Annotated in this window: 50 protein-coding genes and 1 riboswitch (1 of these 51 running past the window's edge); of the genes, 10 read left to right on the top strand and 40 right to left on the bottom strand. The window is 56.9% G+C overall.

Annotated features, from left to right (window positions below):
* On the bottom strand, positions 1 to 268 hold a 268-nt coding region (locus BLV48_RS15350; RefSeq protein ID WP_139253937.1), incomplete at its 3' end, for a leucine zipper domain-containing protein.
* Between the two features lie 401 nt (positions 269 to 669).
* Between BLV48_RS15350 and BLV48_RS15355 the strand changes: the two genes are divergently transcribed.
* Both BLV48_RS15355 and BLV48_RS15360 read left to right on the top strand, forming a co-directional pair.
* On the top strand, positions 670 to 1647 hold the full coding sequence (locus BLV48_RS15355) for a putative oxygenase MesX (RefSeq protein ID WP_091827678.1): 978 nt from the start codon (positions 670 to 672) through the stop codon (positions 1645 to 1647).
* Between the two features lie 28 nt (positions 1648 to 1675).
* Positions 1676 to 2704, top strand: a complete 1029-nt coding sequence (locus tag BLV48_RS15360) for a methionine synthase (protein WP_091827679.1) — start codon at positions 1676 to 1678, stop codon at positions 2702 to 2704.
* Positions 2705 to 2900: 196 nt separating this feature from the next.
* Here BLV48_RS15360 and BLV48_RS15365 read toward each other — a convergent pair whose 3' ends face one another.
* Both BLV48_RS15365 and BLV48_RS15370 read right to left on the bottom strand, forming a co-directional pair.
* Entirely contained in the window at positions 2901 to 3512 is a 612-nt protein-coding gene (locus BLV48_RS15365) for a DNA-3-methyladenine glycosylase family protein (protein WP_091827680.1), read from the bottom strand.
* A gap of 135 nt (positions 3513 to 3647) precedes the next feature.
* Positions 3648 to 4526 carry a DMT family transporter gene (locus BLV48_RS15370; protein WP_254775062.1) on the bottom strand — a complete coding sequence of 293 codons (879 nt, stop codon included), beginning with the start codon at positions 4524 to 4526 and terminating at the stop codon, positions 3648 to 3650.
* Positions 4527 to 4798: 272 nt separating this feature from the next.
* Between BLV48_RS15370 and ada the strand changes: the two genes are divergently transcribed.
* A complete protein-coding gene (gene ada, locus BLV48_RS15375) occupies positions 4799 to 5863 on the top strand; it encodes a bifunctional DNA-binding transcriptional regulator/O6-methylguanine-DNA methyltransferase Ada (RefSeq protein ID WP_091827681.1) in 1065 nt (354 codons plus the stop codon).
* Positions 5864 to 6052: 189 nt separating this feature from the next.
* On the opposite strand, the gene fabG is transcribed toward ada, so the two are convergent.
* From fabG to BLV48_RS15400, 5 genes are read right to left on the bottom strand one after another with little or no spacing between them, the layout of a single operon-like run.
* Positions 6053 to 6811, bottom strand: a complete 759-nt coding sequence (gene fabG, locus BLV48_RS15380) for a 3-oxoacyl-ACP reductase FabG (protein WP_091827682.1) — start codon at positions 6809 to 6811, stop codon at positions 6053 to 6055.
* Between the two features lie 37 nt (positions 6812 to 6848).
* Positions 6849 to 7175: a DMT family transporter gene (locus BLV48_RS15385; RefSeq protein WP_091827683.1), complete on the bottom strand. Its 327-nt coding sequence runs from the start codon at positions 7173 to 7175 to the stop codon at positions 6849 to 6851.
* A 13-nt stretch (positions 7176 to 7188) separates the two neighbouring features.
* A complete protein-coding gene (locus BLV48_RS15390) occupies positions 7189 to 8208 on the bottom strand; it encodes a heme-dependent oxidative N-demethylase family protein (RefSeq protein ID WP_091827684.1) in 1020 nt (339 codons plus the stop codon).
* 11 nt (positions 8209 to 8219) lie between these two features.
* Complete coding sequence (locus BLV48_RS15395; RefSeq protein ID WP_091827685.1) at positions 8220 to 9170, bottom strand: PDR/VanB family oxidoreductase; 951 nt, start codon at positions 9168 to 9170, stop codon at positions 8220 to 8222.
* On the bottom strand, positions 9170 to 9715 hold the full coding sequence (locus BLV48_RS15400; RefSeq protein ID WP_091827686.1) for a dimethylamine monooxygenase subunit DmmA family protein: 546 nt from the start codon (positions 9713 to 9715) through the stop codon (positions 9170 to 9172). Before BLV48_RS15400 ends, BLV48_RS15395 begins: the two co-directional genes overlap by 1 nt.
* A gap of 414 nt (positions 9716 to 10129) precedes the next feature.
* On the opposite strand from BLV48_RS15400, the gene BLV48_RS15405 reads away from it, so the two are divergent.
* Positions 10130 to 11269 carry an aminomethyl transferase family protein gene (locus BLV48_RS15405; RefSeq protein ID WP_091827687.1) on the top strand — a complete coding sequence of 380 codons (1140 nt, stop codon included), beginning with the start codon at positions 10130 to 10132 and terminating at the stop codon, positions 11267 to 11269.
* A gap of 77 nt (positions 11270 to 11346) precedes the next feature.
* Here BLV48_RS15405 and BLV48_RS18795 read toward each other — a convergent pair whose 3' ends face one another.
* Positions 11347 to 11958, bottom strand: a complete 612-nt coding sequence (locus BLV48_RS18795; protein ID WP_175527698.1) for a TetR/AcrR family transcriptional regulator — start codon at positions 11956 to 11958, stop codon at positions 11347 to 11349.
* Between the two features lie 106 nt (positions 11959 to 12064).
* Between BLV48_RS18795 and BLV48_RS15420 the strand changes: the two genes are divergently transcribed.
* Both BLV48_RS15420 and BLV48_RS15425 read left to right on the top strand, forming a co-directional pair.
* Positions 12065 to 13174: an efflux RND transporter periplasmic adaptor subunit gene (locus BLV48_RS15420; RefSeq protein ID WP_175527699.1), complete on the top strand. Its 1110-nt coding sequence runs from the start codon at positions 12065 to 12067 to the stop codon at positions 13172 to 13174.
* On the top strand, positions 13171 to 16281 hold the full coding sequence (locus BLV48_RS15425) for an efflux RND transporter permease subunit (protein WP_091827690.1): 3111 nt from the start codon (positions 13171 to 13173) through the stop codon (positions 16279 to 16281). Before BLV48_RS15420 ends, BLV48_RS15425 begins: the two co-directional genes overlap by 4 nt.
* A gap of 72 nt (positions 16282 to 16353) precedes the next feature.
* Here the strand turns inward: BLV48_RS15425 and BLV48_RS15430 are convergent, their stop codons facing one another.
* From BLV48_RS15430 to purU, 12 genes are all read right to left on the bottom strand, one after another.
* Entirely contained in the window at positions 16354 to 17619 is a 1266-nt protein-coding gene (locus tag BLV48_RS15430; RefSeq protein WP_091827691.1) for an ammonium transporter, read from the bottom strand.
* A gap of 228 nt (positions 17620 to 17847) precedes the next feature.
* On the bottom strand, positions 17848 to 19641 hold the full coding sequence (locus tag BLV48_RS15435) for an EAL domain-containing protein (protein WP_091827692.1): 1794 nt from the start codon (positions 19639 to 19641) through the stop codon (positions 17848 to 17850).
* Positions 19642 to 19748: 107 nt separating this feature from the next.
* A complete protein-coding gene (gene folD, locus BLV48_RS15440) occupies positions 19749 to 20606 on the bottom strand; it encodes a bifunctional methylenetetrahydrofolate dehydrogenase/methenyltetrahydrofolate cyclohydrolase FolD (RefSeq protein WP_091827693.1) in 858 nt (285 codons plus the stop codon).
* A gap of 114 nt (positions 20607 to 20720) precedes the next feature.
* Complete coding sequence (locus BLV48_RS15445; RefSeq protein ID WP_091827731.1) at positions 20721 to 22049, bottom strand: FMN-binding glutamate synthase family protein; 1329 nt, start codon at positions 22047 to 22049, stop codon at positions 20721 to 20723.
* 76 nt (positions 22050 to 22125) lie between these two features.
* Positions 22126 to 22809, bottom strand: a complete 684-nt coding sequence (locus BLV48_RS15450) for a GltB/FmdC/FwdC-like GXGXG domain-containing protein (RefSeq protein WP_091827694.1) — start codon at positions 22807 to 22809, stop codon at positions 22126 to 22128.
* 24 nt (positions 22810 to 22833) lie between these two features.
* Positions 22834 to 23733 carry a class II glutamine amidotransferase gene (locus tag BLV48_RS15455; protein ID WP_091827695.1) on the bottom strand — a complete coding sequence of 300 codons (900 nt, stop codon included), beginning with the start codon at positions 23731 to 23733 and terminating at the stop codon, positions 22834 to 22836.
* A 27-nt stretch (positions 23734 to 23760) separates the two neighbouring features.
* Positions 23761 to 25095, bottom strand: coding sequence for a type III glutamate--ammonia ligase (glnT, locus tag BLV48_RS15460; protein WP_091827696.1), 1335 nt, complete (start codon positions 25093 to 25095; stop codon positions 23761 to 23763).
* Positions 25092 to 25592 (bottom strand): hypothetical protein, encoded by a 501-nt coding sequence (locus BLV48_RS15465; protein WP_091827697.1) that lies wholly within the window; start codon positions 25590 to 25592, stop codon positions 25092 to 25094. Before BLV48_RS15465 ends, glnT begins: the two co-directional genes overlap by 4 nt.
* Entirely contained in the window at positions 25592 to 28501 is a 2910-nt protein-coding gene (locus BLV48_RS15470) for a 2Fe-2S iron-sulfur cluster-binding protein (protein ID WP_091827698.1), read from the bottom strand. The genes BLV48_RS15465 and BLV48_RS15470 overlap by 1 nt, the downstream gene beginning before the upstream one ends.
* Positions 28485 to 28751, bottom strand: coding sequence for a sarcosine oxidase subunit delta (locus tag BLV48_RS15475; protein WP_091827699.1), 267 nt, complete (start codon positions 28749 to 28751; stop codon positions 28485 to 28487). Before BLV48_RS15475 ends, BLV48_RS15470 begins: the two co-directional genes overlap by 17 nt.
* Before the next feature lie 10 nt (positions 28752 to 28761).
* Positions 28762 to 30003: an FAD-dependent oxidoreductase gene (locus tag BLV48_RS15480; protein ID WP_091827700.1), complete on the bottom strand. Its 1242-nt coding sequence runs from the start codon at positions 30001 to 30003 to the stop codon at positions 28762 to 28764.
* A 9-nt stretch (positions 30004 to 30012) separates the two neighbouring features.
* Positions 30013 to 30885 (bottom strand): formyltetrahydrofolate deformylase, encoded by an 873-nt coding sequence (purU, locus tag BLV48_RS15485; RefSeq protein ID WP_091827701.1) that lies wholly within the window; start codon positions 30883 to 30885, stop codon positions 30013 to 30015.
* A 241-nt stretch (positions 30886 to 31126) separates the two neighbouring features.
* Here purU and BLV48_RS15490 point away from each other — a divergent pair, with 241 nt between their 5' ends.
* Complete coding sequence (locus BLV48_RS15490; protein WP_091827702.1) at positions 31127 to 31720, top strand: helix-turn-helix domain-containing protein; 594 nt, start codon at positions 31127 to 31129, stop codon at positions 31718 to 31720.
* Between the two features lie 36 nt (positions 31721 to 31756).
* Here BLV48_RS15490 and BLV48_RS15495 read toward each other — a convergent pair whose 3' ends face one another.
* The 15 genes from BLV48_RS15495 to BLV48_RS15565 form a co-directional block, all read right to left on the bottom strand.
* Entirely contained in the window at positions 31757 to 33037 is a 1281-nt protein-coding gene (locus tag BLV48_RS15495) for a sensor domain-containing diguanylate cyclase (RefSeq protein WP_091827703.1), read from the bottom strand.
* Positions 33024 to 35600: an EAL domain-containing protein gene (locus BLV48_RS15500; protein WP_254775063.1), complete on the bottom strand. Its 2577-nt coding sequence runs from the start codon at positions 35598 to 35600 to the stop codon at positions 33024 to 33026. The genes BLV48_RS15495 and BLV48_RS15500 overlap by 14 nt, the downstream gene beginning before the upstream one ends.
* Positions 35601 to 35656: 56 nt before the next feature.
* On the bottom strand, positions 35657 to 36406 hold the full coding sequence (cobS, locus tag BLV48_RS15505) for an adenosylcobinamide-GDP ribazoletransferase (RefSeq protein ID WP_091827704.1): 750 nt from the start codon (positions 36404 to 36406) through the stop codon (positions 35657 to 35659).
* On the bottom strand, positions 36403 to 36957 hold the full coding sequence (locus BLV48_RS15510; RefSeq protein ID WP_091827705.1) for a histidine phosphatase family protein: 555 nt from the start codon (positions 36955 to 36957) through the stop codon (positions 36403 to 36405). Before BLV48_RS15510 ends, cobS begins: the two co-directional genes overlap by 4 nt.
* Positions 36954 to 38003: a nicotinate-nucleotide--dimethylbenzimidazole phosphoribosyltransferase gene (gene cobT / locus BLV48_RS15515; protein ID WP_091827706.1), complete on the bottom strand. Its 1050-nt coding sequence runs from the start codon at positions 38001 to 38003 to the stop codon at positions 36954 to 36956. The genes BLV48_RS15510 and cobT overlap by 4 nt, the downstream gene beginning before the upstream one ends.
* Entirely contained in the window at positions 38000 to 38527 is a 528-nt protein-coding gene (gene cobU / locus BLV48_RS15520) for a bifunctional adenosylcobinamide kinase/adenosylcobinamide-phosphate guanylyltransferase (protein ID WP_091827707.1), read from the bottom strand. The genes cobT and cobU overlap by 4 nt, the downstream gene beginning before the upstream one ends.
* A 58-nt stretch (positions 38528 to 38585) precedes the next feature.
* Positions 38586 to 39572 (bottom strand): patatin-like phospholipase family protein, encoded by a 987-nt coding sequence (locus BLV48_RS15525; RefSeq protein WP_091827708.1) that lies wholly within the window; start codon positions 39570 to 39572, stop codon positions 38586 to 38588.
* Between the two features lie 98 nt (positions 39573 to 39670).
* Positions 39671 to 40228 carry an ATP:cob(I)alamin adenosyltransferase gene (locus tag BLV48_RS15530; protein ID WP_091827709.1) on the bottom strand — a complete coding sequence of 186 codons (558 nt, stop codon included), beginning with the start codon at positions 40226 to 40228 and terminating at the stop codon, positions 39671 to 39673.
* Entirely contained in the window at positions 40225 to 40968 is a 744-nt protein-coding gene (locus BLV48_RS15535) for an ABC transporter ATP-binding protein (protein ID WP_091827710.1), read from the bottom strand. Before BLV48_RS15535 ends, BLV48_RS15530 begins: the two co-directional genes overlap by 4 nt.
* A complete protein-coding gene (locus tag BLV48_RS15540) occupies positions 40959 to 41933 on the bottom strand; it encodes a FecCD family ABC transporter permease (RefSeq protein WP_091827711.1) in 975 nt (324 codons plus the stop codon). The genes BLV48_RS15535 and BLV48_RS15540 overlap by 10 nt, the downstream gene beginning before the upstream one ends.
* The gene (locus BLV48_RS15545; RefSeq protein WP_254775064.1) at positions 41930 to 42715 is read right to left on the bottom strand and encodes an ABC transporter substrate-binding protein; all 786 of its coding nucleotides are present in this window, start codon (positions 42713 to 42715) and stop codon (positions 41930 to 41932) included. Before BLV48_RS15545 ends, BLV48_RS15540 begins: the two co-directional genes overlap by 4 nt.
* A 13-nt stretch (positions 42716 to 42728) precedes the next feature.
* Positions 42729 to 44588, bottom strand: coding sequence for a TonB-dependent receptor domain-containing protein (locus BLV48_RS15550; RefSeq protein ID WP_091827712.1), 1860 nt, complete (start codon positions 44586 to 44588; stop codon positions 42729 to 42731).
* A 40-nt stretch (positions 44589 to 44628) separates the two neighbouring features.
* Positions 44629 to 44859, bottom strand: a riboswitch (cobalamin riboswitch).
* 271 nt (positions 44860 to 45130) lie between these two features.
* Positions 45131 to 47302, bottom strand: coding sequence for a TonB-dependent receptor family protein (locus BLV48_RS15555; RefSeq protein ID WP_091827713.1), 2172 nt, complete (start codon positions 47300 to 47302; stop codon positions 45131 to 45133).
* A gap of 187 nt (positions 47303 to 47489) precedes the next feature.
* On the bottom strand, positions 47490 to 48293 hold the full coding sequence (locus BLV48_RS15560) for a DODA-type extradiol aromatic ring-opening family dioxygenase (protein WP_091827714.1): 804 nt from the start codon (positions 48291 to 48293) through the stop codon (positions 47490 to 47492).
* 22 nt (positions 48294 to 48315) lie between these two features.
* Positions 48316 to 48717 (bottom strand): hypothetical protein, encoded by a 402-nt coding sequence (locus BLV48_RS15565; protein ID WP_091827715.1) that lies wholly within the window; start codon positions 48715 to 48717, stop codon positions 48316 to 48318.
* 161 nt (positions 48718 to 48878) lie between these two features.
* Here BLV48_RS15565 and BLV48_RS15570 point away from each other — a divergent pair, with 161 nt between their 5' ends.
* The gene (locus tag BLV48_RS15570; RefSeq protein ID WP_217633035.1) at positions 48879 to 50732 is read left to right on the top strand and encodes a cation:proton antiporter; all 1854 of its coding nucleotides are present in this window, start codon (positions 48879 to 48881) and stop codon (positions 50730 to 50732) included.
* On the opposite strand, the gene BLV48_RS15575 is transcribed toward BLV48_RS15570, so the two are convergent.
* Positions 50709 to 51071, bottom strand: a complete 363-nt coding sequence (locus BLV48_RS15575) for a gamma-glutamylcyclotransferase family protein (protein ID WP_175527700.1) — start codon at positions 51069 to 51071, stop codon at positions 50709 to 50711. The genes BLV48_RS15570 and BLV48_RS15575 overlap by 24 nt on opposite strands.
* A 70-nt stretch (positions 51072 to 51141) precedes the next feature.
* Between BLV48_RS15575 and BLV48_RS15580 the strand changes: the two genes are divergently transcribed.
* A complete protein-coding gene (locus tag BLV48_RS15580) occupies positions 51142 to 51654 on the top strand; it encodes a lipocalin family protein (RefSeq protein ID WP_091827717.1) in 513 nt (170 codons plus the stop codon).
* 52 nt (positions 51655 to 51706) lie between these two features.
* On the opposite strand, the gene metE is transcribed toward BLV48_RS15580, so the two are convergent.
* Positions 51707 to 54037 carry a 5-methyltetrahydropteroyltriglutamate--homocysteine S-methyltransferase gene (metE, locus tag BLV48_RS15585; RefSeq protein WP_091827718.1) on the bottom strand — a complete coding sequence of 777 codons (2331 nt, stop codon included), beginning with the start codon at positions 54035 to 54037 and terminating at the stop codon, positions 51707 to 51709.
* Between the two features lie 102 nt (positions 54038 to 54139).
* On the opposite strand from metE, the gene BLV48_RS15590 reads away from it, so the two are divergent.
* Complete coding sequence (locus tag BLV48_RS15590; RefSeq protein ID WP_091827719.1) at positions 54140 to 55036, top strand: LysR family transcriptional regulator; 897 nt, start codon at positions 54140 to 54142, stop codon at positions 55034 to 55036.
* Positions 55037 to 55059: 23 nt separating this feature from the next.
* Here the strand turns inward: BLV48_RS15590 and BLV48_RS15595 are convergent, their stop codons facing one another.
* Together BLV48_RS15595 and BLV48_RS15600 are read right to left on the bottom strand one after the other, a co-directional pair.
* Complete coding sequence (locus BLV48_RS15595; protein ID WP_175527701.1) at positions 55060 to 56655, bottom strand: alpha/beta hydrolase-fold protein; 1596 nt, start codon at positions 56653 to 56655, stop codon at positions 55060 to 55062.
* Between the two features lie 66 nt (positions 56656 to 56721).
* Positions 56722 to 57671: the 3' portion of a TonB-dependent receptor plug domain-containing protein gene (locus BLV48_RS15600; RefSeq protein WP_091827721.1), read on the bottom strand. It continues 961 nt past the right edge of the window; only the last 950 of its 1911 coding nucleotides appear in the window; its start codon lies off the right edge, out of view; the stop codon is at positions 56722 to 56724.

The raw sequence follows: 57671 nt of genomic DNA on the forward strand, positions 1-57671 counted from the left end.
TCCACTTGAGTGTCAGGCGCATCTTCTGAATCAGCTCAACCCACTGTTTCGGCATCTGCCTCGGTGAGGCGTGGGGGCGGCTGGATGCTGACTCAAGACCAGCGTCACCAGCCTCTCGATAGCGAGCAAGCCACTTATACACCGTGCGCCTACTGATGCCGAACGTGTGGGCGATATCTTTGATGGATTGTTGCTGACGTATGGCGCGATCAACGATCAGGGCTCGAATATGGGGCGTGGTTCGTGCATTCTTATGGGGGTTGTTCATGTCGGTTGTTCTGTGCTGTTTGTTTGGCGATAACCAGCATCTCGAACTTAACCGGCGTGAACAACCTCCTTAGCACCCACAGCTAGCACCCCGCGACCATACATGCTTCCTCATGCGCGAAATACCGGCGACGACGCTGCACTCCTGTATGAGTTCGACTCTCTCCAGCTTAGACACTCCTCTGCAATAGGTCTACACCCAGGCCTGTACTGACTGACACCGCAATCCATGAAAATAACTCATGGATTTATTATAAAAAATCAATATTACTCATCTAAATACAGCTGTATAAATCTCACTTTATTTCATCTGCTCCTACTTCTCGGCTACGAACAAGCTCGAAAAGTGAACAGAGCGACAAAAGTCAGGCTTTATTTTAAGAATCGGAACACGAAATAATCATGAGTCATAATTTCACATACAGCATTAAAAACATTCGGTTTGATCAACATTATCAACCATCAAGTGACACGCGTCTTACCACTAACTTTGCCAACCTGGCTCGCGGCGAAAAGCGGCAAGAAAACTTATACAGAACCATCAGCATGATCAATAATAGTTTTAACTCGCGTGTACACTGGGACAATCCCGGCGGTGATAGGTACTCAGTCGAGCTTGAAATTATTCATATCGACGTTGATATCGAAGGAAATGGCAAAAGTTTTCCTACGATCGAGTTTTTAAAAACTTACATTGTCGATCATAAAAATAATAGACGTATCGAAGGTATTGTTGGCAATAACTTCTCGTCCTATGTGCGCGACTATGATTTTAGTGTCTTACTTAAAAATCACAACAAAGGACGAAATCAGTTTTCCGTGCCTGATGGTTATGGTGATTTGCATGGGAAGATGTTTAAAGACTTTATTAAATCTTCTAATTACAAAGATAATTTTAATAAACTTCCGGTTATATGTTTAAGCGTATCAGATAATAAAACCTATTATCGAACCAGCAATCAACACCCTGTATTAGGTATTGAATACATACCTAATGAGCCATCTTTGACTGAAAGATATTTCAAGAAAATGGGCATGGACGTACGCTATTTTATGCCGCCAAATAGTGTTGCGCCTTTCGCTTTTTATTTCTTTGGCGACTTGCTGAACGACTATACCGATTTAGAGCTAATCAGTACCCTCAGCATTATGGAGACCTTCCAGAAAATTTATCGGCCGGAAATCTATAATGCACACTCCGTTGCAGGCGAAGAGTATAAGCCAAGCTTGAAAAACGAGGACTACTCATTGACGCAAGTGATTTATGATCGAGAGGAACGCAACCTTTTGGCGGTAAAACAAGGCAAATGGTGCGAAGATAACTTTATTCAACGTTATCAGCCTATCCTGGAAAAATGGGCTACAGAATTTGCCGCATAATTAATTACGCTACTGAATGGAATTTTTTATGAATAAACTACTTCCCACATCTACCGCTGGAAGTTTGCCTAAACCTTCATGGTTAGCAGAACCTGAAAAACTCTGGTCTCCTTGGAAATTAGAAGGTGATGAACTCGCTAAAGGAAAGCAGGATGCACTGCGTGTTACCCTGCAAGAGCAAAGAAATGCTGGTATTGATATCGTCAGTGATGGTGAGCAAACCCGTCAACATTTTGTAACAACATTTATCGAGAATTTGAGTGGCGTTGATTTCAAAAACAAAAAAACCGTCAGAATTCGAGATCGCTACGACGCTAGTGTTCCCGGTGTGATAGGCCCCGTCAGCCGTCAAAAACCTGTATTTGTCGAAGACGCAAAGTTCCTTCGGTCTCAAACTAGCCAGCCCATTAAATGGGCACTTCCGGGCCCTATGACCATGGTAGATACACTCTACGATGATTTTTACCAGGACCGTAAGGAGCTGGCTTTCGAATTCGCCAAGGCTCTGAACGAAGAAGCTAAAGAACTCGAAGCCGCGGGTGTCAACATCATTCAGTTTGATGAGCCTGCTTTTAACGTATTCCTCGATGAGGTTAGTGAATGGGGTATAGAAGCGTTAGAAAAAGCGACTGAAGGACTTAAATGCGAAACGGCGGTTCATATTTGTTATGGTTATGGTATCAAAGCCAATACTGACTGGAAAAAGACCCTGGGAACAGAATGGCGTCAATATGAGCGGACCTTTCCTGCAATTCAGAAATCAAGCATCGATATTGTTTCTCTAGAGTGCCATAACGGCCGTGTGCCATTGGAAGTGCTGGCGCTGCTTAAGGGTAAGAAAATCATGGTCGGTGCTATCGATGTAGCAACTGACACCATCGAAACGCCTGAAGAGGTTGCTGCGACCATTCGCGAAGCTCTTAAATATGTAGATGCGGATAAGATTTACCCATGCACTAATTGTGGTATGGCACCACTTTCACGAGAACTGGCCAGAGGTAAATTGAATGCACTGGCTGCTGGTGCAGAAATTGTTAGAAAAGAGCTATCTAAATAGTTTTCGGTAATACTATAACAGAGAGCACATAATTGGGGCTTTAATAGCCCCATTATTTATTCAATATAAAGATATCAATTAATGAATGTCATATATTTTCCAACGAACAACATACCGACTGTTTTAGCACTAGCTGTAACTGGGGTATTAGCAGGTGTTTTGGCAGATTTGTTGGGTGTAGGTGGTTGTATATACGTCACGTAGGGGCACCTCGATAGTAGTGCCAAAGAAACAGAGACCCAACACTTCTCCAAGGTGACCAATGCTCGACCAGATCACGTGCTTGCTTGGGTGTGGGCCTAGCAGAAAGCCCCTTCAAGCGTCCCAGAGCAACTAGTAAAGCTAGATCGTCGGCAGGAAAAATATCGCTTCGTTTCAAAGAGAACATCAGATAAATCTCAGCGCTCCAGCGGCCAAAGCCTCGCAATTCCATTATTGCCTCAATCGCCTTTTCATCACTCAAATCAGCAAGCCCGTCAACATCAAAACGTCCCGAGTAAACAGCCTCAGCCAAGCCTTTGGCATATTCAATCTTTCGCCAGGATAACCCTGCATCACGTAACGCTTGGTCATCCACATGTAACAATCCAGTGGCTGTCATATCAGGCACCAGAGCTGTTACTCGATCCATAATGACACGCGCGACTTCCGTCGAAATTTGCTGGCTTATAATGGTCGATAGAAACGTCTCAAAACCTTGTGGCCGATGGCGCGGAGGTGGCGGCCCCAGCTCTGTTAATGCATATTCAATATCCTTATCGATAAGGGCAAGAGCCTTCATTCCACAATCTATATCCTGTGCATTCATAAAGCTGCTCTTCACTTCAGGTTTTGAAAGACAAACTACTTGGCTGGCCAAGCAGTGGCAGCATAGCTCTATTCGTTCCCAAATAGCTCGCAGGTACCCGCGTTGCCAGCTTGCTTGAAAGCTTCGCAGCGGCCGTTAGGCTTTCGCTGTTACCCTGCGCCGCCAAAGCCGCCCATCGATGGCGGATAAACCCAGTGCTATCAGCGCCATTCCCACAAAATGGACAACCTCTAGTGTCTCGTTTAGGAGCAGCGAACCGAGCAATATTGCCGAGACAGGCACCAGCAATGTGACCAACAGCAGGTTGGTTGCTCCTGCCGATGCCAGTATTTTGAAATAGAGGACATAAGCTACTGCCGTTGAAAGAACGGCCAAGCCAAAGATTGCTCCCCATGTCCCTGTATTTATCTCGGTTATATCAGGTGGACCCTCTACAGCCAGGGCGATAGGTGCCAACACAAGCGCTGATGCTGTGACCTGGCCAGCCGCTGTAATGATCGGGTTTACAGCCATTGCCTTAAATCGGCGACCATATACACCCGCAAATGCGTAAGACAATGTTGCAGCAATGATAGCGACCTGCGCGAGTAAGCTGTTATCACCATCAATAGCGGGTAGACCGATCATCATAACTACCCCGATAAAGCCAATCATTACACCCACGATTTTTAATGGTGTAGCACGCTCGTCGGGCAACAGCATGCTTGCGACGACAACAGTGAAGATAGGGGTTGCAGCGTTAAGGATTGATGCCAGCCCCGAAGCTATTTGAGTTTGCCCCCAAACGATGAGCGCAAAGGGAATGACATTGTTCAACAGCCCCATTCCCAGAAATGCCGCCCAAACTTCCAGACTCTTTGGAGGTCGCAGCCCCATTACCAGCACGATGCACCATAACGTTATGGCTGCGATCCCGACTCTTAGAGTAACAATGGTTAATGGAGGAAGATCTGTAACAGCCACACCGACGAAGAAAAAGGACCCTCCCCATAGGACAGACAACGTAATCAGCATCGCCCACTCGCGAGTGCCCATAGTGGTGTTAATAGAAGATGTCATAGTGAATGTCAGCCCAAAATGAACACAGGTTGGAACCATCATAACGAGTGATCAAAAGACGAAACATCCGATTCTTGCATTCTAATTCGCTTTCAATACCAGGCCTGCATTCAGGACTCCTGATGCAACAACTCCATCGATTGAAAATTGCTTAGCAATAATCGGATGGACGCGCTCCTCGAAATCGGCTCAACTAGTATTATCAACTTCGCAAAAAGTACTACGTCATGTCGATGCCATCAGAACAGCAAATGCGAGCCGCAATAGAAGCAAGGGATGAGTCCTACGATGGACACTTCTTCTACGGCGTCATCACGACAGGCGTATTCTGCAAACCGTCCTGCTCCGCTCGCTCTGCCAAGCCTGAAAACCTGAGGTTTTTTTCTACTATTGAAAGCGCCATGTTGGCAGGCTTCAGGCCCTGTAAGCGCTGCCAGGCCACAGCAAAGATTCCACGAATAGATCGATTGGTGGAGATCGCCCGCCATATTGAAAAGCATGCTGATGAACGGCTAACACTGTCTAGTTTGGCTGAGTTAGCCGAACTGTCTCCCTCAAGACTGCAAAGAATATTCAAGGAAGCCTTTGGTATTTCACCAAAAGCCTACCAAGACGCTGTTCGAATGCGGCACTTCAAGCAATTATTGAAGGAAGGTGACAGCGTGACCAATGCGATTTTTTCCTCAGGTTTTGGCTCCATTAGTCGTGTCTATGGCGAAGCAACCCGCAATATCGGAATGACGCCAAAGGCCTATCGATCAGGCGGTGCTGGTGAGACCATTGCCTACGCATGCCGAAACACTGCACTGGGTCAGATGGCTATGGCCGCGACTGATAAAGGCGTCTGTTTTGTCCAATTTGGTGAGGATAAAGCATCATTGGTTACCAATTTAAAAGCGGAGTTCCCCAATGCTGAGTTGAGCGCCTCACCTGCGCAAGACGCTCCCGAACTTGATGCCTGGATGGAAGCCTTGGATCAACATATTAGTAAAGGGGCTCCCAGACCTGACCTGCCGCTTGATATGCGGGGCACAGCCTTTCAAATGAAGGTATGGCAGTTTCTGTTGAGCATCCAAGAAGGCAACGTTCTCAGTTATAGCGAGGTGGCTGAAAAAATCGACAAGCCCAAAGCGGTTCGGGCAGTGGCATCAGCGTGTGCAAAAAACCGTATAGGCGTGCTTATCCCTTGCCATCGGGTCTTGAGAGGAGACGGAAGCCTTGGCGGATACCGCTGGGGGCTGGAGCGAAAACGAGCCCTACTAGACGCGGAAAGAAAGCGGCGTTTTGGATAATCCTGCTGCCGCAAGCCGTCTGGTTCAGTTAATACTCGATAAGATCGAATGTTTGGTAAATTTCTTCCCCCAATACGAACGGACTCCACCAGAACTCCCTGACTCAGTTCATAGAGAAGTGAAGATGAGCGTCGGGCACTCATCCTCTATGTTATGCGAGAGAAGCGGCAGTTCCGGGTGATACCAGCTTCAGCCGACCGCTTCAAGCGACTCCGGCAGTATCTGCCCGCCATCCACGATCAACGTCTGGCCGGTGATATAGCTCGCCTCGGGTGACGCAAAAAACACCGCCGCATGGCCGATATCCTCGACTCGACCCAGCCGTTTCAAGGGTATGGACGCTGCCATCTGGCGCAGGTAGTCCTCGCCCATGCCCTCCAGCCCTTCGGTAATGATGTTACCCGGCATGACCGCATTGACGGTGATGCCATATTTGGCCAGCTCAATCGATGCGGTTCGCACGAATCCGAGCTGACCGGCCTTGCTGGCACCGTAATGCGACCAGCCCGGAAAACCGGTGACCGGCCCGGTGATGGACGAGGTCACCACGATGCGGCCACATTGGCTCGCTTTCAGCACCGGAAGGGCCGCCTGTACAGTATTGAACATGCCCTTGAGATTGGTATTGATGACCAGATCCCAGTCGTCTTCGGTCATGGTTTCAAGGTCTGCCGACGGGAAGATGCCCGCGTTTGCACACAACACGTCCAGTTGGCCAAACTTCGCCTGCACCGCGTTAACGGCGGCCTCCAGTGACGCACGATCTGTCACGTCAGCAGCCAAGCCCAACGCTTCCGTCTCAAGACTGTCCGCTGCCGCCTGAGCCTGTTCCAAATGTCGTGCCGCTATGGCAACTCTGTAACCCTTGTCCGCAAATACACGGGCAATCCCCAGCCCAATGCCCTTGCTTGCTCCGGTCACAAGCACTACGGGTTTGCTGTCATTCATGCCTATACCTCGTTCAATTCAGCCATGCGCCTGACGATCAGACCGTCCCTTCACCAAACAGTTTGAGCCCCACCACACCGGCGATGATCATGCCGATACAACCCATCCGAATCAGACCGCCCGGTTCCTGCATGAACAGGATACCGACAACCGCCAGTGCAGAGGCTCCAATCCCTGACCATACCGCATAGGCAGTTCCCACGGGAATGGTCCGCATGGCCAACGACAGCAATCCCAGACTGATCACGATCAGCGCCGCGGTAATCAACGAAGGCCACAGCCGGGTGAAGCCGTCACTGTATTTGAGGCCGAGCGCCCAAAGGCACTCCAGTACTCCGGCGATCAGCAGATAGATCCAGCCCATTCAACGCTCCGTTTCAGTTGGCCGGGTCGAAGCGCGACAGCCATTCGACAGCCAGGTCGTGATACCGCCCCAGTCCCTTGTATTCGATCAGCTCCGGCGGCAGGGTCTTGAGCACCCGGTGCATGCGGCGCGCCCAGTCCGGGTTGGTCACCAGATCGTCAAAGCTGATCAGGAAAGTACGAATACTGAACATCAGTGCATTGCTGCGCGGCATGCGATCCAGCACCTGCAGTTCCACTCGAAGGTGTACTTTCTCACCCACGTTATCAGCAGTAACGCTGGCCCGGTCGGTGCCCCAGTTCGGATAGGTTTCCGGCGAGGTGTCCATGCGTGCGTTGACAGTCAGGGTCCAGTTCAGGCGACGCACTGGACGCCCGACCGGAATGGCGGTCAGATACTTCAGGGCACGGTCAAACACGCCCATTTCGTGGGCCAGCGGGACCGGGCCGTGCCACTCGGAAAAGCTCATGCCGGCATCGAACGCCAGCGACCAGTCGGCTGGGCAGGTCACGATGCCCGCATCCAGGAACAGGTCACCATCACGCTGGTCCAATAGTGCGAAGTCGCCCTGTACCTGACGGCCCATGTACTCCATCGGTGGCAACGGCAAGGTGCTGCTGTCACCAAAGGTGAAGCTATCCTTGATATTGAGCAGCCGGTTTTCCCAGGTCCACTGGTCACCATCAACCTGCAGGCTGAAATGTTCGGGGTAATCCGCTGCCAGTGATGTCATGCATCGCTCGATCATATCCCAGCACGCGAGATCCATATGCGGCATCGCCAGACAGCGTTTGGGATTTTCTTCCAGCACGGTGGCACGCTCGGCCATCTCCGACAGATAGTGTTCGTCGATATCCAGCAGAAACTCAAACACTGACCCTTCCGGCCCCGGCGTCACGTGGGGCTCAATGTTGACCGAGTAGCGATACTCGTCCTCTGGAAACGGGAACGGAAAACGTGCAACGGCACCGGGGCTGTTGCTGTAGGTAAAGTCATCACGAAAGGTTTGTACGGGTTTGGGTGACATGCGCATAGCTGTCGCTCCTATAGGTCCAAAGTCAGGTGTTTGCCGGCGGCACGGGAGACGCAGGGCATGATGCAGCTGCCGCTGGAGCGCTCGTCGTTGGACAGGAAGTCATCTCGATGCTCAACATCGCCCTCAAGAACAGCCGTGCGACATTGGCCACAGACGCCTGCACGGCACAGATTGGGAACCTTGACGCCTTCACGCTCCAGCGCTTCAAGCAGGCTTTCATCGGCCGCTACGTCCACCGTTTTTCCGCTGTGGGTCAGCTGCGCCTTGAACGGCTCGCCCGGCTCGGGTGCGGCAAAGGCTTCGAAATGGATCAGGCTGTCTGGCCAGCCCAAAGCGGCTGCCGTGCTGCGAACACCGTCAATCAACGATTCAGGGCCACAGATATAGACATGGGTCCCCGGCCCCTGACCGCTCAACACGGCAGTCAGGTCACATTTATTACCCTGCACAGAGTCATAGCGATGGAGAGCCGATCCAAGTTGCTGCTGCAGTTGATCCAGATAGGCGCCGGTTTGACTGCTTCGATACAGATAGTGCAACTCGAAATCAGCACCCTTCCGTTTGAGTTCCGGGATATACGACATGAAGGGGGTGATGCCAACGCCACCTGCAATCAGCAGGTGTTTGCGGGCAGTCATCACGGGAGCAAAGAGGTTGGCCGGTGGTGTGATCGCCAGCTGGTCCCCTACGTTCACCTGTCCATGCATGAAAGAAGAACCGCCACGGGAGGCATCCTGCAACCGCACGGCGATGCTGTAACGCCGCGGTGTGGCAGGGTCGCCACACAGCGAATAGGCATTACGGATCTCGCGGGATGCTCCCGGCATGATCACCTGAACATGACTGCCGGGCGAGAATGCCGGCAGCCGGCCTTCAATCGCTTCCAGTTTGAACTCTCGAATCATCGGTGCCACCTGCTCGATGGCCATCACACGCACCGGTATGCTGTCGATACTCATTACTGCAACACCTCCTGTTCCGGCTGTTCATCAGGATCTTCAGCATTGATCTGCACCCCTACGTAGGCACCATGCAGACGGGCAAAATGATCCCGTACCAACAACAAACGACCACACCCTGTGCAGGTGTGAGGACTGGCTGTCACCCCTTCCATAAGGGTGTAGCAATGGGTACAGAATAACCGGCGGGCAGAACTGATCGGAGGCGCCAATTGAATCTGCTCATCGACCAGCCCGGCCGACAACGCTTGATTGCGTATGTCCCACAGAAAGCCTTCACTTCCGGCCACATACAATCGGGTGGTCACCGGCGCGTCATTCAGAATGTGTTGCAGGTAGCCCGACAGCGAGTTCGCCAGCGTACCCGGCGCATTGCCCGGTTCCGCCACCAGCCATTGTGCACCTGATTCAGCACACTGACGGTACAGCGGTTCCAGCAGGTGCTCTGCGTCTGACTCACTGACAAACAACTGTAGTCCTGCTGTCGCGACCAGCTCGGGTGGCGTATAGGTCGGACGACTCTTGATGGATGGATCGATCTGCATCACTACTCCTTTTGGGTTACCCAAAATTTATTAGTGGTGTAATTTATTTCTCCCTAGGAAAAGCAATTTTTCTGCCAAAATATGAAACCAGATAAATTTCAATACCTTAGGATTATCAATCCAAAACATCTCCTCTATAAGGGCACAGCAACAGTGCATTTCCGTATCCGGATGACTCAGCACAGGGCAGATGATCATTACGGTGCAAAAGTACCCCGGTTGACCCAAAACGGGTCGCACTTCAGCTCCCCATACCCAAATATTGGCCAAGGCCCGAGCCAGTTTTGATTGGGATTATTTTTTCACTCTATAAATCATGACGTTGAGTCTTAATGGCCCGGAACTTGCTTTCCTATCAGGAATAATAGTTCCTCTTCAGGAATTAATTATGATCTGTTACCAATGGAGAGAAAAATGGCTAATTCATGGCGTATCGCCGCACTGGCTGAAAGACATCGTGCCCTGGGCTCAAACCTTGAAGACTGGAACGGCCTGCCTACGGCATGGACCTACAGCAAAAGCGGTTACACTCTGGCCGATGAGCACGAAGCAATCCGTACCAAGGCAGGCTTGATGGATGTATCAGGCTTGAAGAAGGTGCACTACGTGGGTCCACATGCCGAGAGCCTGCTGGAGTGGGCCACCACGCGTGACATCTCCAAGCTGTATCCGGGCAAGGCGGTCTACGCGACCATGCTGAATGAAGCCGGCAAGTTTATTGATGACTGTGTTATATACCGCATGGGCCCCAACGCTTTCATGGTTGTACATGGCACCGGCGCCGGCTATGAACGCCTGACCCAGGCGGCACTGGGCAAACAGGTTGCCGTGCTGTTTGATGACGATATGCACGATCTTTCGCTGCAAGGCCCCACTGCAGTGGATTTCCTCGCTGAGCATATCCCCGGAATCCGGGATCTGGCCTACTTCCACCACACGCACGCACGCCTGTTCGGTTGCCCGATCACCATTTCACGCACCGGCTATACCGGCGAGCGCGGTTACGAGATCTTCTGTAAGGCGGCCGACGCCACTACCATTTGGGACGGCATTCTGGAGCACGGCAAAGCGTTCGGCATCATTCCCTGCTCTTTCACCGCGCTCGACTGGCTGCGTACCGAAAGTTACCTGCTGTTCTATCCGTTCGATAACTCCGAGATGTACCCGTTCGAAAACGAACCGGCCGGCGATACACTTTGGGAGCTGGGCCTGGATTTCACAGTGTCCAAGGACAAGACAGAATTCTGCGGTGCTTACGAGCACTTCCGCCTGCAGGGCAAAGAGCGATTCAAGATTTTCGGTGTTTTGCTGGAAGGAAAAGAGGCCGCTTCCGAGGGTGATGAACTCTGGGCCGATGGCAAAAAGGTGGGGGTTATCACCTGCGCCATGTATTCACGCCTGACCGACAGATCAATGGCAATCGCTCGTCTTGAAGTGCCCTACGCCGAGCAGGGCACCCCGCTTCAGGTCAAAGGTAGCCTTGAGGTATCGGCCATCGCCCATACCCTGCCATTTGATGATCCCGAGAAAATAAAGCGTACCGCTAAGGGCTGATCAGGCCTGACACACCGAGGGGGCCTGTTTCCATAAACAGCCCTTTTCGGTTGGATCATCACACGTAGCTGCAGCGGTCACTGCCCCTCAGTATAGCCATAGCCGCGCAGAAACAGGTCAACACAACTCACAATGTAACGATCAATCTCTTCATCACTCAGCTGAGGAGTAATACCCAGCTCGGAGCGTAGCTTGGCCTCCCCCATCACCATCATCAGGAACTGAATGGCGGCATGGCGTGGCTGCTCCATGACAACCCGGCCCAACTCGGCTTCACGCCCCAGCATATCGGTGAACCCCTGAATCATGACCTGAGGCCCGGCGGCAAAAAAAAGTGCTGCCGCTTGCGGTTGAGTATCGACCTGGGCCACACAGGTTCGGTGCACGCAGCGCGCTTCTTCAGACAGTATTAACTGAATGAAGTGACGACCGATGTCGAGCAACCGTTCCCGCAAAGAGCCATCTTCACGCACCAGCAGATCAACCAGGTTATAGCGATCGCACTTGCACCGAATGGCAGCCGTAAAAAGATCATCCTTACAGCCAAAGTGACTGTACACCGTCTGCTTGGACACGCCCGCCTGCTGCGCCACCATTTCCATGCTGGTATCGGTAAAACCATGCTGCACAAACAGCGTCGAGGCAGCGTCCAGTATCTGCTCACGTTTGGCTGCACTGCTGGGTCTCAAAAGCACTCTCCTGATATTTGGAACAAAATCATACTATACAGTCCAGTCTATTGACTCTAAACTAAACTCATCAGTCCATTATTATAGCCCTTATGGCCCTACTCATATGAATCTTTTCCGCCCCTTGTGTGTTGCAACACTGTGTATTGTGATTCTTTCGGGCTGCAACAGCAGCGATGACACTGTCTTGGCCATTGCCGAACCGCTGACTGTTTCGGTGTTCACACTTGAGCCCCGGCAGGCCTACACCATTGAACACCGCTATGCAGGGACCGTTGAGGTCAAGCAGAACAGTGCGCTGGGCTTCGAAGCCGGTGGCAAACTGGCACTCATCAATGTCAACGAAGGTGCGAGCGTCAAGGCCGGTCAAGTGCTGGCCCGGCTTGATACCCAACTGCTGGAAGCCGAAACAACTCAGCTACAGGCCCAGCGCAACGAGATCAAGGCCAGGCTCAAACTGGCCAAAGCCAGCCTGAACCGCTTCACGGCCCTGCAGCAGAAGGGATATGCCTCGGCCCAAAATCTGGATGAGCTGAACGCTGAAGTAGAAGCCCTGCAAGCCTCGGTGGCCGTCACTGACAGTGCCCTTGCGGCCAACCGCCTGCGATTGGAAAAGTCCGTACTGCATGCCCCCTTTGAGGCCCGTATTGCACAACGTCTGGCCGATGAAGGCGAAGTTGTCGCGGCCGGCCAACCTGTTCTCCAACTGCTGTCTGTCGCCAACGCCGAGGTGAGTGTCGGCCTACCGCCCGAACAGGCCAGTGCACTGCGTGAGGACAGGCTCTACACCCTGTACGCCGGACAACGCACCCTGCAGGCGCGCCTGCTCAGTGTGGGTGCCGACCTGAATCCGGGGACACGTACTTTGCAGGCGCGACTGATGCCGCTTGACGATACTGGCCTGGTCAATGGCGAACTGGTGCAGCTGTCACTGCCGCAGGACTATGCGGCATCAGGCTTTTCGGTACCCCTGAGCGCACTGACCGAAGGTGTTCGCGGCCTGTGGAATCTTTACGCGCTCAAGCAAACTGACGCGGGCACGATTGTCGAGGCGCGTGATATCCGCGTACTGCACAGTGATCAGCAAACTGCCTATATAACCGGTGCCGTCACAGGGGGTGAGCAGATCATCGTCAGCGGCTTGCACCGGGTTGTACCCGGACAAAAGGTCTCGCCTGCGAACCCGGCCCTTTCCACTGAAGGACGACCCGAATGAAGGCTGCTCTGTTCAACGGTCGTTTGCTGGCACTGCTGGTGGCTCTGCTGATCGTGGCCGGCATGGCCGCCCTGCACAGCCTGCCGCGAATGGAAGACCCGCGTGTGCTTGCACGCATCGCAACCGTTATTACGCACCTCCCCGGAGCCAGTGCCGAACGGGTCGAAGCGCAAATTTCCGAGCCGATCGAAAATGCCCTGCGTGAACTGGCCGACATCAAACTGATCAGTTCTACCTCCCGCCCCGGCATCTCCTTTGTCAGTCTGGAGCTGGAGGATCGCGTCACCGATGTGGCGCCGATCTGGTCACGCGCCCGGGATCTGCTCAATGACCTTACTCCTCAACTGCCCACCGGCAGCTCGGCACCACAACTGGAAGATGACCGTGGCTATGCCTTCACCCTTCTGATCGGATTGCGCTGGTCAGACACCACACCACCGGATATGGCCACTCTGGGGCGCTATGCCAAAGAGCTTGAAAGCCGCATGCGAACCTTGAACGGCACTGACTACGTTGAGGTGTATGGCGAGCAGCAGGAGGAGATACGCGTTGAAGTTGACCCGGAACAGGCAGGCGCTCGGGGCCTGACCATTCCTGCCATTGCAGGAGCCGTACAACGGGCGGATGCCCGTATCGCCGCGGGTGAGATCACCAACGATGAGACACAGTTTCAGATCGAAATCACCGGTGCACTGGATACAGCCGAACGCATCCGCGCCATTCCGATTCAGACCGATGCCGATGGTCATCTCAGCCGAGTGGGTGACATCGCCCGCGTCGAACCCGCGCTGCGCTTCCCGACGCGGGAGCAGGTCAGCATTGATGCCGAACCGGGGGTTGTGATCGGTGTGCGCATGCTGCCGCATCTGCGTGTGGATCAGTGGACCGCTTCAGCCCGAGAGCGACTGGACCTGTTCAATGACAGCCTGCCCGCCAATATCGAAGCGCACATTCTGTTTGATCAAAGCGGCTATACCCAAACGCGACTGCAGGAACTGGTGCTCAATGTTGCCGAGGGGTTTGTCATTATCCTGTTGGTTCTAATGGTCACGCTGGGGCTGCGCGCGGCCCTGATCACCGCTGTTGCACTGCCGCTGACCACGCTGTTCACGCTCGCCTGCATGAATGCGTACGGTTTGCCGATCCACCAGATGTCTGTCACCGGGCTGGTGGTTGCGTTGGGCATCATGATCGATAATGCCATTGTTATGGTCGACAGCATTCAGCATCGCCGACAGCAGGGTGCATCCGCCCAAGAGGCCGTAATCGAGTCGGTCAAACACTTCTGGTTGCCACTGCTGGGCTCGACCCTGACCACCATTCTCGCTTTCATGCCGATTGTGCTGATGCCAGGACCCGCCGGTGAGTTTGTTGGCGGTATCGCCATCAGTGTGATCTTTGCCTTGATTGGTTCATGGCTGCTGTCACATACACTGATCGCCGCCATGGCCGGCCGCTATCTTCGCCCGGTACCACGCGGTACCGACCACTGGTATCGCACCGGCCTGCACCTGCCAGCGCTGGCGCGCATGTTCACACAGAGTCTGCAACTGGCTCTGCGCCACCCCTGGCGTGCCGGAATACTGGTCATGATATTGCCGCTGACCGGTTTCTGGAGTGCTGGCCAGCTGACTGAGCAATTTTTTCCGCCGTCTGATCGGGATATGTTCCATATCGAACTGCATCTGCCGCCGCAATCCAGCCTCCAGCATACCGCTGCCGTCACCACCGATATCAGTGCCCTGTTGACGGAATATCCCGCCATCCAACAGGTCACATGGTTCATTGGCAACAGTGTCCCGCCCTTCTATTACAATCTGGTTCCCCTGAACGATGGCAAACCCAACTACGCCCAGGCAATGATCACCACCGCCGACGTTACCAGCGCCAACCGGTTAATTCCGCAGCTGCAGCAGCGCCTTGATCAGGCTCTGCCTGGCGCCCAGATTCTGGTACGCCAACTGGATCAGGGCCCTCCGTTCAACGCCCCGATCGAACTGCGCCTGTATGGCCCGTCACTGGATCGACTCAAGGTTCTGGGGGATGAAGCGCGGCGAATTCTTTCGACTGTGCCACAGGTTATTCACACCCGCGCCACATTGCAGTCCGGCATGCCCAAGGTCTGGCTGGATGTGAATGAAGCCTCGGCCCGGGTTGCCGGTCTGGGTTTGCGCGAGATTGCCCAGCAGTTACAAACCGCACTACAGGGTGTCGATGCCGGTGAACTCCTGGACGGCACCGAGTCCATTCCCGTCAGAGTCAGAATCGCCGATGAACGGCGCCAGTCTGCCGCCGCACTGGAGCAGCTGCACATCAGCACCCCGACCGCAGGGAACATCCCGCTTAGTGCACTGGCATCGATCAGCCTGCAGCCGAGTCTGGGCGCCATTCCCCGCCGCAATGGTGAGCGCGTCAACGTTATCGAGGGGTTTCTCGGTTTTGGCGTTCTGCCCGGTAGCGCCCTGCAGACATACAAACAGGCACTGGATGAGGCAGGGTTCGAACTCCCCGCAGGCTATCGGCTGGAGATCGGCGGTGAAGCGTCTGAGCGTGACCGTGCGGTCGGCAACCTAATGGCCAATGTGGGCATTATTGTTGTGCTGCTGATCGCAGTGGTGGTGCTCTCGTTCAACTCCTTCCGTATCAGCGGTCTGATCTTTGCGACTGCACTTCAAGCGGCCGGGTTGGGGTTGCTGACCGTTTGGCTGTTCGGCTACCCGTTCGGCTTTACCGTCATCATTGCCCTGCTGGGCTTAATGGGGCTGGCCATCAATGCGGCCATCGTCATTCTGGCAGAACTCAAGGCTGATCCGAATGCAGCCAGGGGGGATATTCACGCCATCACCCAAGCGGTTCAGAGCTGCACCCGCCACATCAGTTCAACCACCATCACCACCATCGGGGGCTTTATGCCGCTGATTCTGGCGGGTGGCGGTTTCTGGCCCCCCTTCGCGGTTGCCATCGCCGGAGGCACTCTGCTGACCACATTGCTCTCGTTCTATTTTGTACCGTCCTGCTTCCTCTTGATGACCCGTCACCGCACTTTCGGAAGCACGTCCATGCAGGCAGATGACCTGCTGTTGATGAGTGACAACCGGCAAGCCTGATTGCAAGGCTTCGCCGGGCGCACAAAAAAAGGCCCCGAAGGGCCTTTGACTCTGGAGGAGTCCTTTTTGCCGTCACTTACTGCTCATGTGCTCCGGACCAAATTCCGGGTATGCCTGCATGCCACATTCATGCACATCCATGCCTTCCATTTCCTCTTCTTCGCTGACACGCAGCCCCATGATCACCTTGATCACCAGCAACACTGCCATACTGGCCAGGAACATCCAGGCGAAGGTTGCTGCGGTACCGATCAACTGCCCCATGAACGTTGCATCTTCGTTGCTCAGCAGCACCGCGAAGATACCCCAGATACCGGCAGAACCATGCACCGAGATCGCACCAACAGGGTCATCCAGCTTAAGCTTGTCCAGTGCCAGTACTGAGCCCACGACCACCAGACCACCTACAGCACCGATCAAGCTGGCCAGACCTGCAGAAGGCTGAAGCGGCTCGGCGGTAATGGCAACCAGACCGGCCAGTGCACCGTTGATGGTCATGGTCAGGTCGGTTTTGCCGAACAGGAAGCGGGCGAACAGAGCCGCGACGACCATACCTGCAGCAGCTGCAGCATTGGTGTTAACAAAGATCTTGGCCACGGCGTTGGCTTCTTCCACATTGGCGATCTTCAGCTCGGAGCCGCCGTTGAAGCCGAACCAGCCCATCCACAGGATGAACATGCCCAGCGTGGCCATCGGCAGGTTGGCACCCGGAATCGCACGTACTTCACCGTTCTTGCCATACTTGCCCTTGCGTGGACCCACGAGGATAACCGCTGCCAGCGCTGCGGCTGCACCCGCCATGTGCACCACAACCGAGCCGGCGAAATCCTGGAAGCCAAGCTGGTCAAGGAAGCCACCGCCCCATTTCCAGTAACCTTCTACCGGATAGATCACGGCAACCATGAAAACCGAGAAGATCAGAAACGGCCACAGTTTCATGCGCTCGGCAACCGCACCGGAGACAATCGACATGGTTGCAGCGGCAAACACAGCCTGGAAGATGAAGTCAGCCATGCTGGAGTAATAGGGCGCATCATCACCACCGGCTGTAACAGACTCGGTGCTATTGTCTCCGCCCAGCAGGAAGTCGATGCCCGGAATCACCGAGCTGATCGGGTTGGCGGGATACATGACGTTGTAACCCACGACGAGATAAACAATACAAGCCACGCCGTACAGCAGCGCGTTCTTGTTGAGGATTTCCACCGTATTCTTGGCACGCACCAAACCTGCTTCGAGCATGGCAAAACCGGCTGCCATCCACATCACCAGTGCGGTACACATCAAGAAATAGAAGGTGTCGAGGGCATAGCCCAGTTCCAGCACCATACTTTCCATTAGCACTCTCCTAACGTCTCTTGTTCGGTATCCGGTTGGGCTGAAGCGCACAAACCGGTCTTTACCAAAAGGATATTTAATTTCCTGATATGAATAAGCAAAGGACAGGCCAGTTTTATAACCGCATGATTTAAATGAATTAATTGGGGAAAGGAGGAGTAATACTGATAGGGCAGGAACCAAAACCGCGCAGCGGAGGGTGCACGCGGTCCATTGCGGGGCATATAGCTAGTCTGCAGAAATCTCCGGGGCGGGTTCGCTAAACAGATAACCTTGTGACTCATCGATTCCCAGCGCCATCACCACTGCCTGTACTTCTTCACAATGAACAAACTCTGCAACCGTGCGAATGCCTGCATTGCGGGCGAAATAGACAATGGCGCGTACAATTTCATAACTGGTACGGTCAAGATGGATATTACGGATGTATTTGGCGTCAATTTTGATGATATCGACTTCAAGTTCAAGAATGCGTTCGAAGTTGGAATATTCGGTGCCAAAGTCATCAATCGCCAGCTTATAACCTCGCTGTTTGAGGGCATGCAACTGAGGTATGTGCGTCTGTTTACCACCGCTGCTGGTGCCCTCAAGTATTTCCAGTGTGATGCGCTCAGGCGATACACCATGCAGCTGTGTCATCTGGTCCAGGTAGTCAGGCAGGTAGCCCAACTCCAGATCGGTTTCGGTGATATTAATCGCCAACTCACCTTCAACCTGTGCCAGCATTGCCACGCCCTGTTCAACCACTATGCAGGTGATGGAACGCATCAACCCGGATAAAGCCGCGACCGGCAGGAAATGAACAGGACTGAAAATCTCTCCCTCATGTTCCAGTCGCACCAACGCTTCCCATTTCTGAATTTTGCCACTGCGGTTATCACGTATGCCTTGATACCACGCGCGGATGCCGCCGTTGCGAAGTGCCTCGTGCAAGCGGCCATTCCAACCGATGTAATCTTCCTTCTGCTGTCGTGCCGGAGCATCATATTTGGGATCGAATACGTGAGTAGCACTTTTGCCACTGCGTGCGGCACGCTTAAGTGCCACCATGGCACTGCGCAATAGATCTCTTCCTCCACACGCAAGCCCGGCATTGAAGGTCAGATAGAAGTTGAGACCATCCAGCTGCGCTGGTTCAGTAGAAAAGTGTTGCCGCAACCGCTGTACTTCGCCGACCGGATTTTCCAGCTGGTCATAAAGCAAGGCAAACTCATCTGCACTGCCTCGATAGACCTGCGCGCCTTTCGCGTTGCGATGCAGCTCATCTGCCAACGTCCGCAGCAGCTGGTCACCCACACCAAGACCATAGGCGGTGTTGATATAGCCCAGATTGTTGAGATTCAGTAATACCAGAACTGCCGTTTCGGGAGCACGCTTGAGGGCTTGCAGAAGGCTTTGAGTATTGGGAAGACCGGTTAATGCGTCATGCTCAAGGCTGAAAATCAGTTCTTCACGCTGTGCTTGCAGTTGCATTTGCTGCGCATGGCGAAGCAGAACAATCGCAATCAGGGAAGCGCCGACATCCAATAATCGCTTGTGAAAATCTGATGGGTTACGGTGTTCAAATGAAGACAGGGCAAATGAGCCGATGGCCTCCCCTTGCTCGTTGCGAACAGGAAACGACCAACAGGAGCAAAGGTTAAAGTCCTCTGCCACGCTACGCAAGTTACTCCAGCGGGGATCAGTGAAGGTGTTATATACGAACACTGGCGCATTACCGTAGACCGCATTACCACAGGAGCCGCTACCTGGCCCAGGTTTAAGCCCATCCAAGCGGCTGACGCCTTCAGATGAAATACTCGGGGCCGACACAACACTCATTCTTTCAGTGTGGCTGTCGAGCCGCATGAACGACGCCACAGCACCCGGCAACAGCTGCTCTGCCATTTGGCAGGTCTCGGTAATGACATCAAGATAAGGAGTGTCAGACGCTATCAAGCTGCATATCGTCCGCTGCAGAGCCAATATATGATCGAGTTCACTGAGGCTAAGCGACACTTCTTTTTTGTTGGACTGGAGCATCCTAGTTCCCCATACAGGTGCCCTGTTTCAAACGTCGCAAACAAAACAGGCCGTACATTTAATCACTAAACGCACGGCCTATTGTACAGTGGTATGGCTACAGAAATTCAGTTTTTTTCCATCGCCTCGCAGGCTTCCAGCGTGTTCTGCAACAGACAGGCTATGGTCATGGGCCCCACACCACCGGGTACCGGTGTGATGGCTGACGCCTTTTCAGATGCACTGGCGAATTCAACGTCCCCGACCAGTCGGCCATCGTCCAGCCGATTGATGCCCACATCGATCACCACGGCACCGGGCTTGAGCCACTCGCCCTTGATGAACTCGGGAATTCCCACGCCAGCAATCACGATGTCGGCCGTAGCCAGTTCCGCTGGCAAGTCTTGGGTTTTGGAGTGACAAACCGTGACGGTAGCTCGAGCCATCAGCAGCTCAAGTGCCACCGGGCGGCCCACGATGTTGGAGGCCCCCACCACAACAGCCTTTTTACCTTCCGGGTTGATGCCATAGGCAGCCAGCAGACGCATGCAGCCATAGGGTGTGCAGGGGCGAAGGGTTGGAGCCTTGCCCGCCAGACGCCCCAGATTATAGGGGTGGAATCCATCCACATCCTTGGAGGGATGTATACGCTCAATGACCGACTGCACGTCGATCTGACTCGGCAGTGGCAGTTGCACCAGAATCCCGTGGATCTGATCATCCGCGTTCAGAGTATCAATCAACTCAAGCAACTGCGCCTGCGTTGTGTCCATCGGCAAGCTGTGATTGCGTGACAGAAAGCCCACTTCTTCGCAGGCCCTGACTTTGCTGCGTACATAGACCTGTGACGCCGGGTCCTGCCCGACCAGTACTACGGCAAGTCCGGGCCGTGGCTTGTTGGCGGATACACGCTCGGCAACCTTGCCTGCAATCTCCATCCGTAATCCGGCCGCTACGGCTTTGCCATCGATCAGTTGAGTGTCCAAGATCGTCTCCTGAATCAAGGTTTTTAAAAGGGCGATACCCCCGCCACCCTATCATCAGGTGCAGGGCTTACTGTGGCCTGCGGACTCGTTTGCGAGTCAGCAGGCCATGGGTCCTCAGAATCCCTGGCCGGGGATCCAGCTGGTGCCCGCCAGCGGCACACGGGCCATGGCGGCGGATTCAACGGTCAGGGCAACCAGGTCTTCCGGTTCCAAGTTGCGCAGATCGTTCTTGCCACAGGCTCGCGCCAGGGTCTGCGCTTCCAGTGTGAGCACTCGCAGGTAGTTGGCCAGACGGCGTCCCCCTTCGACCGGATCCAGTCGCTGCATCAGGTCCGGGTCCTGTGTGGAGATGCCCGCCGGGTCCTTGCCTTCCTGGTAGTCATCGTAGAAGCCGGCGGCGGAGCCGATTTTCTGGTAATCATCGCTCCATTTCGGGTCGTTGCAGCCCAGTGCCACCAGAGCAGCCGTGCCGATGGCAACGGCATCGGCGCCCAGCGCCATGCACTTGGCCACATCGGCGCCGTTACGGATACCGCCGGAGACGATCAACTGCACCTTGCGATGCATGCCCATCTCCTGCAGTGCCTGTACCGCCTGCGGAATGGCCGCCATGGTGGGGATGCCGACATGCTCGATGAACACATCCTGAGTCGCGGCGGTACCGCCCTGCATGCCGTCCACAACAATCACGTCAGCACCGGCCTTGACCGCCAGCTTCACGTCATAATAGGTACGGGTTGCACCGACCTTGATGTAAATCGGCACCTGCCAGTCGGTGATTTCACGCAGTTCCTGAATTTTGATCGCCAGATCGTCCGGGCCGGTCCAGTCCGGGTGACGACAGGCCGAGCGCTGGTCGATGCCCTTGGGCAGGTTGCGCATCTGGGCAACACGGTCGGTAATTTTCTGACCCAGCAGCATGCCGCCACCACCGGGTTTGGCACCCTGGCCCAACACCACCTCGATGGCATCCGCCTTGCGCAGGTCGTCCGGATTCATGCCGTAGCGAGACGGCAGGTACTGATAGACCAGCTTGCTGGACTGACCGCGCTCTTCGGGGGTCATACCGCCATCACCGGTGGTGGTGGAGGTGCCCACGATGGAGGCACCTCGTCCCAGCGCCTCTTTGGCGTTGGCTGACAGGGCACCGAAGCTCATGCCGGCAATAGTCACCGGGGTTTCAATCACGATCGGCTTCTTGGCAAAGCGGGTGCCCAGGGTCACCTGGGTATTGCACTTCTCGCGATAGCCTTCCAGCGGGTAGCGCGACATGGACGCACCCAAAAACAGCAGATCATCAAAGTGTGGCAGCTTGCGTTTGGCGCCAAAGCCGCGAATGTCATAGATGCCGGTGTCCGCCGCGCGACGGATCTCGGCCATGGTGGTACGGTCAAAGGTCGCGGACTCACGCAGGCCCGGATTGACGTTGATATCGTTGCTCATAATCAAGTCCTCAAAAATCGGATTCAACGGCTGCCCGTCTCGGATATTGGGGGCAGCCATGATGGCCTGTTGATCATCAATACGCGGACGCGTTGTCCACCTTGAAGTTATACAGCTGACGGGCAGACCCGTAGCGCTTGAAGCTGGACGGGTCTTCGTCCACTCCGGCACGGTTGAGCAGATCCGTCAGCTCTTCGATATGCTCGGAACGCATCTCTTTCTCGACGCAATCGGCACCCAGGGACTTCACTTCGCCCTTAACATAGATGTGCACCTCATAGAGGGAATCGCCCAGCGCTTCACCGGCATCTCCGCAGACAACCAGTGAGCCGGACTGACCCATGAAGCAGCTCATGTGGCCAACATCACCCTTGACGACAATATCGACCCCTTTCATGGAGATGCCGCAACGGGCACCGGCGTTGCCTTCGATTACCAGCAGTCCGCCCTGTGCCGTGGCACCTGCCGCCTGAGAGGCATCGCCCTTGACGCGAACCGTGCCGGACATCATGTTTTCTGCCACGCCCTGACCGGCGTTGCCGTGAATTACCACATGCGCCTTCTTGTTCATGCCGGCACAGAAGTAGCCGGCATGACCGCGAATATCCACGGACAGGTTCTGATCAATACCGCAGGCAATGTTGTGCTGGCCTTTGGGATTCAGTACTTCAAATTCACGCTCCAGACACTCCTGTGCCTGATCATGCAGCGCCTGATTCAATTCACGGATGCTGGATTCAGCCAGATCAATCGTTTTCATATTCAATACTCCTCAAACAGGCGCTTAGCTGCGTTCCCAAACATAGAAAGTGGCCGGCTCCGGTTCCCATACTCTGGCATTCTCGATGCCCGGCAGAGTGGTCAGGGCCTGGTACTCGGATGCCATCGCGACGTAGTCATCGGTTTCAGCCAGTACAGCAGGCTTGCAAGCAATCGGGTCACGCATGACCGCAAAACCGTTACGGGTGCCGATGGTGAAAGTGAAGAATCCGTCCAGGTCTTCCAGTGCATGTTCCAGCGCCTGCTTCAGACTGTCGCCTTCCTGCAGCCGCCAGGTCAGGTAACCCGCGGCGACTTCAGAATCGTTCTGGGTTTCAAATGTGATCCCTTCACGCTTGAGGTTTTCACGCAGGCGATTGTGGTTAGACAGGGAGCCGTTATGCACCAGGCACAGGTCCATGCCGGTAGAGAACGGGTGACTGCCTTCCATGGTGACAGCCGACTCGGTCGCCATGCGGGTATGGCCGATGATATGGCTGCCTTTCATGCCTTCCAGGTTAAAGGTCTCAGCGATCTTCTCCGGCAGACCCACTTCCTTCAGGATTTCGATCGACTGGCCAACGCTCAAAATCAGCACATCCGACGCTTCTTCAGACAGCCACTCGCGCAGTGTCGCCTCCTCGGCATGCACCTTGAACACCGCCACACTGGCGTTCTGGAACCAGCTCAATTCCAGCTGGAGTTCGGTTTTCAGACGGGTGGCAAGTGCCTCCCAGTCATATTCTGCGTCCGGGTGACGCAGGGTCAGCTTGACCCAGCCTTCGCCCACTTCATCACCGTAGATGGCGAAGCCTGCGCTGTCCGGACCACGATCGGTCATTGCGATCAGCATCGGTTTGAACAGTTCACCAATCCGGCTTTCCAGCTCAGGATTTTTCAGATAAAGCCCGACAATTCCACACATAATCACATTCCTCGTAACAAATCCGGATCAGAAAAATTCGGCGTAGTGACTGACTTCCCAGTCCGACACATGACGGCTGTATTCAACCCACTCGGTCCGTTTCACCTTGAGGAACTCGGACACGATTTCCTGTCCCAACGCTTCGGTGAAAACGGTGTCCGCTTCCAGCGCATCCAGCGCCTCGTTCAGGTTCTGGGGCAGGATCTCGACACCTTTCTCCTTGATCTGATCCAGAGTCAGGCTGTACAGGTTGAGGTTCATCGGCTCACCCGGGTCCAGCTCGCGCTCGATACCATCCATGCCTGCGGCTATGATCGCTGCGGTGACCAGGTAGGGGTTACAACCGGAGTCCGGCAGTCGGAATTCCAGTCGGCCATAAGGGACTCGCACCATGGCCGAGCGGTTGTTGTCGCCGAAGCAAATGTAAGCCGGCGCCCAGGTGGCACCGGAGGCGTTGCCACCCACGACAAGACGCTTGTAAGAGTTGACCGTCGGTGCAGCGAAGGCACAGAGTGCCGGTGCGTGCGCCAGCAGGCCCGCCGTAAAGTGATAGGCCATTTTGGACAGCCCCATGCCACTCACATCGTCCGGGTCATGGAACAGATTGCGGCCATCCTTGTCTGTGATCGACAGGTGGAAGTGCATGCCGTTACCGGTGCGATCGGAAGACGGCTTGGGCATGAAGGAACACACCATATCCAGCTCGTTGGCGATCTCGCCCGCCGCCATGCGTACAAAGGTGAAACGGTCAGCCGATGTCAGTGCATCGCTGTAGGTGTAGTTGATCTCGAACTGGCCGTTGGCGTCTTCGTGGTCGATCTGATACACATCGAAATCAACCTGCTGCAGCGATTCAACCAGTTTTTCCAGAAACGCACGGGAACGTGACAGACCCTTGTAGTCATAGCAGGGCTTGTCCAGTACATCACTTTCATCCACTGGCATCAGGACACCCTTGTCATCACGGGTGAACAGCGAAAACTCGGGCTCCACACCGGTATTCAGCGTCCAGCCCCTGTCGGCCAGACGCGCCAACTGCTGTTTCAGAACCACACGGCTGCAATAGGGATGAGGCGCATTGCTCACATAACCGTCACAGGCAATGCGGGCATAACCCGGCTGCCAGGGTACGATGCTGAAGGTTTCCAGGTCACCGCGAGCCATGAAGTCGGGGCCATGTGGCTCCATCCCCAGTCCCCAGACAGCAAACCCGGCAAAACCGGCACCTTTTTCGACCACATCCATAAGGCAGCTGGCCGGCACCGACTTGGTCTTGGCCACGCCGTGGATATCAACAAACTGCGCCAGCACGTACTTGATGTTGTTCTGGCTGATAATGCGTTCGATCTCTGCGGGCATCATGATGCACCTCCTGTCGTTTTTCGAGTTGCGCTGAGGTCATCAAGGACCGCGCTGAATATTTCGCTGAGATAGTGTCGGTAACTCGGATCGGCACCGATCAGCAGACTGCCGCTTTCAATTTCGTGGTAGAGCCAGCAGTTGACGCCAGCCACTGAGGTCATTAGCCAGTTGCCGCGCTGAAGCTGGCGGAAATCGTACTGACACAGGTGTGCCATGAATGCGATCCAGTTACCCCCGGTCAGTTCGAACACGCAGTCGTAGCGGCGGAAGCACCACTCTCCCTGTGGCGCAGGAAGGGTGCCAGCAAGCATCGCCATGTACTCGTCACGTCCGGTTCGGGCCACCAGAGCGCCGGGGCGCTCTTCGGCACTCAAGACCGCCTCAGGCAACGGCAAGCCTGCCGCTGCCAGCACTGCCTTGCTGTCAGATCCGGTCAGCAGATAGCTGCTCAGTTCACGCACACCGATCTGCAGCGTGTTCGGTTGTTGTGTGTTCATCAGGCCACCTCCGTCAGATCAACGGTCTGACGCGCACCTTCGGCGTCATAGAAGGGAGTTGCACAGGGTTCAAGCGATACCAGTTCACCGCTGTCGACACGCACCTTGAAATCGCCTTCAGTTGCAGCCAGAGGCATGTCCACCATAGCCAGACCGATATGGCGGCCCAGGGAGGGGCTGTAGGCGATACTGGTAATGCGACCGGCGATATCACCGTTTTCGATCAGCAAGTGGCACTCTTTCGGCCGCTCGCCGCTGTACCCCTTGGGCAGCATGAAGCCGCACAGATGTCGGTTGCAGCGCTCTTTCAACAGCGCCAGTGAAGGCTTGCCGGTAAACCAGGGCTTGGTCTTCAGCGGCACAGCCCAGGGCATGTTGGCTTCGAAAGGGTTGGTCAGGCCATCGGTGTCCTGACCGACGATGATGTGTCCCTTTTCCAGCCGCAGTACACGCTGTGCTTCAACACCGAATGGACGAATACCGTACTCGGTGCCCTTTTCCATCAGGGTGTTCCAGATCCGTTCGGCGGCATCCACCGGCAGGTGGATCTCGTAACCCAGCTCACCGACAAAGCCGACCCGAATCAGGCGCACAGGCACACCGCACAGCGTGCCTTCTCGGCAGCCCAGATAGGGAAAGTGCTCTTCGCTCAGATCGATATCGGTCAGCGGCTTAATCAGCGTGCGAGCATGGGGGCCGGCCAGGTTCATCGCCGCCAGCGTTCCGGTGCGATTCACCAGACGAACATCCAGCCCCCACTCGATCACATGGCGTGACAGCGTACGGAACGTGGCATCGGCATGGCTGGTGGTGGCGGTAACATAGAAGCGATCTTCGGCGATGCGTCCTACAATGCCGTCGTCAACGATGACGCCGCTGTCATCCACCATCAGGGCATAACGGGTCATGCCCAGTTTGATGTTGGACATGCGCATGGTGTAAGTGCCATCCAGCAGTTTGCCAGCGTCCGGGCCCATCACTTCGATCTTGCCCAGTGTGGACACGTCGATCAGGCCCAGAGCCGTGCGCACCGCCTGCACTTCGCGCAGAATCGCCTGGGCACGCTCCTCGGGGCGGCCATAGAATTCAGGCCGCACCCATACCCCCGCTTCCATCATCTGAGCGCCATTGTCCAAATGCCACTGGTGCAGCGCAGTCAGACGCTCGGGACGGAAGCGACGACCGGCCAGTGCCTGTACCGGCACCGGATGGAACATGGGACGCGCTGTGGTGGAGCCGGTCTGATCGATGCTGCGACCCGTAACGGCGGCCAGCACACGAATGCCGTTCATGTTGGCATGCTTGCCCTGACTCGGGCCCATACCTACTGTGGAGAAACGCTTCATCAGCTCGATGTTGTCGAAGCCTTCCTTCGCCGCGTTGATCAGATCCTTGAGCTGCAGATCTTCGTCGAAATCCACGAAGTTCTTGCCTTTCGGGTGCTTCACGATCGGCCAGGGGTGGGAGTGCGCCACGCTGTCGCGGAAGGCACTCAACGCCGCCGTAACCGGCTGGCCTTTGAGCCAGGCAGCCGCCTCGGTTGCTGCACGCTCTCCATCGGCCAGGCGCTGCTGCAGCGTAAACGCACCGTTCAGGCGACCGCAGGCGAAGATCCCGTTCGGCAGCTCCTGTGGCAGGAGCTGCTCCAGGGTAAAGTCATAGGCCAGACGGCCACCGGCCTGATACAACAACTGTGAAGCCGGTGCCCAGCCGACGCTCATCAACAGCAGGTCAACGTCAAACTCTCGCGCCTGCGTGGCATCACACTGTTCGCCATCAAAAGGCGCCACCACAACACGCTTAAGCTGGCCCTTGCCCTGCGCCTCATGGACCGCATGCCGTTCCAGCACCGGTACCTTGAGCGCCACCAGCTCGTCTGCCCAGGCACCGCGACCGCTGGCGGAGCCCATGTCGATCACCGCCGACACCTGAACGCCGGCCTTGATCAGATCGAGCGCAGCGCGGTAGCCCTCGCTGTTGGCGGTCAGTACCGCCGCACGCTGCCCCGGCTTGACCGCGTAACGCGCGATCAAGCGCTGGGCACCCGACGCCATCATCACACCGGGCAGGTCGTTGTTGCGAAAGACCGCTGGCTGCTCCATCACACCGGTGGCGCTGATTACGGCGCGTGCACGCATCTTGACGATGCCATTCGGGCCCACAAGCGGCACGTAGTGATCGGTGTACCAGCCGCAGGCCAGATGCGCCGGCAACACCCGTATATTGGCGTGAGACTGGACCTTCTGTTTAAGACTGGACCGCACCGGCTCCGCTTCTGCCTCGTTCACCAGCTGATAGTCCAGGCTGCCGCCGATCTGCGAGTTTTCATCCACCAGCACCACATCCAGCCCCTGTTCGGCTGCGCTCAGCGCAGCCTGCATGCCGGATGCACCGGCACCGATCACCAACAGATCGCAGAAACCGTAGGATTTGGGCTGACGGCGCACACTCCAGCCGGTATCAATACGCCCCAGGCCCGCTTTTTCGCGAATCAGGCGCTCCCACATCGGGAACAGTTTTTTCGGTTTGTGAAATGCCTTGTAGTAGAAGCCCACCGGCAGAAAGCCCGACAGCTTCTCGATAATCCGGTCCCGGTCGTTCTCAAGGCTGCCGTTCACGTTGCAGGCGCTCAGCACCATACCCTCGGTCAAAGGCGTTACATCGCCGCGGATATTGGGCTCTTCACTGCTCTGGAACAGCGCGTTAACGTCATGGTTGGCCAGTGTTACGGCCCCACGCGGGCGGTGATACTTGAAGCTGCGGCCCAGCAGGGTCTGGCCCGCCGCCAGCAGTGCGGAGGTGATGCTGTCGCCGCGGTAACCGGTATAACGACGGCCTTCAAATTCAAAGTCACAGAGCGCCGAGCGGTCGATCCACTCCAGCGGCTGCTGATCAAGCCGGGATGTCATAGCGCACCTCCTCCAGGTCGATAAACCGAAGCACTTCATCCTTCAGGGTGTCGCGCTCCATCACATACCAGCGCCCGGTCGGACGGTGGTACCACCATTCGCGCAGCAGGCCCGGTGCACCGTTTCTGTTGAATACATACTCGGCCCAGGTGATCTCATCCGCGTCCATCGGTGGCTTGCGAACCTCTCCGACATAGTCGAACTCGCTGATCGGCCGACGGCCTATTACGGGACAATCAAATACTTTCATCGCCCTCTCCTCAGTGCCCGACCGATGCTGCACCCTTCTCGCCGACCAGATCGAAGTCGGCGAAACGGGACAGTCGGAAGGGTTCAATCAGTTCATGGTTGCGGTCGTTGGCCAGCGTCCAGGCCATTGTTTTGCCGCTGACGGGAGTGGCCTTGAAGCCCCAGGTCCCCCAGCCGGCATCAAGGTAGAAACCCTCAATCGGGGTCTTACCCATGATCGGGGCAAAGTCGGGGGTGATATCACTCATTCCGGCCCACTGGCGCATCACTTTCATGCGGCTCATGAACGGGAACAGGTCGATCATTTTGTCGGTCAGCCCTTCAACGAAATCAAAGCTGGAGCGGGTGGAGTGCAACACCGATGGATCGACCGAAGCCCCCATCACCATTTCGCCACGCGAGGACTGGCTGACATAGACATGCAGGCTGCCGGATACGACGATGGTGTCCATGAACGGCTTCACCGGCTCGGACACACAGGCCTGCAGCGGGTAGATCTCTATCGGGGTCTGCAACCCCAGCATGGAGGTGATGCGCGGGGTGGAACCGGCCACCATGGATACCACCTTGTTACAGCTGACAAAGCCGCGGTCGGTTTCAACACCGGTTACCCTGTCGCCCTGGGTACGGATGGCAGTGACACGGGTTTTCTGATGAATCTCCACACCGCGGTTGTAGGCGCCCCGAGCGTAGCCCCAGGCAACGGCATCATGACGTGCAACCGCGCCCGGCGCATGATAGAGCGCGCCCATCACCGGGTTGTGGCCGGCACAGTCGAGGTCCATGTAGGGCACTTCTTTGGCGATGAAATCGCGATCCACCACTTCGGAATCGATGCCGTGATGCTTGTTTACCTCGGCACGCCAGCGCATGGTGCGCAGAGCACTGTCAGTGTGCGCCAGCGTGAAGTGGCCTCGTGTTGAGTAGAAGATGTTGAGGTCAAAATCGTCAGACAGATCCTCAAACAGCTTCAGGCTGGTGTCGTAAAACTTCACCCCTTCAGGCGTGAGGTAGTTGGAACGCACGATGGTGGTATTGCGGCCGGTATTGCCGCCACCGATGTACCCTTGTTCCAGCACCGCCACATCCGTGATGCCGTGCTCCTTGGCGAGGTAGTACGCACAGGCCATGCCGTGACCACCACCACCGATGATCACCACGTCATAATGTGATTTCAGTGGCCGGGTTTCCGGAAAGAACCGGGGCTCATTGTGAGACGACGTGAAGCCATGTTTAAGCAGGCGCCAGGGCATAATATTCTCCTAGGCAAAGACAACGGTTTTATTGCCGTGTACCAGTACACGGTCTTCGATGTGGTAGCGCAGGCCGCGTGCCAACACCGACTTCTCCACGTCCTTGCCCAACCGGACCATATCCGCAGTGGTGTTGTGGTGGGTAACGCGATGCACGTCCTGCTCAATGATCGGCCCGGCATCAAGCTCCGAGGTGACGTAGTGACAGGTGGCACCGATCTGTTTCACGCCGCGCGCGGCGGCCTGATGGTATGGGCGTGCGCCAATGAAGGAGGGCAGGAAGCTGTGGTGGATATTGATGATCCGGCCCGGATACAGCTCACACAGTTCTTCGGGAATGATCTGCATGTATTTAGCCAGCACAATGGCATCGGCTTCCGCCGCCGCGATCTGTTCACGCACGGCACGGAAATGCGGTTCCTTGTTGCTCATATCGACCGGGACGTGTACATAGGGAATACCGTGCCACTCGACATAGGAGCGCAGGTCGTCATGGTTGGAGATGACACAGGGAATATCGATGTTCATCTCCCCCGAACGCCAGCGGTACAACAGATCCGACAGTGCATGCGCTTCCTTTGATACCATCAGGACCACGCGCTTGCGCTGGGAGGAGTCAGTGATCTGCCAGTGCATGCCGAACGTCTCGCCCAGCGGAGCGAATTTGGCTTTCAGTTCTTCCAGCCCAAATGGAAGCGAATCGGCCAGTACTTCGTACCGCATGAAGAACTGGCAGTTCTCTGTATCAGCGAACTGATGTGCCTCGCTGATCCAGCCACTGTGAGAGGCGAAGAACTGGGTAACGGCTGCTACAATCCCGACCCGATCAGGGCAGGAGACGGTCAGACGGAATTTGCGTGCATGTTGGGTTTCGATTGCCATGACCTTGTCCCATATTTCTTTAAAGGAAAGTTTATTTCCTTAAGGTAAAAGCAATCTCTTTGCCAACTTTGCTCTTCAGGCAAAAAAATTGCGCACAGCAAGGCTAAGGCATTGTTTTAGCTTATTATGTGAAAATAAATATACTGTCAGGAATATTAAGCTATTCAAGCCTCACTCATGGTTGCACGCAGAAAAACGCACCATTGGTGAACAGAACGCACAAGAAAGGAGCATGACGCCCATGAGCGATGCCGATAACCCGAAACTGAAGCTTGAGCAGTACATCGCCATGCGCGTGAAAAGCAAACGTACCGAGCAGAGCCTGAAGATCACCGATGTTGCCCGCATCGCAGGGCTTAGTCAGGGTATGGTGAGCAAGATTGAAAACGCGCAGGTATCCACCAGCCTGGATACGCTGAGTCGATTGTGTGATGCCATTGGGCTGCCGATTTCACAGCTGTTTACCGACTATGACCGCCCCGAGGGTACGGCACAGCTGACCAAGGCAGGTGAAGGGATGGAGGTGGTGCGCCGCGGGACCGAGAAAGGCCACACTTACCAACTGCTCAGCTACCACCGCGGCAAGAAGAAAAGCTACGAGCCGTTTCTGATCACCATGGATGATGCCAGCGAGGTGTTCCCGACCTTTTCTCACCCCGGTCAGGAGTTCATCTACCTGCTGCAGGGACAGATTCGCTACCGGCACGGCAACCATCTGTACGACATGGAGCCCGGGGATGCACTTTCATTCGATGCAGAGATTCCCCACGGGCCTGAAGAGTTGCTGGAGGTTCCGATCCAGCTGCTGTCGATCATTCATTATGATGACCAGTAGATGTAAGCCTGCCGTTTTCGGATCAAGACTCTCAGCCTATCCTTCTACCCGGTTTCGCCCGGATGATTTGGCACGATACATGGCGCGGTCTGCGGCCCCCACCAGCTGACGGATACTGTTACCGTTTTCCGGAAAACCACTGATGCCCGCGCTGAAGGTCAGTTCCAGCGACTCCCCCCCTTGGGTAACAAAGGGTACGGCATTGAAGTGTTTCAGCAGGCGTTGCATCATGCCGTGAGCGGAGCTGCGATCCATCCCCGGGAACAGCAGCAGAAACTCTTCGCCTCCCCAGCGGAACAGCCACTCATCGGCGCGCAGGCAGCGGCGCAGTTCATCGGCCACATGACGAATGGCCCGATCACCTTCCAGATGACCATAATCGTCATTGAGCGGCTTGAAGTGGTCGATGTCGAGCATCACCACTTGCAGGGGCTGATTATCGCGTCGGCAGTCACGCAGAAAACGTTCAAACAGCTCATACCCCGTGCGCCGATTATAGAGCCCTGTCAGTTCATCGCGCTGGGATCGCTCGAGCAGCTCGGCGGCATAATGCTCGGATTCTGTGATATCCAGCACAAGGCCGATCATGCGCTGCGGACGACCGTCCAGATCGTGTTGTGCCACCATCCCTCGGTCATGTACCCAGAGATAGTGTCCGTCACGGCTGCGCAGGCGGTATTTAGCCTCATAGCGCGACGACTTGCCCTGCAGATGATCCTGCAGCAGCGTGATAACGCGCTCCAGGTCTTCCTGATGTACCGAGTTGCGCCATGTATCCAGAGTGGGTGAGCTGATCTCGTTCGGGCCATAGCCCAGCATGCGGAACCACTGCGGACTCAGAAAGAGGCTATGGTCCTGCAGGTTCCAGTCCCACAGGCCGTCACTGGACTCATTCAGCAACAGTGCACGAATCAGCTCATCATCCGTCAGGTGTTCGCGATGTCGGTGGTGCTCGCTCAGGTCACGTGCCACCGAGACCAGATAGCCACGTCCCTTATATTCCAGATAGTCTGTGACCACCTCAACCGGGAAATCGGTACCATCCTTGCGCACATGCCGCCCCATGAAGGTGTAATTGCCCGCAGCGATAATGGCAGCCGATATTTCACGCCACTGGTTGGGGCCGGTCACATCCTGATTCAGACTCAGTACGCTCTGGTCAATCAGCTCCTCTGGGCTCATGCCCAACGCTCGACAGCCCGCCTCATTGGCCGCAAGTATCGATGAGCTGTCGGGGTCAATCACATAAATCGCATCACTCACACCATGAAACAGACGTGTGAAAAATGCATCCTGCAACGGGTTACCTCTGTCCATGTATACTGTGCTCCAGCTCCTGTGCCGAGCCCGGTCGGCTGTACAGGTAGCCCTGAAAACCCTGGCAGCCCGACGTCACAAGTGCCTGTCTTTGTTCATTCGTTTCGACCCCTTCTGCCACAACGGACAGATCCAGGCTTTGGCCCAGCGCCACAATGGTACGGATAATGGCGGCATCGTTGGGATCCGTCATCAGGTCACGCACAAAGCTTTGATCAATTTTCAATTTATCCAGCGGCAGGCGCTTGAGATAACTCATGGAAGAATAGCCGGTGCCAAAATCATCAAGGGCGAAATGAACGCCTCGCTGGCGAAGTACCTGCATTTTGTCGATGGTCTGCTCTATGCTCTGCACCAGCATGCTTTCGGTCAGCTCCAACTCAAGCGCACATGCATCGGCCCCGGTTTGATCCAGAATCGAACATACTTCGGTGACAAACCCCTCATCCTGCATCTGACGGGCACTGATATTCACGGCGATACGAACGTTCGCAAGCACAGGATGCTGTTGCCAGGCGACAAGCTGTTCACAGGCGGTCCGCAGGATCCAACGCCCAAGTGGCAGAATCAAACCGCTGGTTTCGGCAACTGGAATGAAATCGGCCGGCGAGACCATGCCCTGCTCGGGATGCTGCCAGCGGACCAGCGCTTCCATTCCGATCAATTTGCCCTCCAGGTTGAACTGGGGCTGATACCAGAGTCGAAACTCATCCTGTTCCAGCCCACGGCGCAGGCCGGCTTCCAGCTCGGCTCTCAGCCGCACCTGCGCCTGCATGGAAGGATCGAAAAAGCTGAATCCACTGCGCCCGGCACTTTTGGCTGCATACATGGCCAACTCTGCCTTTTTGATCAATCCACGAATATCACCGGGCGCATCGGAGAACATGGCCACGCCGATACTTGCGGTTCCGGTATGGGTGTTGCCATCACTCAGCTCAAAGGGTTCACTCAGCGCCAGCAATGTCGTGTTTACATGCTGTTCCACCTGCATCAAAGCACGATCACGGAAGGGGCTGAGCCCTTCCAGCAGCAGAATGAATTCATCTCCGCCGAAACGGGCCTGCATGAAATGTTCCAGCGGCAACTGATTCAGCCGTGCCGCCACAGCCTGCAACAATTGGTCACCCACCTCATGGCCCTGATCATCGTTCAGGTCACGGAAGTTATCCAGGTCGATGAACAGGATCGCCCCTTCCTGACCATTGGGCTCTGCCGCCATAAGTGCCACCTTGAGCCGCTCCTGCAGCTGGCGCCGGTTGGGCAACCCGGTCAGCGGGTCAAAATGAGACAACTGGTGCAACTGCTGCTGATGCTTGCGCTGTTCAGTGATATCGGTGGATACGCCACACAACCCGCGCACCCTTCCCTTGGCATCACACAGCGGCATTTTGACCGTCATCAGCACACGGGGCTCGGTTGAGTCGACCGGCGTGATCACTTCCTCAACCACCACACGCTTGCCCTGTTCAATCACCTGTCGATCGGCCTGGCGGATATCCTGCAAGGTGTCCGGGTCGAAGAAATCGGCGTCACTGGCCCCGGTTAACTGCTCTTCAGTGCGGCCCAGGAAACGGCACAGAGCAGCATTTACATACTCGTAACGGTAGTCCCTGCCCTTGTGGTAAATAAATGCCTGAATATTGGATAGGATGTCATTCAAGTGCGCTTCGTTTGCCTCGAGGGCACGAGTACGTGCCTGTACCTGTCGCTGCAGCAGCCAGACAAATGCCAGCGCCAGCAACAGCAGCAGAGCAGAAACCGACAGCCCCCACACCAGAGCAGGAGGCACCAGTGCCGCTGGGGTTTCGCCACCCCAGCGTTTCATCAAGTTATAGTAGGGGGAGTTCGCATCATCACGCCAACGTTGCAGCCAGTAGTCGATTCGTGACTGCAACTCATACCCTTTCCCGAGTGGAGCCGCGTAGTAAAGCCGACTGGGCTGAAACACGATAGAGGTCGGGATGATGCCGTATTCAGCTGCGTGATAGTTGCCGTACAGATGGTTGCTGACCGCCAGATCCACATAGCCCTGCTGCAACTCCTGTAACGTTTCCTGCAGGGTGCTCACCGGCATGATGCGAGGACTGATATCAAATCCGTCCATCAACTGCTGCAGGTATTCATGCTGGACACCATCGGCCAGAATCGCGACCCGCTTCCGATCCAGATCCAGTGGCGAATGGATATTGCTGCCGGGCCGGCTGAACAGCTGAGACCAGCTGTGCAACGCCGGTACCTGATGAAAGTCGTAAAGCTCCTGCCGCGCCGGGCTGCTGGCCACATCCGGCATCAGGTCAATATCGCCCTGTGACAACAAACTCAGGCAGCGCTGCCATTCACACTGTACCGGTTCCAGTTGCCAACCTTCACGTTCAGCTATTGCCTGCAGCAAGTCGCCCAACAGCCCACTGGGCCGACCATCGGCTGCCGGCATGATTTTGGGTTCATTTTCATACACGCCGACCCGCACGACTCTGTCGGGTGTCGCCATACAGGCGCTGGACAGCGTCACAGCCAACAGCATCACATACCGCAGCATCGGAGTGGACAAGGGTTTTCTCACTGCACCTTCCCTGCTTACTTGGGGGACCTCTACAAGACTATACGCCAGAGCATTAATTAACCACCAGTGTCGCTCTGGATAATCACGGCCAGCACCAGCAACAGGGTTTCGATCAATTCGATCGAGGCTCCGGCGGTGTCACCGGTTGTGCCACCCAGACGGCGCAGCATCAGGCACCTAAGCCCCGCACCGACAAGCAACAGGTATAGTGGCAACCACAGGCTGAACAGGCCCAACAGCAGTATTACGACAGCACACACCCAAAATGCATGCCGACGCTGCAACAGTGGCAGCATTTCACGCGCGATACCGTCAGGTCGGGCATAGGGGGTGGTGACCAGCAGCAACAGCGCAGCACCACGACCCGCTACAGGGGCCAGCAGCAGAGGCCACAGCGTGGCCGTACTTAACAGAGCGGCGAGCGCACTCCACTTCAGCAGCAACACCAGTATCAGCACCAGCGCTCCACTGGCCCCCAGGTGAGAATCCTTCATGATTTCAAGAGTACGCTCTCGGCTGCCCAGTCCGCCCATCCAGCCATCGGCACTGTCAGCCAGTCCGTCCAGATGCAGCCCTCCGGTCAGCCCGGCCCAGACAAGCAATAACAGTGCCGCGCTCAGCCCGGTCGGTACTCCTTGCAGAACGGTGGCCAGCAGCAGCAAACACAGCCCGATCAACCCGCCGACCAGCGGGTAATACAGCAGAGCCCGCGCCTGAGTTCGCTTATCGGGCGGTGCAGCCAAACGTACCGGAATCAGGGTAAGAAACTGCAACGCACAGAGAAACGCCTGCCATCCAGCTTTCATTGGCGTGCATCCTGCAGCTGATGCAAACTGCCATGCGCTACCGGAAAACTGAACATTTCACTGACCGGAAGCCCGTTCAGAATACAGTGCAAGGCACGAATGACACCGCCGTGACAGATCAGCAGCACGGCACGGGCATGTTCCTGCTGAAGTTGATCCACCAGAGCTTCAAGACGAACAAAAAAATCGGCCAGTGATTCGGCCTGTGGCGGTGGACAGTGCCAGGGATCCTGCCAGAAGCGACCCAGTGCAGCCGGATCGGTTGCGTGGATGTAGGCTGCAGTCTGTCCGTCCCATTGGCCAAAATCGTATTCTATCAAGCGAACGTCGGTCACAAAGCCATCGGAGCCGGCCCACTGCTCGGTAAAAGCAGAGCAGCGTTGCAGAGGTGAGCTGAATACCCCCTCATAATCCTCAGGCCTGACCCCTTCCAAACCTGCGTGCATCTGCTGCCAGCCTCTATCGGTCAGGGCCGCATCCGTACGGCCCAGAAAGCACTGACCGGCATCGGTTTCACCATGACGCAGCAGATCTATTCTGAATACGCTCAACTCGGTTTCTCCGACACTGCCGCTTCTGCGAAGGTGGCCATACCGGCATGCAGCTCACAGGACATGCGCAACAGGGGCACAGCCGCAGCGGCACCACTACCCTCACCCAGGCGCAGCCCCAGATCCAGCAGGGGCGGTGATGGCAATGCAGGCCTCAAATGTCTATATCCCGGCTCTGCCGAATGATGGGAAAAGATCAGCCAGTCAGCAACAGCCGGGTTGATCCGGCAGGCCAAAAGCGCCGCAACGGTACAGATGAATCCGTCCACCAGTGCTGCCAGACCTTCCTGAGCGCAGGCAACGTAAGCCCCCGTCAGTGCTGCAATTTCAAACCCGCCCAGCGAGGCCAACAGGGCCATTGGCTCTTGCGTGTCTCCGTTGTTGCGGCCATGACGCAGCAGAGCCTGTTCTATGATTCGGCACTTGTGCGACATACCCATCGAATCAAGCCCGGTGCCGGGGCCCACCAGCTCCGCCACCGGTTTTTCCAGCAACGCCGCCGCCAGGGCCGTGGCCGCCGTTGTATTGCCAATGCCCATTTCGCCGCCAATGAAAAGCTCGGCTGGGGTGTGCAACACCGCTTCTCGCCCTGCCGCCAGCGCCTGCTGCAACTGCACTGCCGTCATCGCAGGCTCATGTAGCAGATTGCCGCTCTGAGCTGCAATCACGCGGGACTCAACCGCCGGCAAAGGCTCAAGCTCCACCACGGTACCCAGATTCCAGACTCGCAGCTCGGCTTCCAGCACCCGGGCCGCCACACTGATGGCAGCTCCACCACGGGAGAAGTTGCGAATCATCTCAGCGGTGACCGCCTGTGGATAAGCGGACACACCTTCCACTGCAACACCATGGTCGGCCGCAAATACGGCGATGCTGATCCGTTGCAGTTGCGGACAGGCCTTGCCCTGCATCCCGGCCAATCGAATCGCCAACTGTTCCAGCTGGCCCAGCGAGCCGGCCGGTTTGGTCAACTGTTGCTGGCGTGCCTGTGCCGCCGCAACAGCCTGGGTGTCAATCGGCTTGGTCGCATGGATTATCCAGCTCATGCGGACACCTCCAGTGCCGGTCCCTTCAGTTGCATCGATATTCCCGCCACCATCAACACGACCTGATCAGCCAGGGCCGCTGCAGACTGGTTGAGCCACCCCGACTCGTCAGTAAAGCGGCGGTTCAACTCTCCCGTGGGGACAATACCCATGCCGGTTTCATTGCTGACCAGAATGATGTCGCCACGGGCATTGCGCAGGGCCGCACAGAGCGCTTCCCGCTCGGCGTGCATATCAGCCTTGGCCAGCAACTGGTTGGTAACCCAAAGGGTCAGACAGTCGATCAATAGACAGCGGTGGGGCGCCTGGTGCGACAGAATTGCGTCCGCCAGCTGCAACGGCTCCTCAATGGTTGTCCAGTGACGGGGACGATCATCCCGGTGACGGTTGATGCGTTCTTGCATCTCGCGGTCTTGCGCCTGTGCGGTGGCAATATAGATCACTTCAAGGCCCGAGGCCTGTGCCAACTGCTCCGCCTGCCGACTTTTGCCGGAACGAGCGCCTCCGAGAATCAATCTGATCATCTGCCTTGTATCTGCCTGTATTGCCGATAAAAAGAGATTGTACCTGCCGCAGCGGGCGTCAGAGAAATTCGGCTTCAATATCGCAGCTGCTGCTGCGCCCCAGCGCCGAGCGGTTTTGCTGCAGCCAGCGGTCCATCTGCGCCTGACCACGCTGCATCAGCTCAAGCAGAAAATCAGGCCGCACATCCAGCTTGCTGCTTCGGTGCAGCTGACTCAAGCCCTCATCAGGCCCCAGCACGTGCAGCCGCATCTGCCGTATCCGGCGCTCAGGCCGCCCCAGCCGCCAGGGCGAGCGGCGCGCCCGCTGATGCATGGCTGCCAGCGCCCGCATCTCGCGCATGAAGGTGGTCTGAAAACCCAGTTCAGCCACCCGGTCAGCAATCGCCTGGGCACTGACCGGCGGTGCAGCCGGCTGCTGCGGGTGCAGCAACAGCAGAAGCAGGTCACGTGCCTTGCAGTCGAACAGCAGCGGGTACACCACCGGATTGCCGGCAAAGCCACCATCCCAGTAATGCGCACCTTCAATCTCCACCGCCTGATACAGCGCCGGTAGGCAGGCAGACGCCAGCAGGTGTTCAGTGCTCAGTTCGTGTTCACGAAACAGTTTCAGTTTGGCGGTTTCGACCTCGGTGGCGGCAATGAACAACTGAAAGGGCGCATCACGCCTCAGCCGCTCAAAGTCAACCAGATCATTCAGCAGGTCTCGCAGTGGATTGATATCAAACGGGTTCAGGTCATAGGGTGAGAGGTGCCGGGTCACCCCACTCCACCAGGTTGGCCAGTGACGGCTCCATCCCGCCGGGTCAAAGCTGTCGGGCAGCATCAATCGATGCCAGAACTCCGACAGCAGTGCTCGCGCACCCGCCGCGCCACCCTGCTGCCAACCTGCCGTCAGCATTACGGCGTTCATGGCGCCTGCACTGGTACCGCTGATGCCGTCAAAGCGGATGTCATCTTCCTGCAACAGACGATCCAGCATCCCCCAGGTGAAGGCACCGTGAGCCCCTCCCCCCTGCAACGCCAGATTCAGTTTCACTTCAGACATGCGCAGCCCCTTGTATTGTGCACTGCAACAAGCATCGGTTCAGACTGTTCTGGTGTCAATGCCAATAACACCCGAAAACAGCCCGGGCTTCGGTCACTCTATACCTGACCGGATGCCGGTTTCACAGGCCCGTAACTGAGGCTGGCGAACGCCGTTTCCGCTTCGCCCCGGCGCTGGTTGATCACCAGCGTCAGGGTAAAACTGAAGTTGCACAACAGGTTCAAAAAGCGCGGCAGAATATCCGCCACCTCCCGCCCCTCTTCACTAACGCGCACGAGCGCCCGAATCGCTTTTTTACAGTTGGAGCGCACGATATGCAGTTGAGGCACCGGTGCTGAGCCCCGAGGCAACACAAACCCCTGTGGTGGCGTAACCAGCTGTTGGCGAAAGTGCTGCAGTCTCGACTTGAGCCAGACGAGGTCAGCCTCCTTCAGGGCCAGCCGGCCGCGAATTGAGCCGTTGGCGTGCAACACCAGCGGCTGCAGCTGTTCAAGATCCTGGCGCAGGTCATCCCACTCATTCGGCAGCGCCGCCAGTACCGCCCCAATCTGGGCACAAAGTTCGTCGGTCAGCAGTTCATAATCACACAGCCAGGAGGTTTCATGGATGAAGGGGTAACAGAGTTCATCCAGATCGCGGCTGTTGGCAATGCTCATATGGGTTCTCTCCCCTGCATGCGCAGCAGTGGCACTGCGGCGCTGAAATCAATTTCGGCCTCGACCCGGAACACCTGACGCAGATTTTCCGTCGTCAGTACCGCCTGTGGCGTACCCACGGCAATGACACGACCAGCGTCCATCAATACCAGCCGGTCACACCACGCCGCCGCCAGTGACAAATCATGCAGCGACAGGATCACGGCACGTTCTCGACTGGTGTAGTTGCGGAGCAGTTTCAGTACCTGCTGCTGATAATACAGATCCAGACTGGCCAAAGGCTCGTCGGCCAGAATCACGCGCGGCTCCCCTGCCAGCAGTCGTGCCAGCCAGACCCGTGCCTGCTCGCCGCCGGAGAGCTGATCCACCGGTACGTTCAGCCATTCGTCTACGCCGGTACTGCGTGCCGCCTGATCAATAATCTGCGCTGACTCATCCCCCCAAGGCAGACGCCCCAGCGCGATCACATCACGCACACTCAAGGTCCAGGCCGCCATGGATCGCTGTGGCAGAAACGCGATCTTGCGCGCCCGTTCCAGCGGTTCAAACGTGCTCAGGTTATTGCCTTCGAAACTGATCACGCCGGAACAGGGCTGGATGCCGGCCAGTGACTCCAGCAGAGAGGATTTGCCGGCACCATTGGGGCCAATAATGCCCAGCAGCTCGCCCGGTTGCAGATCCAGACTGACCGATACCAGACGCTGTGCCAGCGACAGAGCTTCCACCCGAATCAGATCCATCGTCGGCGCTCCTTCCATACCAGCCAGATGAACAGGGGGGCGCCGATCAGAGAGGTCAGCACCCCCAGTTTCAGCTCCTGCCCCGGCGGCAGCAGACGCACCACGATATCCGCCAGACACACCAGCACCGCACCCAGCAGGGCCGAGGGCAACAGCACTCTGTCGGGCCGGTGTTGCACCCAGGGCCGCACCAGATGCGGCACAATCAAGCCGACAAAACCGATGGCTCCCGCCACGGCTACCGAGGTGCCCACCAACAACGCAGCGCCCAGCACAATCAGGCGGCTTCCGCGCCGGGGGGACAACCCCATGCTCTGTGCCACCTGTTCGCCCAGACTGAGCCCCAGCAGCAGACGCCGCTGACTGCAGATCAGACCGCCACCGACCAGCAATGCGGGCAGCAGCAACCAGAGATGATCCAGCCCGCGCTCGGACACCGAGCCCAGCAGCCAGAACACCAGCTCCTGCATGGCGAAGGGATTGGGGGCAAAGTTGAGTACCGCAGCCAGCAGCGCGCCAGTCAGCGTCGAGATGGCCAGCCCCGCCATGATCACCATCGCCTGCCCGGCGGGGCCTGCCAGCAGCAGCATGATCAGCAGCGCCAGCCCTGCACCCACCAGCCCCGCCAGTGCCGGTGCTGCCACACCCAGGGCCGGAAACAGACCAAAATAGAACACGCAGGCCGCGCCCAGTGCCGCCCCCTGACTGGCACCGGTCAGCCCCGGATCTGCCAGCGGGTTGCGCAGCAGGCCCTGCAGCGCAGCACCACTGAGGCCCAGAGACGCCCCCACCAACAGTGCCAACAGGGTGCGTGGCAGGCGAATTTCACTGCTGACAATGGCATCAATGCTCTGCTCCCCTCGTGCCCAGTCAAGCAGGCCCGTCAAGGGGGCTATATCGGTGCTGCCAGTGGCCAGTGACAGCAGCGCCGTCAGCAGCACCAGCAACGCCAGTATCCCGTTCATTGCACTCGCTTCCGTTTCAGTTGTTCGATCAGCTCCCAGGTCCAAGGGCCGGGACATTGCCAGCGCCAGTAGTCGGTGCTCAACCACCCTTCCTGTGTGACAACCTGCTGCAGCGCCGGATGTTCGGCAAACCGGCTCGCCAGTGATGGACTCGCCGGAGCCGACCAGAGGATCGCATCAGGCGGGTCGGCTACCAACTGCTCTAGATCAAGGCGGACATAACCGGCATCACGCAGATAGTTGTGCCAGCCCGCCTGACGCAGAATCTGGTCTTCAAAGGTACCTGCGCCTGTACCGATGCCGTTGGCGCCCAGCAGCAACAGCCGAGGCGCATCACCCGCTGGCTGCGCAGGCGCTGGAGCCGGTCGTGCCCGCGAGGACGGCTGGCCTATAAGCTCAAGAAACTGACGCTCATAGACCTCGATTTCAGCAAGGCTGGTCGGCAGGGACAGGTCCACCACCGGAAGGGACAGCGCCTCAAGACGGCGACGCAACAGCAATGCGTTGTACTCACCCACCAGAATCAGGTCTGGCTGCAATAGATAAATCTGCTCCAGCGAGCCATCGTGCAGCGGCCAGTCAGGCATATCAAAAGGCAGCTGATAGCGCCGATGAGTTGGCGACAGGGCGGCAACCTGCTCAGGTTTTGCATGCAACGCCAACAGCCAGTCCATGCACAGATCCAGCGACAGGATGCGCTGGGGGGCTGACTGGGCACTGGCGCTGGCAAGCAGCAGCCCCAGCCCGAAGCCCCGCAAGCAGCGGAGCATCAGGCCAGACATGCCGTTTCCAGAATCAGAGTGCAGGTGTCCATGTCAGTGACAACAATGCTGTGCGTCCTGTTTCACGATAGGGGTGATAGGTTGAGGGCCAGCCCACACCGTACAGCGCGGTGGCGTACTCTTTATCGAACAGGTTATCAACTTTCAGCTTGAGCGCCAGTTCAGGGTTCAGCTGCCAGCGGCTGCGCAGATTCACCAGTCCATAACCGGCGATTTCACGCGTATTGGCGGCATCATCCCAGCGGCTGTCGGCCAGCTGCCAGCTGCCGCCCACAGACAGATCTCCGAACGTGCGATCCAGGTCCAGGCTCAGGCTGCGCTTGGCACGCCGGGCCAGAGTCTTGTCGGTATCCCGATCAACAGGGTCGACCAGCTCCAGCGCCAATGCGGTCTGCCAGCCGAACAGTTCGTGCTGCAGGCGTGCCTCGAAACCATTGATACGTGCAGTGCCAATATTTTGCGGAGTGAAGGTCGAATCCAGCGTAATCGCATTATCGATATCGGTACGATAGATAGACGCCTGCAGCTCGGTGCTCTGCCCCAGTCGGCTGCGCCACTGCAGCTCATAACTCTTTGAGGTTTCGGGCTGCAGGGCAGGATTGTCATAGCCCGGGTAGTACAGATCCACGAACGTGGGTGCCCTGAAGCCTTCGCTGTAGGAGACGATCAAATCGTTGTCTTGATTGAGTCGCCAGGTCAGTGCCGCACTCAGCGTATTTTCACTGCCGTACAGTTCGTTATCGTCATGCCGTAGGCCAACTTCGGTACTGAAGCGTGCATGATCATAGCGGTGCTGAACGAACGCCGCCCGATTCCAGCGGCTGGTTTCAGCGAAGCTGTCATTGCCGTTTAGACGCTCCTTATGTCCATCGAAACCAACCAATAACTGCTGTGCCGGGGTCAGCTGCAGGGTGTTGAGCCAGGCTAGGCTGTCACGATAGGTATTGAAGGCATCACTGCCGGCGTGATCGTCAAATCGCGTCCAGCTGCGGTTTTCTGCATGGCCCAATTCCAGACGGCTGTGCCACAGCTCACTGACCTGCAGATTGGCATAAACGGACGCGGTGCTCAGCTGGAAATCATTATAGGGATAGTCACCGCCCCAGCTCAGATCGAATTCGCTTTCGCCCCGCTGATCCAGCAGACTGACGCCGGCGTCAAACCGGTCACTGAAACGGTGGTTGAGGTTGAAGCTGGCAGCCGTATTGCGATAGGCATCACGGTCACTGTCCGGGCCGGTGGCTTCATAAGTGCGGTTAATGCCATTGGTCTCGTCATTGCTGAGGCTCAGGTTGAAACGCGTATCAGCATTGCCACCTGACAGCCCGAGGCTGCGCTCCCAAGTTTGCTCTGTACCGTAGCCCAGATGTACACGGGCACGCAGGCCATCTCCTTCCCCACGACGGGTGAAGATCTGAACCACACCGCCAATGGCATCTGCCCCGTAGATGGCGGAACGGGCCCCTCGCAACACTTCGATGCGCTCGATCTGATCAACCGACAGTGCTTCCAGCGCGGCACTGCCGCTGTCGGCGCCGTTGATACGCACACCATCAATCAGTACCAGGCTCTGGGATGATTTTGTGCCACGGATGTACAGGCTGGTCATACTGCCGCGACCGCCGGATTGGGTCATCTGTACGCCGGGTACCCGATCAAGCAGCTCAACAACGGTTGAAGGCTGCAGGCGTTCAATGTCCGCACGAGTGAACACTTGGGTAGCGGCAGTTGTGTCCTGCTGCAGCTGTGGCTGGCGGGAAGAGGTCACCACGATGGTGGAGAGTTTCAGCTGCTCATCAAGCGAGGTTTCAGCAGCAAAGGCAATACTGGGCGCGAGCGTAATGGCCAGCGCCAACGTGGAACGTTTCGGCATGGGAAAGACCTTTCTCATGTGTGCCACCCGCACACTGATGGATGAATGATCACTTCTGGCCGGTCTCCGGGCTCAGGCGTCAGACTGTGCAGTCAGGAGGGATAACACCTTCCCATATCGGATCGATACAGTGGCCTGTCGTCATCGCCTCACGCCTCTACCGTTGCGGGGGCAGCGTCGGCATTGCATCGACTTTCATAAAACGATGCGCACCAACTTCCCGTTTAAGTCCTGAACAGCTGTTCAGTACACCGGAAGCAAGCCGCGGATAATAGGCACTCAGGAGGAAGAGGTCAAACGGAGGCTGTTCAAGTGAAGTTGAACGAAAACGAACAAAAAAATGCCGCTTCCCCCGGGGAGATGGAGGAAGCGGCGCCAATCACCTTCGGCACACATCTGCAGTGCCTACAGTGAGCTAGACCTGTCAATGAACGAGATTAATCTTAAATATAATCATTCTTATTTGCAACAAGAAATTAAGCCAATAATGAAAAAACCGCCAACCCCGGGGAAACAGAGTTGGCGGCTGAAGGCTCAGGGAGTTAAAACTCGTAGCGAATACCGGCAAAGAACTGACGCTGACGCCCCGCCACCTTGCCATCCACCCGGCTGACCAGATATTCGCGATCGGTCAGGTTGTACACACTGCCGAACAGGGTGATATCGCTGCCGGGCTTTCTGTAGTTGATGGAAGCGTTCCAGAGGCTGTAGCCGTCAATCATGCCCTCTTGACCATTGGCACTTTCGACACGCGTGTTCTCGCCATCCACAAACTGTCGGCTGATGTAGTCCACACCGATGCGGGTATCCAACCCGTAGGGATTTTCGTAACCCAGGCTGAGTGAGGCCATGTGACGGGGGGCATACGGCATGCGGTTACCCGCTGCAATATTCTCCGACGGTACGGCCTTGCTGAACTCGGCCTTGAACAGGTTGGTATAGGAACCCGTTAAATAGACGTTGTGAGCACTGTCATAGAAGGTGCCGAAATCGATTCGGCCCGCCAACTCGATACCTGCCTGCTCCGACTCACCGGCATTGAAGAAACGGCCGCTGTCCTGAATTACGATCTCCTGGAAATCGGTATAGAACAGCGTTCCCGCCAGGGAGACACCATCGAAGTAGTCACTGCGCAAACCCAGTTCCCAGTTGGTGCTTTTTTCGGGGCTGGTTTTGGACAGCACCACACCATCACCCACCTCTCCCAAATCACGATCAGGGCGCGGAGGGGCAATACCGCGGTGTACACCGGCAAAAACGGTTGTGTTGTCGATGCCATTCCAGGCGATACCGAAGCCTGGCAGAACATCGGTTGAACGGTTGGTCTGACGAATGTCCTGCGGGTCGCCTTCCGCCCAGACCACATCGGTCTTGATGCTCAGATCCTCGATTCGAACACCGGGAGTAAAGGACCAGTCACCGAGGTGGAACGTGTTTTGGGCGAAGTAGGAGATCGCTTCCACATCGATGCGAATATCTTCACGCAGATAGTCCGTGCCAAAGGACTTGAGCCAGTCCAGATCGCGAGCACGCGGGTCACCATCACGGAACTGACGACGACGAATGTCCTCTTCGTGGTACCGAACGCCGACGACAGCATCACTGTCGAGGCCAAACAGGGTGTGATTGAAGTCCAAACGGGATTCAATACCCCAGTATTCATAGTCGCGGGGACGGTGACGTCCGCCACAGGCGTCTGCATTGGCAGCGGTCGCCGCTGTGCCACAGCGATCCAACTCTGAATAGGCAGTACCGTCAATAATGTAGCTGCCATCGCCCGGCTCATTGACCTGCCGGAAAGACGAGCGATAGGCATCCGCATAATAGGCTTGGGTATTGAGCGTGGCACTGTCGTTGATATCAAAGATGTGCTTCAGCTGCACACTGTCGCGCTGATGCTCAAAACGGTCATGATCGGAGGTGGGTGCCTGAAATTTGTCCTGAGCGTACTCCAGCTGCCCCAGGCCGGTTTCGGTAATGGCCGAATCTTCTTCAAAGCGACTGACCTTGGCAATCAGCGTTTGCCGATCCGTCAGGTTGAGCTGCCCCTTGATGGAAAATTCGGTGACATCAAAGTCATGCCCACGACGAACGCCATCACCCTGCTTCTGCAGTGCATCAATCATGATACCGCCGGTGTCATTTCCGTAGCCCAGGCGCGTATGCGCACCTCGGAACCCTTGATTACCGGCGTCCATAGTGACAGCGCCTTCAAAGCCATCGGTCGGCACCGGGCGTGTTACGAAGTTGATCATGCCACCCACGGTTTGTGGCCCGTGCAGTATCTGCCCCGAGCCTTTTACCACCTCGATGCGCTCAACTCTGTCCAGCGGGGTCGAGTAGTGTGCTGATGGGTCGCCATAAGGGCCCAGAAACAGCGGCATGCCATCTTCCATCAACAGGGTGCGGGAAGTACGGCGGGGGTTGAGGCCACGCACCCCGATGTTGAGCGCCAGGCCATAGCTGTCTTCATCAACCGCATTGATACCGGGGACGGTTTTCAGTGCTTCCTTCACGGTAAACGGCCGACGACGTTCAAGGTCACGCTCGTCCACAATATCAAATGAACCGGGAACCGCTTCCAGTCGGTCGGGCAAAATGCCGGTAACCGTCAGTGTGTTTATGCTGTCCACCTGCTCCGCCTGCAAGGCGAATGGGACCAGCATCAGCGAAGAGGCGATGGCACTGCTGAGCAGTTTCTTGCGAAAAAACATGGGTCACTCCTGTTGCCGAGAGGACAGCCTCTGCCAATGAGAGGGCTGGCAAAATTGTTGCAGCAGTATGTGATGAGCAACAAAACGCTGTCGTCGGCAACAGGTAGCGGTACTGGCGTACTTTGGTACTACGCCCGCAACAGAGCGAAAAAATCCTGTATCTGACGGGAAAAATTCCCGGTTAATATTAGCCGAAACGGTACCCGGACAGGCTTGTCTCCAGTATCCGATCTACAAACACGTGCCGCCCCTGATCATCACCGGCAGCACCCGCCGCCAGCATCAGTGGCAGCAAGTGCTCCTCGTGCCGCTCCGGGTGACATTCACGCGCCCTCGGAGCCTGATCCCAGTGCGCCAGCGCCTGCCAGCGCACGGCAGGGTCGGCCTCGACCGTCTGCGCCAGCCAGGCATCAAACTCATCCGAGATCGGGCCAAAATGAGGATCACGATAGCCACGCATGTTGTGGAAACTCATGCCACTGCCCACGATCAATACGCCCTCATCCCGCAGCGATTGCAGTGCTCGGCCTACCTGCAGGTGCGCCTCGGCATCCAGGTCCTGACGCAGAGACAGCTGCACCACCGGGATCTCCGCCTCAGGGAACATCAGCTTGAGCGGAATGAACATGCCATGGTCGAAGCCCCGGCCGGCATCGGTTGCAGCCGGCAGCCCGGCCTGCTGCAACAGCTCAATCACACGCTGTGCCAATGCCGGCTGGCCGGGAGCCGGGTAGGTCAGCTCGTAGGTGTGTGGTGGAAAATTGTAGTAGTCATAGATCAGATCCGGCTGTTCACCCGAGGTAGTGCTGAACACGGGCTCAAGCCAGTGGGCCGATACCAGCAGGATCGCCTTGGGCTGTTCCGGCAAGGTCTCGCGAATGCCACGCAGAAACGCTTCCATCCGATCCCAGGCATCGGGCGGATTCCAGTCCATGAAAAAACAGGGGCCTGCCCCGTGCGGCACAAAAAAGGTGGGCTGAGTGGATGACATGGGGATCACTCCTGTTGCGGATTTAAACGATATATTCACAGACTAGGGTGGCAGAGCTGTCCTGCAACGCCAGACTGATCAGAACACGGTCACATTCAAGTGCTCCGGCCGCCATGCGGTGGCAGTCAAAGGCGGCCTCAACGCCGGATACTCGGCAGTGCTCAAAGCGGGTGGGCGGCGCTGTGCTTGCATGCTCGCCGGCCGGCAGCTCGATGTACAGGGTTCGCAGATCGGGCGCGGTGTCGGCGGCCTTTTCCAGCCAGCGGACCAGCGCTCCCGGCTGCTCGATACGCGTGAGCGCAAAGTGATGATCCAGCAGTGAGAACTGCAGCACGTCGCCTTGCTGAACCAGCAGGCCGCCCAGCATTTCAAGCTGCTCCACCAGATTGTGTTCACTCAACGGTTCGGAGGGAAATCGAAACACCTGCCACTCTCCTCATACCTGTGACCACCCAGTATATTGGACTGCAGTGGCGCATATTCAACTGCCTCCCTGCCCGCGGCTGGAAACCGCGTGCTGGAAACACTATACAGTAACGACGGGGAACCGCCCCGAAGACACCCATCTGCCGACAAGGACAGCCCGTGACCCTGAACGATCTTTTTACCCCTGCATTGGGTTTCGCCTCTTTGGCACTGGCCAGCCTGGCCTGCCAGTGGCTGGCCTGGCGATTGCGCCTGCCGGCGATTCTGTTTCTGCTGTTGACCGGCATTCTGGTGGGGCCCATCGGCGGGTGGCTGTCACCGGATCTTTTTCTGGATGAGCTGCTGTTTCCGCTGGTATCACTCAGCGTCGCTCTGATTCTGTTCGAAGGCAGCCTGACTCTGAAATTCAGCGAGCTGCGCGAGACCGGCACAGTCGTCCGCCGGCTGGTCACACTGGGTGCACTGGTGACCTGGGGCGTGCTCAGTCTGGCGACCTACTGGTTGATCGGGCTGTCGCCCGCACTGTCCGCTCTGTTCGGGGCACTGGTTGTCGTCACCGGCCCGACCGTGGTGGTGCCCATGCTGCGTACCCTGCACGCCAAACCTCGCATCGCCGATGTGCTGCGCTGGGAAGGTATATTGATCGACCCTCTGGGTGCACTGCTGGCCGTACTGGTGTTCCAGTGGCTGATCGCCACCGGCAGCGGTGAAAACGGTTTTCTCGCCAGCCTGATGATCTTTTTCAAAGTCACGCTGGCCGGCACCATCATTGGCCTGTTGGCGGGCTGGCTGCTGGCTCTGGCATTGCGGCGTTACTGGATTCCGGAGTATCTGGAAGTACTGGCCGCCATTGCCGTTGTGCTGGTGACCTTCTCAGTGTCCAACCACCTCGCCCATGAGTCCGGTCTGCTGGCAGTGACGCTGATGGGGATCTGGCTGGCCAATGCCAAAGGGATCGATATCGACGAAATTCTGGCCTTCAAGGAACATCTTGCCACCCTGCTGATTTCCGGGCTTTTCATTCTACTGGCTGCCCGGCTGGACCTGCAGGCATTGCTGGCACTGGGCTGGCAGGCGTTGGTACTGTTGGCCGTCATTCAATTCATCGCCCGCCCATTATCGGTTTGGGTCTGCACCCTCGGCAGTAATCTGAGCTGGCCGGAGCGAGGCCTGATCGCGTGGATCGGCCCGCGCGGCATTGTCGCAGCGGCGGTCTCGGCCCTCTTTGCTCTCAAGCTGGAGCAGGCCGGGTATGAAGACGCCGGACTGATCAGTGCACTGACCTTTGCCGTCATCATCGGCACCGTGGTGTTTCAGAGCGCTACGGCTCGCCCGGTCGCCAAACTGCTTAAGGTAACCGAACCGGAACCCCGCGGACTGTTACTGGTGGGCGCTAACCCAGCCGCATTGGCTCTGGCCGAGTGTCTGCAGAAAGAGGACGTTCCTCTGTTGGTGGTGGACACCCACTGGGATGCGATTCGGGACGCCCGCATGCGCGGACTCAGGACCCTGTGCGGCAATCCGTTGGCCGCGGTGGTCGATGACCGGCTGGACCTGGCCGGACTGGGGCATCTACTGACGCTGACACCGCAGCGGGAATGGAATGCCCTGCTGTGCCAGCATTTCCGACGCGATTTTCCGGCTCGGCAGATCTTCACGGTCCGCACGGAAAAACACCAACAGGCGCGGCTCAAGCTGGCCGAAGAACATCAGGGCCGGCCACTGGGGGCTGATCCATTGAACTTCGGCCAGCTCGCCGGCCTGATCAGCCGCGGTGCGCGTTTTCGCGCCACCCGCTTCAGCGAGAGCTATGACTTCAATCAGTGGCAGCAGCAGGATGCATCAGGCGTGCGCATGCCAATCGCGCTGATCAGCCCGGACCGGCACCTGCAATTGCTGTCCAATCCCGATGAGGTCAACCCGGGGACTGACTGGACCCTGATCTATCTGGATACCGCCGAGAAAGCGGCAAGCGGCAGGCCCGAGAAATCAACGACTGACCCAGTTACCTGATGTCAGCCGTTGCCCGGGCTGTACCGCCGGATTGTATAAATACAGCCAGGCACAGCCATGGGGGGTGTCCACCTGAATCCGGTCATACAGTCCGGTGTGCGGAGCACGGGCATTGTATTCTTCCAGTTCGTCCAGGGCGGCAAAAGTCTCCGTATTCACACGGTACACCTCTACCTGCGTCTGGCCCGGCTCCCGCTTAACCGCCGGCCAAGGCCCCAGGTCATAGAGCGCGAAGCCATCCAGCCATGTTGAGCCAAGATATTCAGCCCCGCTGAGAAAGTGGTGGTTGCCTTGCCCCTGTTTAAGAGTGCCATATACGGCGACCCGAATCTGCTCCATTGCCAATCCTCTGCGTATAAACGGGTCAGCTATTCTTAAATACCTTAAGGCCATTGAGCAAGGAGATCCCATGCGCACGTTTTTTCTCGGTCTGATACTGCTGACGCTGACCGCCTGCACCAGCCTGCCCGATCGAGTCGAGCCGGTGAGCAACTTCGAGTTGAACCGTTATCTGGGCACCTGGTATGAGATCGCACGGCTGGATCATTCGTTCGAGCGCGGCCTGAGCCAGGTGCAGGCCGAGTACAGTCTGAGAGACGATGGCGGGGTGAAAGTGATCAACCGGGGTTTCGACGCCGCCCGAGGTGAGTGGCGCGAGGCCGAGGGCAAGGCGTATTTCGTTGAGGACAGCAACACCGGCTACCTGAAAGTGTCGTTCTTTGGTCCTTTCTATGGTGCCTATGTGATCATGGAACTGGACCACAAGGGCTATCAGTACTCACTGGTCAGCGGACCGGATCGAGATTATCTGTGGATACTGTCGCGCACGCCGAAGATGGATGCCGGTACGCTGGAGCAGCTGGTTGCCACTGCCCGCAAGGCCGGTTATCCGGTGGATAAGCTGATTTATGTGAACTATTGATAGTTGTAAACAGATACAAAGGTGCCCGCCCTTGCAGCGGGCACCCTCATTTTCAGGCCGCAGCCGCCCGATCCTCACGCAGCACTCTGGCGGCATCCACCATGTTCTGTAGTGCCGGGATTACCTCACTCCACTGGCGGGTTTTCAGGCCACAGTCGGGGTTCACCCAGAGGTGTTCTGCCGGGATGCGCTGCGCCGCGAGACGCATCAGTTTCACCATCTGTTCTACCGACGGGATATTGGGGCTGTGGATATCGTACACGCCCGGGCCGATCTCGTTGGGGTAGTGGAATTCGTCGAATACATCCAGCAGCTCCATGTCGGAACGGGAGGTTTCGATGGTGATCACGTCCGCATCCATGTGCGCGATCGCCTCGATGATGTCGTTGAACTCCGAGTAACACATGTGGGTATGGATCTGAGTGCTGTCCGACACGCCATTGGCGCTGATGCGGAACGACTCCACCGCCCAGTCTAGATACTCGGCCCACTGGCTGCGGCGCAGTGGCAGACCTTCACGCAGCGCCGCTTCATCGATCTGGATGATATCGATACCGGCACGTTCCAGATCCTGCACCTCTTCGCGGATCGCCAGCGCCAGCTGGTAACAGCTGTGTGAACGCGGCTGATCATCACGCACGAAGGACCAGTTGAGGATGGTGACCGGGCCGGTGAGCATCCCCTTCATCTTTTTATCCGTCAGTGACTGGGCATATTTGATCCACTCCACGGTCATTGCCTTCGGGCGGCTGATATCGCCGAACAGAATCGGCGGCTTGACGCAGCGGGAGCCGTAGGACTGCACCCAGCCGAACTGGCTGAAGGCATAGCCGTCGAGCTGCTCACCGAAGTACTCCACCATGTCATTGCGCTCAGCTTCACCGTGTACCAGCACGTCCAGCCCCAGAGCCTCCTGCTGTTTGACGGCAAATTTGATCTCCTGCTGCATGCGGACTGTATAGTCTCCAGCATCCAGCTCACCCTTCCTGAACGCCAACCGCGCCTGGCGGATCTCCTGCGTTTGCGGGAAGGAACCGATGGTAGTGGTCGGGTACAGCGGCAGGTTCAGCGTCTGGCGCTGCAGCGCTGCCCGCTGCGGATAGGCACTCTTGCGCTTGCCCAGGCCCGGATCGATGGCGGCAACGGCGTTCTGTACTTTGGGGTTGTGCACCCGCGGTGAGGTACGGCGGCTGTTCAGCGCTGCGAGATTCTCGGCCAGCTCAGCGGCAACAGATGCCCGACCATTGTTCAATGCGCTGTGGATAACCCAAATTTCATCCAGCTTCTGCTGCGCAAAGGCCAGCCAGGAACGAATCTCGGCATCCAGCTTCTGTTCGCTCGCAAGATCCACCGGCACATGCAACAGCGAGCAGGACGGTGCGATCCAGAGGCGACTCCCCAGCTTTGCCGCCACGGGTTCCAGCCAGTCCAGCAATGCACTCAGATCGGTTTTCCAGATATTACGACCATTGACCACACCCAATGACAGCACCTTATCCGTGCTCAGCTGCTCGATCACCGGCTCGACTTCATCGCGGGCATTGACCGCATCCAGGTGCAGTCCATCAACCGGCAGGCTGCAGGCCAGCGCCAGATTTTCTTTCAATTGACCGAAATAGGTGGTCAGCAGCAGCTTCACGCCCGTGTTGGTCAGCGCCCCATAGGCGGTGCGGAACGCCTCCTGCCATTGCGGTGCCAGCTCAGTGACCAGCGTCGGCTCATCGATCTGCACCCACTCGATGCCGTTCTCGGCCAGCAGTCCAAGCAGTTCGGCATAAACCGGCAACAGCTGCGCCAGCAGGCTCAGTGGATCGGTTGCGTCCTTGCTCTTGCCCAGCAACAGATAGGTCACCGGACCGATCAGCACCGGCTTGGCGTTGTGACCCCGTGCCTGAGCTTCTTCAATCTGCGCCAGCAGGCGACTCGGGTTCAGGCTGAAGCGGGTCTCGGCGCTGAACTCCGGCACGATGTAGTGGTAGTTGGTATCGAACCACTTGGTCATCTCACCGGCATGCACACAGTTGCAGCCGCTGTCGTTGGCGGAGCGGCCACGGGCGACACGAAAATACTGATCCAGTTCCGAGCCTTGCAGTCCCTGCACTCGGGCCGGCAGGTTGCCGAGGGTAAAGCTCAGATCCAGTACCTGATCGTAGAGGGAAAAATCCCCCACCGGGATCAAATCGAGTCCCGCCTGACGCTTCCAGTTCTGCGCCCGCAGCTCTGAGGCGGTCTGCAGCAGCTCGGATTCGCTTTTCTCGCCTTTCCAAAAGGCTTCCTGGGCAAATTTGAGTTCGCGCCGTGCGCCGATGCGCGGAAAACCCAAGTTGTGTAAACGGCTTTTTGCCTGTGGCTGAAGGCTTTTGTTTTGTCGCTGAAGGCTCATAACACTCTCCAAAATTCAATTCGGAGTCGATGCTAGCCCTTATGAATGATGAAAAATAATGGCATTATCTCATCAACACATTAATTATGATCATGGATTAACATGCTTGACCGCCACCACCTGATGATACTGCGCGCCGTGGACCAACAAGGTTCGCTGACTGCCGCCGCCGATACCCTGTGCCTCACCCAATCCGCCCTGAGTCATTCAGTGCGCAAGCTGGAGCAGCAGTTGGGTACCCCCGTGTGGCAGAAGGAAGGCCGTCGCCTGCGCCTGACCCAGGCCGGCCGCTATCTGCTGCGACTGGCGGAACGGCTGCTGCCTCAGTTCGAGCACGCCGAAGCGGTGATGCAGCAGTTTGCCAGTGGCGAGCGCGGCACCCTGCGCATCGGCATGGAGTGCCATCCTTGCTACCAGTGGCTATTGAAGATAGTGAACCCTTACTTGCAGCAGTGGCCCGATGTGGATGTGGACGTGCGGCAGAAGTTTCAGTTTGGTGGCATGGGCGCCCTGTATGGCCACGAGATCGACCTGCTGGTTACACCGGACCCGCTGCACCGTAGTGGCCTCGTCTTCGAGCCGGTTTTCGATTACGAACAGGTGCTGGTGGTGGGTCCTGAGCACCCACTGTACGGGCAACCTCAGGTTGAACCGAAACAGCTGCTCAACGACACTCTGATCACCTACCCGGTTGAGCCGGAACGGCTGGATATCTTCAACAGCTTTCTGACCTCGGCCGGTTGTGCACCGCGCCGCCACAAGCAGATCGAGACCACCGACATCATGCTGCAAATGGTAGCTGCCGGGCGTGGTGTCGCAGCACTGCCGCGCTGGCTGGTCAGTGAGTACCAACAAAGGCTGCCGCTGCACCCGCTGCAATTGGGAAAATCAGGCGTCGCCAAACAGATTTTCCTTGGTCTGCGTAAAGAGGATGTGGAGACTGACTACCTGAACGCCTTTGTCGAACTGGCACGCCAGTACAATCAGCCTCCAGCCTGATACTGCAAACAACTGGCCGGTGCTCAGTCACCCAGCAGATGTACCAACCCCCGTCCCAGGGTTGCGCGCCAGTGGAAGTAGTCATGGCCAGCGCTGAACTCTTCCAGTTTCACCGGATAACCTTTTATCTGCAGGATCTGCTCCAGCTGGCGGTTGGCATTGAGAATACCGCTTTCGCCAAAGTCGGTCTCGAAACGGCCGGCACTGAGGTAGAAGCGGATGGGCAAGTGTTCAGACTTGGCCAGCTGCGCATTGAGCCATTCAGGACGTTCCGCATCCGCCGGGCTCCACCAGAACGACCCTGACTGGCTCAGCACCAGGCCAAAGTGTTGTGGATAACGATAGGCCGTGCAGGCAGATGCCAAACCACCGAAACTGGCACCGGCCAAGAGGGTTTTATCCCCAGAGAAATGCAAACCGGTTTTGTCCACAACAAATGGCAGCAGCTCCTCTGCCATGAAGTCGGCAAAGTCTGCGTTGCAGGGCAGCTCCGTACGCCGTGCTGCACGACTGGGATTGCTGACAAAAACCGCTGCCGTGGGCGGTATCTGACCCGATTCGATCAGATTCGACAAAATACGGGGCGTGGGTACTCGTGATTGGTACTCAGCACCATCAAAGAAAATGGCCAGCGGTACCTGCTCACCCGACCCCGCTTCAATGCCTTCGGGCAGCCAGATATCCACATCACGGGTATTGCCCAAACGCTCACTGCTCAAACGGTAGTGCCGGGCATTTGGCAGCGGTCGATCCCCCTTGAGCAGCAGATCGGAAGGTGCCTGATCCAGCTCCAGAATGGAGTTAAGGTTATAGCGATCATTCAGACCATCCGGCGACCACTGGTTCGGATTCAGCGGATCTCTTTGTGCCGTCGCCATAATGGCGACCCGCTGCTCGCGTTCCGTTCCTGCGACCTGCGGCACATCCGGCGCCAGTTTGTAGCTCATGCGCGTATCGCTGGGCAAACGATAGCTGCGAAACCAGATATCCGAATTCCCCAGGCGAAACAGCGGATCATGCTCATAACCCGGCGCACCCAGCATCAACACCCGCTCACGGGCACCGCGCCAAATGAAGGTGACCAGACGTTCATCCGCAGCCAATTCTGCCTCTGGCACATCCTGCGGCCATTCAATCAGGGGAGTGCCTGACGCCGTCAATCCAGACCAGACCTCATCGACACTCTGCCCTGCTTGCAATGCAGCCAATGCCCGGCGCACCTGAGGGCTGTCCATCTCGGGAGCATTCACCTCCCCCGGTGCCAACAAGGGTGCCTTTTCCAGCGCCAGCGACAGTTGCACGGGTGCATCACCGGCACTCAATACCAGCTGATAGGCTTGCCCCTGAGAAGCACGAAAGGCCACCCGTGCATCCACATCACCCGCTCGGGTCAGATGGCGCACCGGCGCGCCTTCGGAATCGACCAGCAGTGCGTTGACCGGGCCGTTGCCACTGAGTTGCCCACGCAGGTAGTCCCCCTGTGCCAACTCCAGGTCCACCACCCGCGTTTCGCCGGCCGGCAGGGACAGCGTTTGCTGCAGCGGCAGCGCCCATGCAGCCGTTGTCACTAGCGCGGTGCTTGCCACGGCCAGTGCCAGCGTATTCATCCTTTTCAACATAGGTTCACTCATAAAAAAGGGCGGTGCTCAGGTAACAAGAACACCGCCCCAGGGAGAGACAATTACTCAGAAGTCGTAACTCAGGCCCACGTAGACGCTGCGACCGACCACGTTGCTGTAGTAGTCATCATCGTCGTCATTCAGGTCCACGTCGGTGAGGTTGTTGATACCGCCACGCAGGGTCAAATCCGGTGCCACACGGGAGTTTGCTGTCAGGCTCACCAAGGTATAGGCGGACTGGGCCTCGTTATCCCAGTTTTTCTGCTCACCAAAATAATCCACACCCAGACGCAGGCCGGTATCGGCAGTGGCCTGCCAGTTCAAGCCGGCATTCAGCTTGTGGCGCGGGCGGAAGGCCAGCTCGGCATCGCCGTTTTCTTCGGTATCCATGTAAGTGTAGGCCGCATCCAGGCTCAGAACGCGGTTCAGATCAACCTGACCTTCCACCTCCAGACCGGTGACCTGAACCTCATTCAGGTTGACCCAGGCACGGGATTGGGTAGCAGCATCGTAGGTGGCGGTGATCATATCTTCCACATCATTGCGGAACACCACTGCACTCATGCGCCAGTTGGTGGCACGGGTTTCAACACCCAGCTCATAGTTGACGCTGGTTTCCGGCGTCAGGTCCGGGTTACCCGGGATAAAGCAGGACCCACCACAGCTGACGATCTGGTATTCCTCGATAATCTGGTGTGGCCGCGGTGCCTTGTACGCCTTACTGATACCCCCCTTGATAGAAACAGCGTTGTTCAACTCGTACACCAGGTAACCACGCGGGGTGAACTCACCGTCGAAGTCATCGTGATCCTCATAGCGGCCACCCAGGGTCAGGCGCAGCTTGTCGGTCAGCTGCATTTCGTCCTGCATAAACAGGGCCTGCTGGCTGGCGTCGCTGCTGCCAGATTGGGTAAAGGCGACCTTGTCGCCGACTTCCTGATTGCGATATTCGTAGCCCATACTCAGGCCGTGAATGCCCAGATTCATGCCGGCACTACCGGACAGCGTCAGGTTGG

The sequence above is a fragment of the Marinobacterium iners DSM 11526 genome (assembly GCF_900107855.1).
GTDB classification, from domain to species: Bacteria; Pseudomonadota; Gammaproteobacteria; order Pseudomonadales; family Balneatricaceae; genus Marinobacterium; species Marinobacterium iners.

Excerpts from the sequence above, each read along its gene's own strand:
- BLV48_RS15355 (WP_091827678.1), top strand. The coding sequence starts at position 670 with ATGAGTCATAATTTCACATACAGCATTAAAAACATTCGGTTTGATCAA.
- BLV48_RS15360 (WP_091827679.1), top strand. The coding sequence starts at position 1,676 with ATGAATAAACTACTTCCCACATCTACCGCTGGAAGTTTGCCTAAACCT.
- BLV48_RS15365 (WP_091827680.1), bottom strand. The coding sequence starts at position 3,512 with ATGAATGCACAGGATATAGATTGTGGAATGAAGGCTCTTGCCCTTATC.
- BLV48_RS15370 (WP_254775062.1), bottom strand. The coding sequence starts at position 4,526 with ATGCTGATTACGTTGTCTGTCCTATGGGGAGGGTCCTTTTTCTTCGTC.
- ada (WP_091827681.1), top strand. The coding sequence starts at position 4,799 with ATGTCGATGCCATCAGAACAGCAAATGCGAGCCGCAATAGAAGCAAGG.
- fabG (WP_091827682.1), bottom strand. The coding sequence starts at position 6,811 with ATGAATGACAGCAAACCCGTAGTGCTTGTGACCGGAGCAAGCAAGGGC.
- BLV48_RS15385 (WP_091827683.1), bottom strand. The coding sequence starts at position 7,175 with ATGGGCTGGATCTATCTGCTGATCGCCGGAGTACTGGAGTGCCTTTGG.
- BLV48_RS15390 (WP_091827684.1), bottom strand. The coding sequence starts at position 8,208 with ATGCGCATGTCACCCAAACCCGTACAAACCTTTCGTGATGACTTTACC.
- BLV48_RS15395 (WP_091827685.1), bottom strand. The coding sequence starts at position 9,170 with ATGAGTATCGACAGCATACCGGTGCGTGTGATGGCCATCGAGCAGGTG.
- BLV48_RS15400 (WP_091827686.1), bottom strand. The coding sequence starts at position 9,715 with ATGCAGATCGATCCATCCATCAAGAGTCGTCCGACCTATACGCCACCC.
- BLV48_RS15405 (WP_091827687.1), top strand. The coding sequence starts at position 10,130 with ATGGCTAATTCATGGCGTATCGCCGCACTGGCTGAAAGACATCGTGCC.
- BLV48_RS15420 (WP_175527699.1), top strand. The coding sequence starts at position 12,065 with ATGAATCTTTTCCGCCCCTTGTGTGTTGCAACACTGTGTATTGTGATT.
- BLV48_RS15425 (WP_091827690.1), top strand. The coding sequence starts at position 13,171 with ATGAAGGCTGCTCTGTTCAACGGTCGTTTGCTGGCACTGCTGGTGGCT.
- BLV48_RS15430 (WP_091827691.1), bottom strand. The coding sequence starts at position 17,619 with ATGGAAAGTATGGTGCTGGAACTGGGCTATGCCCTCGACACCTTCTAT.
- BLV48_RS15435 (WP_091827692.1), bottom strand. The coding sequence starts at position 19,641 with ATGCTCCAGTCCAACAAAAAAGAAGTGTCGCTTAGCCTCAGTGAACTC.
- BLV48_RS15445 (WP_091827731.1), bottom strand. The coding sequence starts at position 22,049 with ATGAGCAACGATATCAACGTCAATCCGGGCCTGCGTGAGTCCGCGACC.
- BLV48_RS15450 (WP_091827694.1), bottom strand. The coding sequence starts at position 22,809 with ATGAAAACGATTGATCTGGCTGAATCCAGCATCCGTGAATTGAATCAG.
- BLV48_RS15455 (WP_091827695.1), bottom strand. The coding sequence starts at position 23,733 with ATGTGTGGAATTGTCGGGCTTTATCTGAAAAATCCTGAGCTGGAAAGC.
- glnT (WP_091827696.1), bottom strand. The coding sequence starts at position 25,095 with ATGATGCCCGCAGAGATCGAACGCATTATCAGCCAGAACAACATCAAG.
- BLV48_RS15465 (WP_091827697.1), bottom strand. The coding sequence starts at position 25,592 with ATGAACACACAACAACCGAACACGCTGCAGATCGGTGTGCGTGAACTG.
- BLV48_RS15470 (WP_091827698.1), bottom strand. The coding sequence starts at position 28,501 with ATGACATCCCGGCTTGATCAGCAGCCGCTGGAGTGGATCGACCGCTCG.
- BLV48_RS15475 (WP_091827699.1), bottom strand. The coding sequence starts at position 28,751 with ATGAAAGTATTTGATTGTCCCGTAATAGGCCGTCGGCCGATCAGCGAG.
- BLV48_RS15480 (WP_091827700.1), bottom strand. The coding sequence starts at position 30,003 with ATGCCCTGGCGCCTGCTTAAACATGGCTTCACGTCGTCTCACAATGAG.
- purU (WP_091827701.1), bottom strand. The coding sequence starts at position 30,885 with ATGGCAATCGAAACCCAACATGCACGCAAATTCCGTCTGACCGTCTCC.
- BLV48_RS15490 (WP_091827702.1), top strand. The coding sequence starts at position 31,127 with ATGAGCGATGCCGATAACCCGAAACTGAAGCTTGAGCAGTACATCGCC.
- BLV48_RS15495 (WP_091827703.1), bottom strand. The coding sequence starts at position 33,037 with ATGGACAGAGGTAACCCGTTGCAGGATGCATTTTTCACACGTCTGTTT.
- cobS (WP_091827704.1), bottom strand. The coding sequence starts at position 36,406 with ATGAAAGCTGGATGGCAGGCGTTTCTCTGTGCGTTGCAGTTTCTTACC.
- cobT (WP_091827706.1), bottom strand. The coding sequence starts at position 38,003 with ATGAGCTGGATAATCCATGCGACCAAGCCGATTGACACCCAGGCTGTT.
- cobU (WP_091827707.1), bottom strand. The coding sequence starts at position 38,527 with ATGATCAGATTGATTCTCGGAGGCGCTCGTTCCGGCAAAAGTCGGCAG.
- BLV48_RS15525 (WP_091827708.1), bottom strand. The coding sequence starts at position 39,572 with ATGTCTGAAGTGAAACTGAATCTGGCGTTGCAGGGGGGAGGGGCTCAC.
- BLV48_RS15530 (WP_091827709.1), bottom strand. The coding sequence starts at position 40,228 with ATGAGCATTGCCAACAGCCGCGATCTGGATGAACTCTGTTACCCCTTC.
- BLV48_RS15535 (WP_091827710.1), bottom strand. The coding sequence starts at position 40,968 with ATGGATCTGATTCGGGTGGAAGCTCTGTCGCTGGCACAGCGTCTGGTA.
- BLV48_RS15540 (WP_091827711.1), bottom strand. The coding sequence starts at position 41,933 with ATGAACGGGATACTGGCGTTGCTGGTGCTGCTGACGGCGCTGCTGTCA.
- BLV48_RS15545 (WP_254775064.1), bottom strand. The coding sequence starts at position 42,715 with ATGTCTGGCCTGATGCTCCGCTGCTTGCGGGGCTTCGGGCTGGGGCTG.
- BLV48_RS15550 (WP_091827712.1), bottom strand. The coding sequence starts at position 44,588 with ATGCCGAAACGTTCCACGTTGGCGCTGGCCATTACGCTCGCGCCCAGT.
- BLV48_RS15555 (WP_091827713.1), bottom strand. The coding sequence starts at position 47,302 with ATGTTTTTTCGCAAGAAACTGCTCAGCAGTGCCATCGCCTCTTCGCTG.
- BLV48_RS15560 (WP_091827714.1), bottom strand. The coding sequence starts at position 48,293 with ATGTCATCCACTCAGCCCACCTTTTTTGTGCCGCACGGGGCAGGCCCC.
- BLV48_RS15575 (WP_175527700.1), bottom strand. The coding sequence starts at position 51,071 with ATGGAGCAGATTCGGGTCGCCGTATATGGCACTCTTAAACAGGGGCAA.
- BLV48_RS15580 (WP_091827717.1), top strand. The coding sequence starts at position 51,142 with ATGCGCACGTTTTTTCTCGGTCTGATACTGCTGACGCTGACCGCCTGC.
- metE (WP_091827718.1), bottom strand. The coding sequence starts at position 54,037 with ATGAGCCTTCAGCGACAAAACAAAAGCCTTCAGCCACAGGCAAAAAGC.
- BLV48_RS15590 (WP_091827719.1), top strand. The coding sequence starts at position 54,140 with ATGCTTGACCGCCACCACCTGATGATACTGCGCGCCGTGGACCAACAA.
- BLV48_RS15595 (WP_175527701.1), bottom strand. The coding sequence starts at position 56,655 with ATGTTGAAAAGGATGAATACGCTGGCACTGGCCGTGGCAAGCACCGCG.